The sequence below is a fragment of the Spirosoma utsteinense genome, assembly GCF_014282275.1.
Lineage (GTDB): Bacteria > Bacteroidota > Bacteroidia > Cytophagales > Spirosomataceae > Spirosoma > Spirosoma utsteinense.
On the sequence record NZ_VFIA01000003.1, the window covers coordinates 230,686 to 279,476 of the forward strand.

A 48,791-nucleotide genomic window follows, 5' to 3' on the forward strand; every position below is an offset into this window, starting at 1 on the left:
GTTTTTGAACTGACGGCGTGATGACACGCTGGCTGTCGGGATTGTATGCTTCTGTCCCGTTACCCCTTTGATAACGACCGACTGTTCGCCATCACTCACCAGAAAACCGTAGTAAGTCTGCCCGGTTTTGGTAGTAACCAGCCACGGCTCGTAACCAAACGCAATACCCGCACTGGGATTCAGAATAGCGTCGAGCAGGGCGTTTTTGTCGAGTTTTTGGTGGATCTGCGTTAGCTCCGGCCCAACGTCGTTGCCGAGTTGCTTGTGGCGATGGCAAGAGGCACACGTGGTTTTGAACACCGCCTGGCCCGTTCGTTCGTCACCCGTCAGCGAAGCGATCTGGTCGAGTACCAACCCGGCCCGGCCACTGGTGACCGAAGCGGCTGGCGCGGGTGTCGGCGATACAACCGGGCTTTCTTTGGTCTCTTTCATAATAGCCTCTTTTTTTACCGGTTCCGCTTTCGTTGTTTCGGCTTTGGCAATCACCTTCCTGGGCGATTCAGGTTTAGGCATCTCAACGGGAGCCGTTTCTGCTCTGGTGACCTCCACCCGGACGGGTTCGGTACGCACAGGTTCAGAACGTACTTGTTCGGCAACGACCGGCTCAACGGCTTTCTTCGGGCTAAAATATTCTCTTGACATCGTCCGTACGGTCTGGTCCGGATTTTTCAACATCGTTGACGACACCGCCTTCATGAGCACATCCGATAATTTACCTTCGGCCGCTAACCCTACCAGTATTTTTCCTCCTTCGGGGTCGCGGGCCATTTCGAGCGCGGTCCGGCGCTTTTCTGTATCTGACTTGTACTCATCTAGCAGCACCTGCCGCCTGGCCAGCATTTTCTGCTCACTGGCCGATACTTTCGTTGGCATCAGCTCATCCCAGTTCAGCAGTTTAGCCCAATCGTTACCGCGCCGAAAGCCCGTCCAGTAATTTGCCTGATCGGCAATGTCTTTATCGGGCGATTTGGTCAGGTCAACCATAGCCTGAGCGGCAGCGCGGCTCTTGATGAATCCCAGCGTTACAATCGCCTGTTTACGGGCGTCGGCCGAAAGTTGTTGGGCGTCGGCTCGTTTTTTCAGCAATTCAACGGCCGAGGGCGGGTGTAGCTCCCAGATCAGATTAGCCGTTTTCTGATCCCACACAACCGGATCGGCGGGGAGTGTCGGGCGGAGGTCATCGAACAGGGCTTCTTCTTTCCCATCGGCAGCCTGACCGAGGGCGGTCAGGTAGTAGCGATCCTGCCCGTCGTAGCGTTTGATCAGATTCAGCAGCATGAAACGGCACTCGGCATAGGGCACATCGCGCAGCGCAATAGCCACGTCCCGGCGGACGGCCGCACTGGGGTCGTTGGCAAGATTACCCAGCAACGGCATCAGCGCTTTCTGCGAAGCGGTCAACGATGGAATCGCTTTTGAATTTTCGGGGGTTATACTTCGCAGCGCCCGTAGCGCTACCAGCCGTGTCGACGCATCAGCTGCTTTCAGTAAACGCTCTACCTCAAACTGCCCTTCGGCCCCTAAATGGGCGAGCAGATAGATGGCCCGCGCCCTATGGTACGGATTTGTCGATGTCAGCAACGCCATAACGGGTTCGACGGCCTCTTCGCCCCGCTCCTTCAGCCCCTCGAAACCCAGCATCCGTACGTTAACAGCCGGGTTGAGCAGGGCCGCAATCTGACCATCGATGGTGCGTAAATCAATCCTGGGCGAACGCAGTTTCTTTCCTTTGGGCGTAATCCGGTAGATGCGTCCATAGCCTTCTTTATCCTGCATCTGATGGCCGCCCACCACGGGATCATACCAGTCGGCGATGTACAGCGCGCCATCGGTACCCACCGTAATATCGCTTGGCCGAAACCATTTGCGGGTGTCCGTTGCTACATCGTCCCATTTGTAATTTTCGCTGACTTGCGGGAAGGTACTGATCAGATCGGTGCGTGGCATCCGGTACCCCGCTCCCCATGACTCCGGTTTGTACGAAAAGATCACATTCCGGCCAGCCTCGGCGCTGAGCACTATGCCCCGGTACTGGGGGCCCAGCTGATCGCCTTCGTACACGACCATACCCGTAGGAGAACCGGCTCCCGAGATATCGCCTACGGGCATTACGCCGGGATCTTCCTGATGCCAGTGGGCCACGGGGATGGACTGTCCGGGGCGCTGGTCGCCCTGCCAGTAGCGGGTTCCATCGTTGCTGAAATACCCTGCGTTACCGCCTTCCATAAGCCAGCTCGTGCGGCAGGCTACTACCTGATCGTCGTTGTCGTTCTGCCACATGTTGCCATAGGAGTCCAGCGCCGTTTCGTAATTGTTGCGGAAGTTATGGCCCATGACTTTCAGGTTGGACCCGTCGGGGTTGATCCTCAGGGCCATACCGCCCACCCATACCCGCCCATCGTCGCTCACCTGATTGCCGTGGTTGATTTTGTTGTAGGGCGTTCCTCCCACATACAGACTTCCGGAGCGGAGTGTCCAGCCGTCGCGGTCGGTAACAACATGCGGTCCGGCATTACCCGTGTTGAAATAGTATTTGCCGTCGGGCCCGGCCACAACGGCATGTAGCGCATGATCGTGGTCCAGCCCGCCAAAGCCTGTTAGCATAACCTCTTTCTTATCGGGCTTGTCATCGCCGTTTTCGTCGGTATACACCACGATATTGGGCGAACAGGAGACAATGACCTTATTGCCAATGACAGCAATGCCCAGGGGCGATACCAGGTCAGGATCGGTAACGAACACTTTGCTCGCATCGGCTTTTCCGTCTCCATTGGTATCCTCGAGGATCATGACCCGCTCGCCTTCCGGATGGTTGAGCCGGTTGCGGGACCCATCCGATCCGGGACTATCCGGTCTCGAACCATCCGGTCCGGGCTTGTTATTGAATTTGCGATAGTTGACCGCTTCCGTAATCCAGACCCGCCCTTTGGCGTCAATGTCCATATTGGTCGGATTGTAGAACATAGGCGCTTCAGCCCAAAGCGTAGCTTCGAGGTCATCGGGCAGGTAGAGCGTCTGGCCCGAATCCCGGCCCATTGCGCCCAGATGCTGCGGATGAAGACCGTTTGTGCCGGCGGGTTCGTAGCTGGTTGACGGTTTCGTTGACACCGAAACGGTTTGTCCGGCCAGATACAGCAAACCGGCCGTTGTCAGAAACAGGGGCAGTCTATTGAAAGCAGTTAGTGTTGTCTTCATACATACACGTTCATCCAACCATTCACAAAACCGGATGAGCAATAAATAATTTACACAAACAGCGACCGTACGGTCCTGTTGTTAGCGATGTAACTTTCCAGCATGGGTTTCCCAGCAGGTACGGCCCCTTCTATATGAATCCAGCCGGTATACCCAATGTCATCAAGGGCTTCTTTTACCTGGTTCAGATCGACGTTTCCCTGGCCCAGCAGGTGACCGTTCTCTTTCAGATGAAACTCACAGATACGGTTTTTGCCCAGTAATCGAATCTCGCGGGCAATGTCGTATCCCATTACCGACGCATTACAGACATCGTAGTATACCTGTACGGCGGGTGAGCCGACGGCATCCAGGATGGCCAGGTGCGCCGGTGCCGACAACCAGGATTCGATGCCCAGCACCACGCCAGCCCGTTCGGCTTTAGGGGCCACAGCCTTTAACCGGTCGATAACGATTTGTGTGCCTATTTTGTCATCGCGAAGGTCGTTCTTTGAGAAAAAAGCCAGCAGAACTGTTCGTACGCCCAACGCGTTGGCTACATCGACACTGTCCTGCACCCATTGCTCCGTGCGTGGATCGGATTTGTACGGAATTTCGTTCAGTAGACCGATGGCCAGGCCACCAATGGCCACCCCCGATGCCCTGGCGGACTCTATGACTATTTTCTGCACGTCCTTCTGACGCAAATGTTCGTGGTTGGTTTTCGTGTTCAGGCTTACCTGCACACCATCCAGTCCGATTTGCTTTGCTACGGAAAACGCGTTAACATCACCGGCCGGACCAATGGACCAGTCGCAGGCACCGACCCGGAACCGGCTGCCGGCTATTTCCCGCGGCAGGGCAGGACAGGCAAGCGCCGTTAAACCGGCCCCTAGTGAATAGCGAAGTGCGTCACGACGGTTCATACGAAACATCTATCGAAGAGTTTACCAAATATACATGAATCGACAGTAAGGCGTTAAAATCTAACCAGTATGTACTGTCCATTAAACTGGTACTTATCTTTTTTCGCATTTTTCTACACAGGTACCAGGCTGATTATCTTTAAAAAGGGCGCATAATTTTTTTTTACCCCATTCCAACTATCCTTACCCAAACAGGGTCTTCAGTTTGTCAACGTTGGTATGCAGGATGAATACGCATTAGTCGAAGGGTGCCGTCGGCAAGACCGGATTGTGCAGCGACAGCTCTATGAGCGGTTTGCCGGGAAGCTCTTTGTCGTTTGTAAACGGTATGTCAAAGACCCCGACGAAGCCGAGGATGTGCTACAGGACGCGTTTGTGAAGGTCTTTCGGCATATCGATACATTTCGGTTCGAGTGTCCGCTGGAAGCCTGGCTCAAACGCATCGTGATCAATACGGCATTGAAGCACATTCGGAAAGAGAAACCCTGGGAACATGCGGTTGATGTGCAGGAGCTGGCTCCTGTTCTGCCGCAGGCCGATACGAGCCTGCCTGCACTGAATTATCAATACCTGCTCCAGCTGATCCAGGAACTGCCACCCGGGTGCCGGGCGGTGTTCAACCTCTATGCCATTGAGGGCTACAACCATCCGGAAATTGCCGAACTACTCGATATAGCAGAAGGAACCTCCAAATCGCAGTATGCCCGGGCGCGTGGTTTGCTGCAGCAGAAGTTACAACGTGAACAACGATATGGCTTACCGCCTGTGAGAAATGAGTGAATTTGAACAAAATATACCGGACGATTTTTGGCGGAAAGCTTTTGAAGAAGCCGCCGAAACGCCCCCGCTCCGCGTGTGGGATGCTGTTGAGCGCCGGTTAGACGAATCCGAAAGCACCAAAATCCTGCCGCTCTGGGGTGCAGGTATGGTAGCGTCGCGGTCGGTCGTCTGGGGTTCCGGCCTGGCAGCGGCCATCGCACTGCTGCTGGTTGGCTGGTGGGTACTACAACCCGCTTCGACCGAAAAAGCCATGCCCCTGGCTCAGCATACAGCGCCTGACCAGGCCAATCGTGTTGCTTCGGCCAGTCCAAAAGAAGCGCCCGTGACCAGCTTACGTAAACCGATGGACAGCCAGCCGCCGGTAGCGGGTCGGCCAGCGCCCGGCACCCTTGCATTTACCCCAAAAAATCGATCCGCTACAGCCAGTCATACAGTTCAACCCACCCGCCAGCGCCCTTATGACGCGCCAGTAGCCTCCGTACAGACAACGGCTCGACCAGACGATTTTGAAGACAGCCGGATTGGTGCCGCAACCAAACCGGTCGATGAACAGCCAACTGCCAACAGGCAATCAGGCCGGGTAGCACTGCAAAAGCCAGCCCCTTCAGCAGAGGTACCATCCAGCAACCGCGTGACTTTTGTTTCCGAAACCCAAACACCGGCAACCGTTCAGCAGGCGACTATGGTGAGCGAATCGGCTTTGTCTTTCGATCCGCTCCATAAACGGGAACTCCGGCTGCGAGCACCGGCTGTGATCCAGCGTATTGTGTGGTTCCGCCCCTGGGAACCAGCGACACAACCGGATGCCGTTCAACCAAAGCGGGAAACACGCGAGGTCTGGGCATCGGTCAGTATGATGCCGGGCGCTTTCGATCCGTCGGTAGGTATACAAACGGCGCAGACATCCTTTAGTAGGGTGAATACCTTGAGTAACAGCAGTGCCAGTCAGTCGACGGTCAATAGCCGGGCCAATTTCTCCGTAGCCTACCAGGCAGGGGCCGGTTTGCAGCTGACCGAACGCTGGTCGGTTGAGTCGGGTGTTGGGTATCTGGCTGGCCGATCGACGGTCGACAGCCCGGTACAGGCCCTGGCGTTTGGTATTCAGTCATCCGGTATACTTCCTGCGACTGCGGGGAAGGGGTCTAATCTGTACGTAGATGCACTGCGGATCAATGTCGTCAACAATGCATCAGCGGCCGGCAACAATTTGGTTGCCAACTTCGATAATTCGGGAGCCTCGAACCGGTACTCGCTTCAGAACAGTTATAACCCCCAGGAGCGGCAGTCGCTTTCCAACAATTACCAGTTTGTTCAGGTACCCGTTCAGGTAGGGTATCAGCTACGCCCGCGTAAACGGCTCGGTCTGGCCCTGATCGGCGGATTCCTGTCCAACATTTTCGTGCGCAATACCGTTGGCGACGAACTGGTCATTACGTCGAAAGACGGTGTTTATCGCCCGGTGTCGTGGGCGGCTACCATGGGTGCCCGGTTCAGATATCGGCCATCGCGCCAATGGTCGGCCTCACTGGCAGGCGTTTATCAGCCATCGCTGGGGTTGGGAACCCGGCCGGAATCGACCGTGCAGAGTCGCCCAACATCAACCGGTATGAGTTTTGGTATTGACTATCACTTTTAGATGTATCCAGCTATGAAACTCTTCATCCTTACCTGCCTGGTTACACTGATGCTGGGTCGATGTACAGAAACCAACATTGCCTCTTCGGCGGAGAATGCCACATCCGATCCGCTTACCATTCGTACCGGCACGTCGTTCGGCATGTGTGTGGGTTACTGCCAGCACGATTATGTAGTCAATGGAACGACGGTTACGCTGACCCAGAACGGCACCCGTACTCAGGCATCATCACCTACCAAAACCTGCCAGACAACGCTTACTTCGGCCGACTGGGATGCGCTGAAAGCACTGGTTAACATTGACTCGTTCAGCAGCCAGCCCGAAACAATTGGGTGTCCAGACTGCGCCGATGGCGGAGCCGAATACGTCGAACTGGCCATGGGCGACCGTAAACACCGGGTTACCTTCAGCTATAACAAAACGATTCCGGGGTCTGAAGCACTGGTTGATGCATTGCGGAAAAGACGGGAAGCGTTTCCTGCCTGTCCATAACAGGTCGCTATCCTGTTAGTAATGATTTTTTTGCCGACAATCCGGCTGTTCATGTCTACCGGTAGCAACCGGTTCTGTTTAAAATTGCCAATTAAGTCTATCCTCAAATCCGTAGTTGTATGATGAAAACGAGCTTATTTTCTGCGATGACGCTGGCGATGACCAGCTTTTTGGTAACGGCCGTCAGCTGCCAGACGTCCAGCGTAAATCCCGGCCCTGCCAATACAGTGCCGACAGGGGAACTACGCGTATCAGCGCCTTTTGTCGATCAAACCAGCCAGTTCGCGTTCGATCTCGCGAAACGGGTAGCGAAGGCAGGGGGGGAGAGCGAGAACCTGTTCATCTCGCCCTTAAGCCTGCATATGGCGCTGGGTATGATTTTAAACGGGGCCAGTGCCCAGACCGCACAGGAGATTCAAAAAACGCTGAACCTCGACGCGCAAACACTGGCCGAAGCCAACCAGACTTACCAGAATCTGATGGTGAACCTGCCCGCCGTTGATCCGAAGGTGACGCTCCAGCTGGCAAATTCGGTCTGGTACCGCAACACCTTCGAGGTGGCTACCACATTTCAGGATGTGCTGAAGCAAACGTTCAAAGCCAACGTGTCGGCGCAGGATTTTAATGACCCGGCTACTGTTGGAAAAATAAACAGCTGGGCCAGCGAGAAAACCAATGGTAAAATCCCTAAAGTACTCGACGCTATCCAGCCCGACAATGTACTGTTCTTACTGAATGCGCTGTATTTCAAAGGAGACTGGAAAACGCAGTTCAAGCCCGAGAGTACGATCGATTCGCCGTTCAGACTGGTAACGGGTGCGGAGAAGACGGTGCGGATGATGCGGCTCGAAACCGAGATGCGCCGGGCGTTTCGGCCCACGTTTACAGCCTTCGAACTGCCTTACGGCGCGGATAACAGCAAGTTTGCGATGACAGTGCTGCTACCTGCCGAGAACACCACAGCCACTGCCGTAATGAACAGCCTGACCGGTGCCGACTGGAGCCAGTTACAGAAAGATATGACCGTTAGTAAGGTCGATATTGGCCTGCCCAAGTTCACCCTGAACTACGCGGTCAAACTGAACAGCATACTGAGCGATATGGGCATGCCGACGGCCTTCACAGATCGGGCTGATTTCACAAAAATGAACCCGAAGGGGAATCTTCTGCTGAGTTTTGTGAAACAGAATACGTTTGTGGCTGTTGACGAGAAAGGCACCGAAGCGGCTGCGGTCACAACAGGGGGTTTTTCAACGACGTCGTATAAGGAGCCAACGCTCTGCAACCGCCCCTTTGTGTTTGTGATTCATGAGAAAACGTCAGGCACGGTGCTGTTCGTAGGCAAGATTGCCGATCCAACAAAAACCAATTCATGAAGCAAGCAATCCTAGCCGCTTTTGTCATCCTGTCATTGGCTCAGTGCAATCAGGAGAAACGGGAAGTGGCCCCAAGCGTAGCCAAACTGGCTGGTACCTGGCAACTGCTTGGCCCAGACTCTACCTACGCGACTACGTTGGTATTTGCGCTGGATACGGCCAATCCACCCAATGATATCATCCATTTCAGTGCAGCCGGGAAAGCCGCCGTAAACACATACAACGGCTTCCTGTCGGCAGCGGTTGACGGGCTGATGATTTTCACGAGTGTGGGCAGCACCAAGATAGCGGGGCCGCCCGCAGCCATGCAGTTCGAGCAACTGTATTTAGCCAGCCTGCGCGAAGTTGTCCGTTTTGAACTGCCAACCGACAGCCAGTTGAGGCTGCTCCACGGCGGAGAAAAACCGGGAATATTGGTGTACAAACGCGTGCAGTGAGCCAACCGATTTGATGTTTGCCGACCTCTGCCAACGCGCGATCAGCAGAAAAGCCAGCCTTTGTGCTGACGTAACGCAGGTACACCAACGACACTAATTTATAACTTTTGTGTAAGACCAACATTGCCCGGCCGTAGTCAAGACAGCCGGGCAATTTTATTTTCAACCGGTTACAACCCTTTTGGAACAGACAAGATCATTGCGGTATCTATCAACGCATACAGTCTATGAAACTATCTGTTTACCTGCTCTTTATGGTCTCCCTGTCAGGCATGACCGGTTGTACTGACACGTGTAAGGAAACCCGCACGTTTCGACGTTATTCGCCCGTATCGTTCACTACGGCTCAGGTTCGGCAGGCCCGCGTAGAGAGCGGACGCCCCCTGATCAAGCCCGGCAAAATTTATACGAAAGACGGGTACCTGTTTATCAACGAGCTGAAAGAAGGAATCCATATCATCGATAATCGGAACCCAACGGCTCCCAAAACAGTCGCTTTTCTGCGGATTCCCGGCAACGGGGATATAGCGATCCGGGACAATGTTCTGTATGCCGACAGCTATATGGACCTGCTGGCGTTCGACATCAGCAACCTGAGCAACATTCGGGTGGTGAAACGGGTGGAAGCTGTATTTCAGAACGGCATATTCGAAGGTGCCTACTGGGCCTATAATGCCCAAAGCGGAATCATTTCCGACCAGACAGTCGATTACGTGACTGAAACCGTAGAGACCGACTGTGAAGAAGATGTAACGCCAAGAAACGGCTGGTTCTGGAACCGGGGCTTCGTTACCAGTCAATTCGCCAGCGCCGATGTGAGTCAGACCAACACAACCAACGGCGTAGCGGGGTCAATGGCCCGGTTTGCCCTGTATGATAAGTATCTCTATACGATCAACAGTGCCGAGATGCAGTTATTCGATATTAAGAATCCCGCCAATCCGGAAGTAGGCAACAAGATCCAGATGGGGTGGGGTATTGAAACCATTTTCCCCTATAAAGACAAGCTGTTTATCGGGTCGCAGACGGGTATGTACATTTACGACAATGTCAATCCTGAGAAACCCGTACAATTATCCGTTTTCCAGCACGCCCGGGTTTGCGATCCGGTGGTGGTTCATGACAACACGGCTTATGTGACCCTGCGATCGGGTACCGTCTGTCAGGGATTTACCAACCAGTTGGACGTGATCGATATCACCAGCCTGACCAGCCCCCGTTTGCTAAGAAGTTTCCCTATGAAAAACCCCCACGGGTTAGGCGTTGATTTTCCCAATCTGTTCGTGTGTGAGGGCGCTTATGGCCTTAAATCGTTCGACGCCCGTGATCCCCAGAACATCGATCGGAACCTGCTCCAGCACCTTGAGGGGATGAATGCTTATGACGTGATACCATTAGGCACCGTAAACGCGACTAAGGTACTGCTGATGATTGGCAAGGATGGGTTTTACCAGTATGATTACCAGAACCCGCGTCAACTGCGTTTGCTGAGCAAAATACCGGTCAGCCGTCCGACTTACTACTAATCAGCAACGTGTATGAAGCCATTCATTACTGGTTTTCTTTTTCTGATGGGGTGGGGGATACCCGTCATATCCGCAGTGGCTCAGATCGATATACCCCGGCGGCCGTTTGTTAATTACACGGAGTTTGGCGGCTTATTCGGCCGGGTAAGTTACCAGGCCAACACAGGAGTCATCAGCGAGTCGGTAGACAATAAGCTGAGTCTGACGGCCCAAACGTTCAACGGTGTGCAGCTTACCAGACAGTTAGCAGTGGGCGGAGTCGTAGGTATCGACTGGTACAGGGCGGCTCTGTTAATGCCGGTTGGAGCGGGAATCCGTTTCGACTTTGTCAGACATCCCCGCAAAAACGTTCGTCTGTTCGGCATGGCCGATGCGGGTTATTCGCTGGCCTGGCTGCATCGGGGATCAACAGGCTACGAAACGAAGGGGGGGTGGATGATGAACCCGGGTTTGGGTCTGCGCGTTGGCCGACCCCTGAGTTCAGGCTCAGCGTTTATTATGACAGTTAGTTACAAGCGGCAGGAAGCTACCGTGAGCAAACCAATAGCGGGCAATGATATCAGCCGTCATGAATCCCGAGTGTATAACAGGCTGGCCCTGCGCTTCGGCCTGACATTTTGATTGAACGAAACACAACAATTTATGCAACTCATAGTTACATATCTAGCTTTAAAACCACCATGAGCATTAGTATAACCGCTCCTTACGCTGCCATACCTCAGAATTACCTCTATCGTGCGCCGTTTAGACACGAGAACAAGGTATCTAAACTGGCTGCTTCTGGCAAGATCGAAGCCGTATAATAAGGAATCGAAGGCATATGGCCTTGTAACCGTCTATTAAACGTTGGTTAATATGAGTGGAATGCTTTTTGATATACGAAAGCACTGCCAGCACTGAAGCCATCGAATGGGGTTCAGGAGTTGCCAAACGTATACGATAGACCTGTTTTTTTATCCAAAGCAATCTTTAAAATAGCAAAGTGTACAAATCAACGATATGAAAAAGGCAATTACAGCTGTTATTGGTATAATTCTCTTTGTGGCAGCCTATCAGGTTACGCGCCGTCAAGCAGAGTACATTACGGCTCAGTCAACCATCACCACCACCCCTGCCTATGTAGCCCAACCGGCTCCAAGCTTGTCGGCCAGTGCGAAAAACTCCCTCGCCTTCCGGTTCATAAAACCATCCTGACATAAAAATGCCCAACCAATTGACTGGTTGGGCATTTTCTATATTAACGAAAGACGCTACTGTCTGTCAGGCTACGCCAAAGCGAATTTGCTTTGATTGCGTTTGCGCTCGTTCTCGTCGAGATAGATCTTGCGAATCCGCATTGACTTCGGCGTTACTTCCAGGTATTCATCTTTCTGGATATATTCCATCGACTCTTCAAGCGAGAAGGCGATCTTCGGCGCAATTTTAACGTTGGTGTCCGAACCCGATGCCCGCATGTTCGTCAACTGCTTGGCCGTTTGTACGTTCACAACGATATCGTTCTGACGGTTGTGCTCACCAATTACCTGACCCGTGTAAATCTCTTCACCGGGCTCCACGAAGAATGAACCCCGATCCTGGAGTTTATCGATCGAATAGGCAGTAGCTGAACCACTGGTCATCGAGATAAGCGAACCGTTGATCCGCTCAGGAATCTGGCCTTTATATGGCTGGTATTCTTTGAACCGGTGCGACATAACGGCTTCACCGAACGTAGACGTCAGTACGTTTGAACGCAACCCGATCAACCCGCGCGATGGAATTTCAAACTCAAGGTGCTGAAGGTCTCCCTTTGGCTCCATGATCAGCAATTCACCTTTGCGCTGCGTAGCCAGCTCAATTACTTTACCAGCTGTTTCTTCCGGTACGTCGACCACGAGCGTTTCTATTGGCTCCAGTCTATGACCGTTTTCGTCTTCTTTAAACAACACCTGAGGCTGACCAACCTGTAGTTCGTAGCCTTCGCGACGCATGGTTTCGATCAAAACCGACAAGTGAAGGATACCCCGGCCGTAAACCAGGAAGCGGTCTTCGCTGTCGGTATTTTCAACGCGCAGGGCCAGGTTTTTCTCGATCTCCTTGTAAAGACGGTCACGCAGGTGACGCGACGTTACAAACTTGCCTTCCTTACCAAAGAATGGCGAGTTGTTGATCGTGAAGAGCATGTTCATCGTTGGCTCGTCGACTGAGATCCGCTCCAGTGCTTCGGGGAATTCAGCGTCGGTGAGTGTATCACCAATCTCAAACTCTTCAAGTCCTGTTACAGCACAGATATCACCGCAGGGAACTTCCGTGGCTTTCAGTTTGCCAAGACCTTCGAACGTTTGCAGTTCTTTGATCTTTACTTTTTTGATCGAACCATCCGATTTTACAAGGGCCATGTTGGCACCTTCTTTCAACGTACCCCGGTGTACCCGACCAATAGCGATCCGGCCGACGAAGGCCGAATAGTCGAGTGACGTGATCTGCATCTGAGGCAGCCCTTCATTCATAGCCGCTGGCTGAATATGCTCAACGATCGTATCGAGAAGGTAAGTAATGTTATCGGTCGGATTTTTCCAGTCCGGTCCCATCCAGCCCTGCTTCGAAGAACCGTAGACAGTTGGAAAATCGAGCTGATCTTCGGTAGCACCCAGGTTGAACATCAGGTCGAATACCTGCTCGTGTACCTCGTCGGGCCGGCAGTTTTCTTTGTCGACCTTGTTCACGATCACGATTGGCTTCAGACCAAGCTGAAGGGCTTTCCCCAACACGAAACGTGTTTGCGGCATAGCCCCTTCAAAGGCATCGACCAATAGACAAACGCCATCGGCCATTTTCAAAACACGCTCTACTTCACCGCCAAAGTCACTGTGACCCGGTGTATCGATGATGTTGATTTTAATGTCTTTGTACCGCACCGATACGTTCTTCGAAGTAATGGTAATACCCCGTTCCCGTTCCAGGTCGTTGTTGTCCAAAATCAGGTCGCCGAATTCCTGATTGTCCCGAAAGAGTTTGGACGCGTGAATAATCTTATCAACCAGGGTCGTTTTGCCGTGGTCAACGTGGGCAATAATGGCTATATTTCTGATGGATTGCATACGAATTGAATCGGTAATAACCTCTGGTTGTTAAGTGATTGATTCAGATTGTAACAGCCAGAGTCTGTTACGGCCGTGTTTCAGCCCGCAAAGGTACGAAATTTTACGTTGAAACACAGAATTTTACAAGTAATAATCACAAAAAAGGCCCCCGTAAGGACCTGATTCTGATATAAATACAATTTGTTAACAATAGCTTAATGGTTCGGGCAACCACAAGGGTTTTTCTTGCGAAAAAGACCGGTATTGAACAGACCGCCACGCCTGGCCTTATACCCTTTGCGCTTACGGCCAATAGCCGTCGTTTCGCTGGTTTCTATTTTGGCAGCAGCCATCGTCTCCAGCGGTAACTCAACAACGAAGAGCGATGCGGCAATCATCAAAATTACTTTTGTCTTTTTCATAACGTCAACCCGTTTTATCAGTAACGATAAATTGACGGAGTTAGTCACAGAAATGACAAGGATTTTTTCTACCGGGATGGACCAAGGCCCTGATTACCTGCTTGTATATGGCACCCTCCGCGCTTCTTTCACGAACGAGGCTGCCCGGTTCCTGCATCAGCGCAGTCGCTACATAGGCGAAGTAAGCTTCCCGGGTTCATTATTCAATCTGGGCACATACCCCGGCGCTATTTACCAGCCAGACAGCCCCAATCGTGTAGTAGGAACGGTTTACGCCATCGGCCATCATAAGTCGGTGGTCCTGGCCTTTCTGGACGAATATGAGGGCATAGGGCCTGGGTATGCGTTGCCTCATGAATACATTCGGGTGATTGTCCCGGTAGATTTCCAGTCTACACGAATCGATTGCTGGGTGTACCTCTACAATCATTCGACAGAAGACAAACGGGTGATTATCGGCGGGGACTACACGGCCTACACCACGATCCGTTGAGCCGGCGATCCCGAACTAACCCGTTCTAGCATTAGATGGGTCAACGCGGCTGGCGTTGACCCATCTAATGGTTTAATCTATCCGTTCGCTACGCGCTTACCTGGGTCCACGCGACCGGCCATTTCCAGGGCCATTGCTGCGGTAACCTCCGTTGTCATAACGACCGGAACGGGCATTAGGCGTGTAAGAAGGGTTACTTCTGTAACGGGCACGAGGAGCCACGTAGGTTCTGCGCTGCACGATAACGGGCGGACGGCGATAGGCCGGCCGGTAGCCGTAGTTATAATAAGGGCGAGCCCCGTAATAACCCGGTCCGTAACCGTATCCATAGCTGGGAGCCGTACCAACTCCAACGTAGGATGGACCACAACTTGTGAGCAACACGACCAGCAAACCAGCCGTCAGAAGGGGCATTAGTTTTATCGTTTTCATCGTCAAGTTCGTTTAATTATCAACCGTTTAGTAATTAGACTAACCGGCTGAATAAAGGTTTAAGCCTGTCCTAAATAACATCGCCCACGGCTGTTTAGTGCCGTGGGCGATGCCTGACCTTTGATCGAAGCTGCCCGTATCCCGATGGGTACCGACAGACAGGAAATTAAGCGTTCAGTTTATCTTTCAGGTAGCTGAGTGACCGTTTGTAGGCGTCGGCTGCGGCTTCCTTGTTATAAACCGGGTTGCTCGGGTTAGCAAAACCATGACCGGCATCATACATTTTCACCGTTACTTTCTCACCCGCTTTCTGCATGTTCTCTTCAAACGTTTTCACCGACTCAGGCGAGATGCCTTTGTCCTGCGATCCGAAGAAGCCCAGCACGTCGGTCTCCAGCGATTTCAGTTTCTCTACATCCTGCTCAGGACGGCCATAGTACATTACACAACCTTTGGCTTTTTTGCCTTCCAGCATGGCCGACTTCAGCGACAGCATGCCGCCAAAGCACCAGCCTACGCTGGCAAACTCGGCTTTAGGACCGGCATAAGCAATAGCCCCTTTCATGATCTCTTCAAGCCGCTTTTGATCGGCGCCCTGCATGAGTTTACCCGCTTCGGCAGGTTCGGTAGCCACTTTACCGTCATACATGTCCACAGCCAGCACGTTCACGTCTTTCAGGTCATTATAATAGGTTTCCGCTTCTTTCTTGATATTGTCGTTCAGGCCCCACCATTCCTGATAGACCAGTAGCCATTTATCCGATGGTTTTTTCGATTTTAGCAAAAACCCGCTTGCCGATTTCCCATCGGCCGTTGGAAACTTGACCATATCGCCAGCACCCTTGTAGGTAAACGGCAACGGAGCCAGGTGCAGTTGCTGAAAGGCTGGATCAGCGGCCATTGCCGACATGTCGTTGCCAACGGCATTGTGGCAGACAGGAATGCTGGTGTCTACCGGTTTTGGCGAAAGCCACGAGGACAGCGACATAAAGAAGGAAAGACCGGTAATAAAAATGATTTTCATGTGTGTTTGGTAGTTGTCTTGATTAGCATAAATGTAAGCGCAATAACATATACGATTTGTAAACGCCGTGTTTGTGAAACAGATCAGTAGTCCGTTCTGTCGTAACTTCTTGTTCGCCTTCGTGTTTTAAAAATACTACGCTTTCACTAGTTCGAAGAGCGTGATCTCCGGCAGTATGCCTACACGACCCGGATACCCAATGTATCCGTAGCCCCGGTTGACGTATAAACGCTGGCTTCCATTCTCATACAGGCCTGCCCATTGCTTGTAAAAATACTGCGCCGGACTCCACTGTAACCCGCCAATATCAACGCCAAATTGCGCCCCGTGGGTGTGGCCGCTGAATTGAACGTCGATGTCCGGGAATTTAGGCCGAACTTCGGCATCCCAGTGCGTGGGATCATGGGAAAGGAGCAATTTAACGGGGTATTCTTCGGTGCCTCGGTAGGCTTTGGCAAGGTTACCCGCCCGTAGCGCTGCCGGCCCGAAGCCAAGATTCTGGACGCCGATCAGCGCAATTTTGTCGCCGTTCTGTTCCAGTATCTTATTCTCATCCATCATGATGTTCCAGCCCATCTGTTTGTGAGCCGCAACCACATTGAGCACGTTCTGGCGTTCGGCCTGGGCGCTTGGCCACTGTACGTACTTCCCATAATCGTGGTTGCCGAGCGTCGAGTATACGCCCAGTGGCGCTTTCACCTTATCGAATATATCGATATAGGAATTGACTTCTTCGGCATGGCTATTAACCAGATCGCCAGTAAAAAACACGACATCCGGCTTTTGTTTCATCAGTAGTTCAACACCCCCACGAACGGCGGTTTTGTTGAAAAAGCTGCCGGAGTGAATGTCGGATATCTGCGCGATAGTCATTCCGTTGAAACCGGAGGGCAGATTTTTCAAAGGCAGCCGAATACGCCGAACGCGGTAATCATGTGCCCCTGAAATGATACCCCAGGAAAAACCAACCAAAGGAACGGCACTGGCAACCAGAGCCGCTTTCATCAAAAACTCAGATCGCGGAATGAGGTCCGAAGCAGGCATAACAGGCGTCGTATTGTCTACGACAGCCTCACGCAGCTCGGGTTTATAGAACAGCGATACGATCCATCGAAAAAACCGGCCAATGTCATCGATCAGAATAATGAGTACCGCAAAGAATTTGGAGAAATAGGGGATAACGATGCCCGCCAGCATGAACGTCCGCGTTTGGCGGCTTATGGAATCGGGGGGCAACAACTGCATCACAATGTAGAGTAGCAGCGCCAGCACCGTAAAGCTCCAGTAAACAATGGCAATAATACGCTGGGTACTTTCGCTGGCCGACCGGCTGAGGGTCTTTATAGCCTGAAAAACATACGCGTCGATCAATAGTAAAAGCGCCGGTATGATGAATAAAAACGCAGTGCGGTTCATAAAAAACAGATGCAGATTTAGATTTGTAACACGGGCAAAAATGGCAGGTCTAACAGGAGCTGTTGCTAAGGATACTAACACACGACGCACAAAGTTTAATTTACGCAACATGCCAGACCGGTATAGCGACCAGAATCACCAAAAAATGGCAGTTAGTATGCAACCGTATCACGCTCAAAAAATTACGAGTACCATCAGTGTCGACGGCGACCTGACCAAAGAGGTATGGCAACAGGCTACTTGGAGCCATCGGTTTGTGGACATGGTAACAGGCGCACCGGGCCTTTACGGCACCGAGGCCGCCATTTTATGGAGCGACACCCACCTTTACGTCGCCTTCCGGGCCGAAGAGCCTTACGTAGAAGCGGCCCTAACCGAACGAGATTCCATTATTTTTCTGGAAAATGACCTGGAGCTGTTCATCGATGGGGGCGACTGTTACTACGAACTGGAAGTGAATGCCCTGAACACAGTGTATGAAGTATTTTTCATCTGGAAAGATGCGTACCAGAAAGGCAGCCGGTTCGATGCACCACCGTTCGATGTATACCACCCGCAGGCGTTGACCTTCGGGGGAAATGACGACCGAAGCAGTTCCTCTTTCTGGTATGGTACGCACCCACGCGGCCTTCGCTGGGCATTTCTAAACTATGATATGCCGGGTTTGGAAACAGCCGTTCATATCGATGGTACACTGAATGACCACACGGATGTCGACCGGGGCTGGAACCTTGAAATTGCCATTCCCTGGACCAGCCTGAGCTGGTTAGCCAACGGCCGTCAACTTCCACCGCAACCCGGCGACCAGTGGCGGATGTTCCTGGGACGGTTTCAGAAGTTGACTATGTCCGGCATGGAGATTGAGCCGCACCCCGCCATGGTCATGACACCCCACGGCGTTTACGATACCCATCGACCAGATAAATGGAGCGAGGTGAAATTTATTGAGTGAATGAGCGAATGAGTGATTGAGTGAATAGCTGACGCAAAACCTATTCACTCATTCACTCATTCAAAACTCAATCATTGAAAACAGTGCCCCTTATACCAATTCCTCTTCTGGCTGTTTCTCCCGGCGCATCTCAAGCGCCGGATCTTTCTTGCCAAACCACTTCATCCGAACCCGCTCGTTGATCCAGTACAAACAAGGCACGATTACCAGTGTCAGTACGGTAGAGAAGGTCAGACCGTAGATGATGGTCCAGGCCAGAATATTCCAGAATACCGACGAATCGCCACCGACGACCACGTGTGGGTCAAAGTCGCGGAACAAACCAACGAAATCGACCGTCAGGCCAAACGCCAGCGGGATCAGACCAAGCACCGCAGCCGATGCGGTCAGTAATACCGGTGTCAGTCGGATACCGCCCCCTTCAATGATGGCTTCGCGAAGAGGAACACCCCGACCCCGCAACTCTTCAATAAATTCAATGAGCAGGATACCGTTCTTCACCACAATCCCCGCCAGAGCGATGATCCCCACGCCCGACATAATGACCGAGAATGATTTACCAGTAATGACGAAGCCCAGGAACACCCCGATCAGCGACAGCAGGATGGTAACGAAGATGATCAGCGGCTTCACAACCGAGTTGAACTGGGTAGCCAGAATCAGGTAGATCAGCAGAATAGCAATGCCAAAAGCGGAGATCAGGAATGTCATCGACTCCTGCTGGTCTTCCTGCTCACCACCCATTTTGATGGTATAGCCATTCGGTACCTCTATATCATTTACTACTTGCTGAATCTGGGCTACGATCTGGTTGGCATTGAAACCCGGAACTACGTCGGAATTCAAGGTAACAAGGCGTTCCTGATTTTTGCGGTTGATCTGACTGAATGTCGTCGAGTAGCTGATATTGGCCACCGACGTAATGGGCACCTGCCGAAGCTGGCCACCCGTTGACATATCACGATATACCACGTTGAGGCTCAACAGGCGGTCGATCTGGCTGCGATCGTCTGGTTTCAGACGGACCATGATCGGATATTCGTCCTTCGCATCCCGGAATCGTGACACCTCCGTACCAAACAAAGCGGTCCGGATAGCCAGCGCCACCTGTCCTGATGAGATGCCTTCACGCTCGGCCTTATCCCGGTCGATGTTGATAACAATCTCGGGTTTGTTCGTGATCAGGTCCGACTTCAACTGGTCGATTCCCTGAATACCGGCCTGGCTGATACGCTGCCGAAGTTGCTTCTCGATATTCTGGAGCTGACCAAAATCTTCACCGGCAATTTCGATGGCGATCGGCTTACCCGTTGGTGGGCCGTTGCTTTCACGTTCTACAGAGATCTCACTGCCCGGAAGACCGTTCATGGCCACGCGAACTTTAGACAACAGCGAATCGGTAGAAATTCCTTTGCGTTCCTCATTACCCTTGAATGCTACCGTAACCTTCGATTTTTGGGGCGTTGCCGACCGGTCCGGGTTAGTTGGATCGCCGGCGTTCTTACCAACGTTAGAGATTACCGAGTTGACAATGTCTGTCGCGTCATTCTCCTGTAGCACCTTGAATACGCGTTTCTCGATGACCTTCGTTACCGAGTCCGTTACGCGGGCGTCGGTGCCAACCGGCATTACGTTATAGACATAGATGTAATCCGGCTCTCCGCTGGGGAAGAATAACACCTTAGGTTTTGCAATACCAACGATCACGAACGTCACGATCAGCAGGGCAAACGCAGCCACTACGGCAAATACCGGCCGATACCCGGTCAGTATCCACGAAATCAGCCGACGGTAGCCACTTTTCAAGCCTGGCAACAACCGAACCTGAAAGGGAACGATCAGTTTTGGCGTCAGCACGTAGTGATTGAAGACATACAGGATCAGAAACAATACGAACAGGTTTCCAATACCCCGGTCGATCACATACCCGATACCCGACAGAACGGCCAGAATGATAACAGCCCGTTTGATTTCGTCGAATCCAGGCTTTGCATCCTTGCTGTGATCGTCTTCGTGCCGCTTCATAAACGTTACGGCAAAAACAGGGTTAATGACGTAGGCCACAAAGAGCGACGCAAACAGGGTCAGAATGAGCGTCAGGGGCAGAAACTTCATAAACTCGCCCACAATACCCGGCCAGAACAGCAGCGGAAAGAAAGGCGCAATAGTTGTTAATGTACCCGAAAATACCGGCGCAAATACTTCCCCGGCAGCCGCTTTCACCGACTGTTTGATATCCCAGTCTTTGTTTTCATTGAAGAGCCGGTGGGAGTTCTCGATCACCACAATGGCATCATCGACTACCAGCCCTAACCCCAGCAGGAAGGCAAACAGAACGATGGTGTTCAGCGTGAACGCTGTACCCACGGCTGGCCCCAGGATGGGCATCATCACAAAAGCGACCAGCGCCGACAGTGGTACCGATAGCCCCACAAAAATGGCATCACGAACACCCATGAAAAACATCAGCACCAGTACCACAAAGATGAAACCCAGCACAACTGTATTGATCAGGTCATTGACGTTCTCGCGGGTCCGCTCCGACTGGTCGGCGGTCACTTTAATATCCAGTCCCTGCGGGAATCGGCTTTCCTTGTACTCGTCAATCGTCTTTTCAATGTTGTCGGCCGCCGAGATCAGGTTCGAGCCAGCGCGTTTGATCACGTTGAGCGTTACAACCGACTTGTTGTCCAGCCGGGCAAAGTCCTGCTGCTCTTCAAAGCTGTCCTGCACCTCAGCCACATCACCGAGCCGAACCGTTGCGCCCGTTGCGGTACGGATCTGCAGGTTTTGAATCTGCACGACGTCCGTAAATTCTCCTTTTACGCGCACCGTCCGCCGAACACCGTCGACGTTCAGGTCACCACCCGACACGTTTACGTTTTCACCCTGAACAGCCTGCTGAATATCAGTGAAGGCCAGACCGGCCGACTGCATCTTCGCCAGGTCGACGTTGATCTGAATTTCGCGTTCCAGCGCCCCAACGATATCGACACGCCGGATTTCGGGCATGCTCTCGATAGCATCCTGCAAATCTTCGGCATACTCCTTCAGTTGTTTGAGCGAGAAGTTACCCGCCATGTTGATGTTCATGATCGGAAACTCCGAGAAGTTGACGTCCTGCGCCGTTGGGCCGGCATCGAGTTTCTGCGGCAGATCAGGCTTTGCTTTGTCGATAGCGTCCCGAACGCGCTGTAACGCTTCGGCCGTTTGCACGTCGGGGTTGAACTCGACGAGAATAACCGAAACATCCTGCAAGGCATTCGATTTGATGCGCTTGACGCCCGAAATAGACTTCAGCTGCTTCTCGATCTGCTTATTGATCGTATTTTCAATATCGGCCGGGGCCGTGCCCACATATACTGTGTTAATGTACACCTGCGGGATTTTGATATCCGGGAACTGCTCTTTGGGCAGATTATTATAGACGAATAAGCCGCCAAGTGTAATCAGGAAGGTGAAGATGTAAATCGCCGTCCGGTTTTCGACGCACCAGTTGGTAAAGCCGAGGGTTTTATATTGTTCAAATTTCATAGAAAAAGTAGTTAGTTGATGAGCCCGGGGAGCAGAAGCCGGTACGTTGGTACGTCACCCACTTAGCCATACACAGACTGACCAACAGATTGACTAGAAACTGATTGGTTGCCCGTCTACTAAATCCTGGTACCCGGCGGTGACGATCTGATCACCTGCCTGCAAGCCTTCTGTTATTGTAATCTTGCCACCGTACGACGGACCCGTTTTCACCGGCCGCGCCTTTGCTACTTTCCGATTGCCTTCTGTAACGGCTATATAGACCAGCTGGCCGTTCTCGGTGCTCTGGATCAGGTTCTGATTGATCGTGATGGCGTTGGCCTTCGTTTCATCGTTGATCTTGATGCGTGCCAGCATGTTTGGCTTCAGCGCATTATCCGATGGGAGAGGGGCCTCGATGGTGAACGTACGGCTTAGCGGGTCTACCGTAGTGGAGACGAACGAAATCCGGGAGTTCATTTCCCGGCTCAGGTCTGGAAACTCGATCATCACCGCGTCGCCCTTACGAACGCTACCCGCATACGAGTCGGCCACTTTAGCCACCACTTTCAGCTGCGACAGATTCACGATCCGAACCAGCCCGATACCCGGCGCGGCCGACTGCCCAACCTTTACGATCACCTGATCGACTACGCCCGAAATGGGAGCCGTTACCGTAGACTGGTTCAGCTGCACATTGAGCGTAGACAGTCGGCGTTCCAATGATTCCTTGTTATTCTTGGCCTGCAGGTACTGGATTTCCGTTCCAATCTGCTGATTCCAGAGCGCAGCCTGTTTTTCGTAAACAGTGTTGGCCAGCGATAACTGTGTTTTGATCTCGCCCAGCGACTCCCGCAGGATTTGATCATCAACCTTCGCAATCGGCTGTCCGGCCCGAACGTTGTCCCCTTCTTTCACGTACACCGCCGTAACGACACCGCCTGACTTGGGCGACACCTGTACGTTGTTCTTCGCATCGATGGTACCCTGTAACTCGACAAAGTGCCGGAACGTACTCGCCGATACGGGCGATACCGTCACGTCCTTCACCCGAGCTTCCTCGGTCTTTTTGGGGTCCAGTTTGGTGACGTCGGCTTCGATCGCCTTGATCTTCGTCGTCAGCTCAACCTGTTCTGCTTTCAGGGTGGCCAGTTCCTCGCGTTTACTTTGCAGGTCGTTCTTCTTCTCTGCTGAGCAAGCCATTAGCAGACTGGTCATCAGGGCAATAGCGTAGTAAGCTTTCATAGTTTTTGTGTGATGCGTAGTGAGAGACGGAACGTTGCGGCTGTTGATGGCTATCTTCTATGCCTGCTCGTTACTCCATCTGTCTTGTTCAGTAAAAATTTATTGTCCGATGTACAGTTTACCCGTTGCTTTATCAAGATCAACCTTGGCAATCATAAAGTCGAGTAATGATGAAAAATAGTTGGTCTGTGCTTCCCGGGATGATGATTCAGCATTTAGCACTTCAATGTTTGACCCAACACCCTCTTTGTATTTTATGCGTGTGACCCGCAAAATTTCCTGCGCCAGATCAAGATTACGCTTTTGGGTACGTAAGGTTTGTAGACTATTTTGAATCGTTATCTGCGACTGTCGAACCTGCAAATCGATCGAATTTTTTAGCAGATTACTTCCCAGACGTGCTTTTTCCAGCGCGATCTTTTTCTGCTGAGCAGCATACTTCTTTTGAAAACCATCAAAAACGGGTATCTGTACCTGTAAGTTGATAGCCATCGAGTTGAACCATTGAGTGGAGAACAGATCAATCAGGTTGTTACGTCCGTTGTTGTGACCGTAAGCTGCCGACGCTAATACCCGCGGAAAATACAGCTTGCCGATGCTCTGATAGTCCAGGTCAGCTAATCTTATCTGACTTTGAAGGGCGGAGAACTCGATACGCTGTGTGTAGTCAATCTCTGACGCAAACGCAACCGTTTTTTCCAGCTCATCTACGCTTAAATCCTGTATTTTATCGGTCAGAACCATGGGATCATTAATCCCCAAACCCATTTGAAATTTGAGCAGGTAGTAACTCAAGCCAATTAAGTTCTGCACATTCTGCCGTTCGGACTTCAGGTTGTTTGCTTGAACCTCCAGCCGATCCACATCAATTTTTTCCACAAAACCCTGCTTGTTGAGCGCCTGCGTTTCTTTGTACAGTGAGTCGATACGACTGATGTTGTAGTCGAGTAACTTTATTCGCTCTTCACTCACCAGCACATTGTAGTAAGCCTTTGTTACTTGCTCAGCTACATTTGTTTTCGAAACGACAACGTTCTTTTGACTCAACTCCCGCAATGTGGATGCGGCTTTCAAACCAATTTTATAAGAAGCGTCATAGAGCAACTGATTGACAGTCGCCTGGACGCTTCCTTGAAAATTTACGCCAAATGGGATAGCCGTCACACCTGCATTTTCTGGCTGAGTACCGCTACCGGCCGTTGTTGATGTAGGTCCTCCGAAACCACCAGCGGGTAGGATGAACCGCTGGATAATTGCGTTGTACGTTAACTGGCTAGCGATACTGACTTGTGGTAGTGCATTAGACTTCACTTCTCGTATTCGAGCCTCAGAACTCGTAGCATCCAGACGAGAGGTTTGTACATTGATATTCTCTCTCGTAGCAAACTGGACAGCTTCTTGTAAGGTAAAGCCTTGTGGATTCTGCGCCAGCAGCCCCGCATTACTCAGCAGTGCGAGTAGCCAGATCAGCGTCGTTCGCCTGGTAAATAGTATTCTCATGATTGTGTTGATTAACATACAGATTGTAAACGGTGAAGCCTTGTTCCGTGAGCATCCCGCGCACGAAATGATGAATTAGCTCGCGCTGGGTGTCGAGCATCGAATATTGGTCTGTTGGAAAGAAATCATTGTTGAAGGCAAGCTCAATTTGCTCGATTCGCATACGGGCCAATATGGCCGGATTTATGTCGGGACGGTATACGCCCTGCGAAACCCCTTTTTGTATATTTTCAAGAATAGATTTCATTAGATGCTGATCCATGTGGGTCCGAAACAGCGCATAGGCGTGTGGGTAGTGCCGCTTGATATCCATGATCAGATTTGGACTTACCGCGTGCTGGTTCTTGCGCATCATCTCCATCACCATCATTATTTCCTCGATTGGATTTGCCGTTTCAACAGCCATACAATCCATCTGAGAGACATCTGTTTCCACTTTGCCCTGAATGATCTGGTATAAGATTCCCTCTTTATCCGTAAAATGCTGATAAATTGTCTTCTTGGAAATGCCTAATTTCCGGGCAATGTCTTCCATCGTTACCGACCGAACACCATATTTCCAGAACAACTGTTCAGCCGCCGTCAGAATCCGCTCCTTCATTATAAGTTTTGTACTTTATGTAGGATAAACCACGGAAACTTTACAAAGGTTCTTAGTTTCCTGGACACGATTTCATTTAAAATGATGAACGGCTGTATAGCTAGAGTAAACCGACAGAAAACACCGACGAACTACTTTTTGGTGACCAGAAGGGCAGCTCAGGACCGCGTCCAGACTAGCATTGGCTGGGTTTCTTGCCTGCCTACCAGCTGCGGTTTCCAGTAGGTGTGACTGTAGTTTGTCACCCACTGAAACCGCAGCCTGCTTACCCAGACGTAGTTGATTAACGCGTGGCTAGTTGCCAATTTCGAAAAAGCGGACATCGGCCTGTACGTGCCTGAGTAGTTCCCGGGTGCGCTCCGGGCGGGCATCGGTGATGAATAGTTGACCGAAGGCGCCCTCATCCATTTGTTGGATAAGCTTACCGATTCGCTTATCGTCCAACTTGTCGAAAATATCGTCGAGCAGTAAAATGGGCTTCACCTCTTTCCGGGCTTCGAGCTGATCGAACTGGGCTAACTTCAACGCAATGACAAACGTCTTCTGCTGCCCCTGCGAACCAAATTTTTTCAGGGGCACCGGCTCAGCAGTCGACTGCCCGTCTGCAGCGGGTGCTCCACCAGTGGCGATCAGGAAATTATAATCGTCCTTATGAATACCCATTGTAGTCCGTTGCAGGACGGTATCGCGTCGACGGAAGTGTCTGAACTCGGCGGCAAAATCCGGGTTGCTCACCTCCGATTCATAAACGATAGTAACCTCTTCCCGCTCTCCGCTCAGGTAAGCGTAATGCGCCCGAAAATGAGGCAGGTACTCATCGATAAACTGTCGGCGACGGTCATGAATTTTCTGGCCCAGTTCCAATAACGGTTCGTCATAGGTGTCGAGCAGGTCATTATCGACCTGATTTCGATCGGCAAATAGCTTGAGCAAGCTATTCCGCTGTTTGAGGACCTGTTGGTAGGACAGATAATTTCGCAGGTATTCGGGATCGAGCTGAGAAAGAACCCCATCGAAGAAATGCCGCCGGTCTTCGCTGTGTTCCCGCACCAGGTCGGTATCGTTTGGGGCAATCAGCACGACCGGGAACCGGCCAATATGTTCGCTAACGCGTTCATAAGGCTTTTTGTCCGCCATTAGCACTTTCCGCTGACCGCGCTGTAAGCTAATGGTTATCTGCACATTGCGATCGTCATGTTCTTCAAAAACGCCGTCTATGATGAAGTAATCGGCATCGTGTAAAATACTGAGAGCATCCTGACTCTGGAAGGCACTTTTGCTGAGCGCTAAAAAATATACGGCGTCCAGCAGATTGGTTTTCCCGCTACCATTGGGCCCCACAATTACGTTTACCTGCCGCCCAAAGACATACCGTCCATCTTCATAATTCTTAAAATTGGTCAGGCTCAGCTTTTCGAGGTGCATAGATGTGGCGCTTAACGCGGGATTGCGTAATTTCGCGGCAGATATAACAGGTCACGGTATTTGGCCGACTGTCGTTAACCGAGTACCGTACACCGACTTATTGGCAACAAAGATACGGTCGGTTTGTTAGGTTGACGGTGTCAGCCCGACCCAAAGACCGTCCCACAGACTTTATTGATTACATCACATGGCGAGCGTCAAAGAGAAAGCTAAACAGAACGGTAATGCTCCGTCGCCGAAGTCGGCCGTTGCTGCCAAAGCGCAACACCCAAAGGAGCGCTATATGTACTGGTATGAGTCGATGCAGTTGCAGCGGAAATTCGAGGAGAAAGCCGGTCAACTCTACGGTCAGCAAAAGATCCGGGGTTTCTGTCACCTGTATATCGGGCAGGAAGCGGGCTCGTCAGGGTCCTACTCGGCTCTTACCAAAGATGATAAATGGATCACGGCCTATCGGGACCACGGTATCCCGCTTGCACTGGGCTCCGACCCAAAGGCGGTTATGGCCGAGTTGTTTGCCAAACAGACGGGATCCTCTAAAGGGAAGGGTGGTTCGATGCACATCTTCGATAAATCGGTAAATTTCGTCGGTGGCCATGGCATCGTGGGTGCCCAGATCCCGATGGGTGCCGGTATCGCCTTCGCTGAGAAATATAATAAGACGGGCAATCTATGCATCTGTTTCATGGGGGATGGAGCTGTTCGGCAGGGTGCCCTGCATGAGGCTTTCAACATGGCCATGCTGTGGAAACTGCCGGTCATCTTTGTTGTTGAGAACAACGGTTACGCTATGGGAACATCGGTAGCCCGGACTTCGAACGTGACGGAGTTGTACACCCTGGGCGAGTCTTACGACATGCCCGCCGAACCAGTCGACGCTATGGACGTTGAAGCCGTTCATGAAGCCGTTGGCCGTGCTGCCGATCGTGCCCGGGCCGGTGATGGTCCTACTTTCCTGGAGTTCCGTACGTATCGGTACCGGGGCCACTCGATGTCAGACCCCCAGAAGTATCGCTCTAAAGACGAAGTAGAGCAATACAAGCAGCGTGACCCAATTGAAATGATCAAGTCGCGGATTCTGGAGCAGAACATCGCCACTGAAGAAGATCTGACGGCCATCGACCAGAAAATTAAAGGTATTGTCGATGAAGCCGTCAAGTTTGCGGAAGAGTCGCCCTACCCACCGGCTGAAGAAGCTTTCAAAGATGTTTACATGCAGCAGGACTATCCGTTCCTGATGGAATAAACGTACCGCGAACTTCAGTTCGCAGTGAGTTACAACGGACTGAAGTCCGCGGTACCAAAGCCCGACCTTCACACGTCGGGCTTTTTTGTTGAACCATTTATACTAATTAAGTGTATGTACATTAAATACACCTACACGTATCGAACACTTTCACCCATTAACTGCTTAGTAAACTTATGGAAACGCTTATCAACGGGTTACACCACGTCACAACCTTGGCGGGAGATACCCAACGCAATGTTGATTATTACACCGGCCTGTTAGGACTTCGGCTCATTAAGAAAACGGTCAATTTCGATGCTCCGGACGTGTACCACTTATACTATGGAAACGAAGCAGGTTCGCCCGGTACGATACTGACGTTCTTCCCATACGGTAGCTTACCCCGCGGCCGCAAGGGTGTTGGCCAGTTGACCTATACGGCTTTTTCGGTACCAACGGCCGCGATGAGTTTCTGGATCGATCGGCTGCATCAGCAAAACATTGCCTATGCTGGTCCTTACAAACGCTTCTCCGAAACGTATCTGCGTTTTGAAGATTATGACGGCGCTGGTGTCGAACTGGTCTTCAACGACGAGGATCAACGGCCGGGTTGGGATAACGGTCGTATTCCGTTGGAGTATGCTGTTCGCGGATTTCACACGGTTACTCTGAATGAATCAAATCCTGACCGGACGGTCAAACTCCTTACCGAAACCATGCAGCATACGCTGGTAGGAGAGGAGGAAGGTCGGTTCCGTTTTAAAGCAGGTGTCGGCGGTTCTGGAAACTACGTAGATGTTTTACATTCGCCGAACGATGTGCGGTCCTTGCAGGGGGCCGGATCAGTACACCATGTCGCCTTTTCGACCGACTCGGATGCTACCCAGGTAACCATTCAGGCGCAGCTTACGGAAGCTGGTTTTCATCCGACACCGGTGCTCGACCGGCAGTATTTTCACAGCATCTATTTCAGAGAACCCGGCGGAATTCTATTCGAGATCGCAACGAACCCACCCGGTTTTACGGTCGATGAGGATCCGGCCGAACTGGGAACGGCGTTAAAATTACCTCCGCAATACGAGTCGCGCCGGGCTAAAATAGAAGCGGAGTTACCCGAGATCGTGCTAAAATAAAATCGATAAATAAGCACCAAAGCCAAGGCTCAGTCAGGTAATCGGAGCGCGCTCGTTTACCCGGTCGGGTCTTGGCTTCGCTATATATTAAACTCTTACCACTCATGATTCACAATCCCAACAACTTTCTCACTGCGGGGAAACCATTAACTGAAGCAACCCGCGTTATGGTGATGGTTCATGGCCGGGGCGGATCAGCGGCCGACATTCTATCCCTGTCGAAATACATCGAAGGCGATAACTTCGCATTCGTTGCACCTGAGGCAGCGGGCAATTCCTGGTATCCTTATTCCTTCCTGAAACCGATGGAGGATAACGAACCTCACCTATCATCGGCACTGAACGTGCTGGCCAGTTTGCGGGGACGACTACAGGCCGATTACAATTTCAAACCCACACAAATCTACTGGTTCGGGTTTTCGCAAGGGGCCTGCCTGGCCCTTGAGTTTGTGGCCCGAAACGCGCTGGAATATGGTGGTGTTTTTGGCCTGAGTGGTGGTTTGATCGGTCCACCCGAAACCGACCGTAACTACGATGGTTCGTTCAGCAGTACACCCATTTTTTTAGGATGCAGTGACCGGGATTCGCACGTTCCAAAAGAGCGAGTTCTGGAATCTGAGCAAGTTTTTAACCGGATGGGGGCCAGCGTAATGGCAAAGCTCTACCCGAATTTTCCGCACTCGATTAACGAAGATGAGCTAAAGATTGTTAATTTGCTGATAGCTGACGAACGCTTGTCCTGACTGGTTCGTAGGCACCCGGCGTTCACTTAACAACAAAACGTATGAGCCAGTACATGGTTGAATTTGACCTTCCAGACGTAATGGATGAGGGATTCGCAAACCGGATTCCAGCCCAGCGGCTTAAAGTGGAGGAACTGATGGAAAAAGGTTTTCTACTTTCGTACTCGCTTTCGGTCGACCGCCAGAAACTCTGGTGCATTTTTAAAGCTGATTCTGAGACCGACGTAATGAAGTCGGTTGCCGAGTTTCCGCTAATCAAGTACATGACGCCGATGATTACCGAGTTGATGTTTCACAATATGGTAGCGGCTCGAATTCCACTTTTCTCACTTAACTGAACAAACAAAAAACCCTCTGATATAGAGGGTTTTTTGTTCGCCCTTAAATTGTACTTTTGCGGGCCTGATTTTCTAAAAACGCATAAGTAACCAGGGTTTAACTGGTTACATACGATTATAATTGCCTGATTATCAGTTTCACGTGAAAACATTGGTTTAGTTGTATTTTGCTACAAAACTTTCAATAATCTCATGACACCAAACATTCTGATCTGTCAGTCAGAACGCGAACTTGAGGCCCGCTACGCTGACTATTTCATTGCCCATATCGACGGGCAGAAAGCAACAACACTCCGTCAGTTCTACGAAGTGATGGCCGACATCCTGGAGATTCCCGACTTTGGCTTTACCCTGGAAACCCTCAACGAAGCCTTAAACGATCTTCAATGGCTGGAAGATGAACGCATCGTTTTGTATTTCACGAACACACACGAGCTCATCAGCAAAGAGCGCGACCCGGCCAAAGTGGGCAACGTGCTGAACATCCTGGACGCGACAGCCGAGGACTGGAAATGGGTCGATGACGAAGGATTGGACAAGAAAGATATTGTCATTGTATTTGAAGACAGTCCCCGGATTCGTAAAATGCTCGAAAGCGAAAACATCGATTTCGAGATGCTGGGTGAGCTGGACTGAGCGCCTGGCAGGCAGTCGATAAATGGCCTGGAATAAATTTGGCCGCTTCGTCTAAAGCCAGCCTTTTCAAGCAACAAATTTTAAAAACTTACTGTTACGATAATGTGCCGCCGGAATGTCCTTCCAGCGGCTTTTCGTGTTTGCTCATACAACCTCGCCTGCGCTTGAAACCTGACGAATTACTCGGTCTTTATACCGACGATGCTTTCATAAAATTACTGGCCGAGCCCTTTAACCGGAAGCCCTCCAGCGAACCCCAACGGTTGCAAATCAAAGGTCTGGCCGGTAGCCTGGATGCCGTTCTTGCATCAGCTATTTTCAAGTCCGTTGGTGGAAATCACTTGTACATCCTAACCGATCGTGATGAAGCCGCTTACTTTTTCAACGACCTGCAACACCTGTTGAGTCGCGAAGTATTGCTGTTTCCTATGTCGTACAAGAAGCCTTATCAATACGAGGAGATTGAGAATGCCAATGTACTGATGCGGGCCGAAGTGCTGAACAAGCTGAACCCCGCGCCCAAAGACGGGCTGCTGATGGTGACCTATCCTGAAGCGCTTTTCGAGAAAGTAATCAACAAACGATCACTTCAGGCAAATACGCTTACCATCCGGGTAGGAGAGAAGCTGGATACCAGTTTTGTTGCGGAACTGCTTCAAAACTACGAATTTGAAAAGACTGACTTTGTTTATGAAGCCGGTCAGTTTTCTGTCCGGGGTGGCATCATCGACGTATTCTCTTTTGCCAGCGAATATCCTTTTCGAATCGATCTGTTTGGCGATGAAGTCGAGAGCATCCGCAAATTCAATCCGGAGTCGCAACTCTCTACTGACTCGGTCGATTTCATCAACATCATCCCGAATATTCAAACCAAACTGATTGAGGAGAGCCGTGAGCCGTTTCTCACTTTTCTGCCTGATGCCACCACGATCTGGGCAAAAGACGTTGAGTTCACGCTCGAAATTATTGAGAAATGTTACGAGAAGGCTGAACAGAGTTTTGAAACTGTTGTATCGGGCAGTGGCGGCATTCAAATTGTGCTCGACCCTAATGACCTGTTCGAAACGCGCCGAACCTTCCTGAACCAATTAAAAGGTTTCAGGACGGTGGAGTTCGGACGCAAGTTTTACTTCAAAACCGAAGGCAGGCAGCAATATCAATCCAAACCTCAGCCTTCGTTTAACAAAGATTTTAAACGGCTGGTCGACACGCTTGGGGAAAATCAGTCTAAAGGCTATACGAATATCATAGCTGCCGAATCATTCAAACAGCTGGACCGCCTTCGAACAATCTTTGAGGAACTTGATCCTTTCGTAACCTTCCAGCCCATGAACATCGGCCTGCGGGAAGGCTTTTTGGACGATGCCCTGAAGATTGCCTGCTTTACCGATCACCAGATCTTCGACCGGTATTACAAGTACCGGGTTCAGGACAAATTTTCTAAATCAAAAGCCCTGACACTTCGTGAACTGAAAACGCTGCAACCCGGTGATTACGTAACCCATGTTGACCATGGTATTGGCCGGTTTGCCGGGCTGGAGCGTGTCGATAATGCCGGGAACGAACAGGAGGCCATACGGTTGATCTACCGCGATAACGACATCCTGCTGGTAAGTATTCACAGTCTGCACAAGATCGCTAAGTACAGCGGCCGGGAGGGGGGTCCACCAACGATGAGTAAGCTTGGCTCGCAGGAGTGGGAGATGAAAAAATCCCGAATCCGGAAACAGGTCAAAGACATTGCCCGCGAGTTGATTGCATTGTATGCGAAGCGTCGAACGGCACCCGGCTTTGCGTATAGCCGCGATAGTTTCTTACAGGCCGAGCTCGAATCGTCTTTCCTCTACGAGGACACCCCCGATCAGGCCAAGGCGACGAACGACGTTAAGGATGACATGGAACAGCCTCACCCGATGGATCGTCTGGTATGTGGCGATGTTGGGTTCGGTAAAACAGAGATTGCCATCCGGGCGGCATTCAAGGCCGTTACCGATAATAAACAGGTAGCCGTGCTGGTGCCAACGACCATCCTGGCCATGCAGCACTTCAAAACCTTCTCTGAGCGCATGGCCGACTTCCCGGTTAAGATTGCCTATATCAACCGGTTTCGATCACCTGCCCAGACTAAGGAGATACTGAAGGGGGTAGCCTCGGGCGAAATCGGGATTTTGATTGGAACGCATCGGATCGTCAACAAAGACATTAAGTTTAAAGACCTGGGTCTACTGGTGATCGACGAAGAGCAAAAGTTTGGTGTGAAAACCAAAGACCGGCTCAAAGAAATGCGGGTTGAAGTAGATGTATTGACGTTAACGGCGACCCCTATTCCGCGTACCCTTCATTTCTCGCTTATGGGTGCCCGGGACTTATCGGTCATTGCTACGCCCCCTCCCAACCGCCAGCCCGTCACAACAGAGGTACACCCTTTCAACGAAGCAACCATCCGGGATGCGGTGAGCTATGAGATCCGGCGGGGTGGTCAGGTCTTTTTTGTTCACAACCGCGTGAACGACATTGAATCGATTGGCAATCTCATCATGCGGCTTGTACCCGAAGCCCGTATAGGCGTAGCCCACGGTCAGATGGAGGGCGACAAACTCGAACGCATGATGACGCGGTTTATCGAAGGGGAATACGATGTGCTGGTTTCAACAAACATCATCGAGTCGGGGCTGGACATTTCAAATGCGAATACCATTCTGATCAATAATGCCCACTACTTTGGATTATCCGATCTCCATCAGATGCGCGGTAGGGTGGGGCGGTCGAATCGGAAAGCGTTCTGTTATCTGCTGACACCACCGCCCTCGGTACTGACGGCCGATGCCCGAAAGCGACTTCAGACCCTGGAAGACTTCTCAGACCTGGGCGAAGGATTCAAGATTGCTATGCGCGACCTCGATATACGGGGTGCCGGCAATTTGCTGGGTACTGAGCAAAGCGGTTTTGTGAACGACCTGGGTTTCGAGATGTACCATAAAGTACTGGACGAAGCGGTGCAGGAGCTACGGGAAAGCGAGTTTAAAGACCTTTTCGAAACCAAGCCCGGCGATCTGAAATTGTCTCTACCTGATACCGTGATCGAGACAGACCTGCAGGTTGTCATTCCAGAACGCTACGTTTCAAACATCTCTGAGCGGTTAGCTTTATATACGCGCCTGGACAGCCTGGCTACTCCCGAAGAGCTGGCTGCGTTCCGGCAGGAAGTACAGGACCGATTCGGCCCATTGCCGGAAGAAGTTGAAAATTTGATCGAAATGGTAAACGTGCGGTGGAAAGCTGAACGGTTATACCTTGAAAAACTGACGCTTAAAAATAATATCCTGAAGGGCTACTTCGTTTCTAACGGGAACGATAACCGCGTAAACGCTTTCTTTACGTCTGACCAATTTGGCAAGGTAATTGACTACATCAAACGGAATCCGTCGATGTGCTCGTTACGGGAATCGAAAAACCGGCCTGTTTTCACCCATACTGATGTTTTTTCGGTCGAACGATTGGAGGAGATCATGGCTGAATTGACGAATTAATAACGATTTTTGCACCTACGTTTTACACCAAATACAGCAATGATTCAGAAGTATCACCTGCAACGAGCGGCTTATGTGCTCCTGGCAACGATTGCGCTGACCGCTTGCAGCAAATCCAAGCACCCGACCAGCGTAAAGCCGGGTAAGAAAAGTACGGCGACAGGTATCGCTTATAATGAGAAGGACGGCTTTCAGGTGAAAAAGTTTGCCGGTCAGAAAGCGGGTCCAAACCTTGTCTTTATTGAAGGTGGCCGCTTTACGATGGGCGCTCTGGAAGAAGACGTTATGAACACCCGCGACAACCGTGAGCGTACCGTTTCGATTCAATCGTTTTATATGGACGAAACCGAAATGGCTAACGTCCACTACCTCGAATACTTGAACGCTATCACGCGTGACTCATCTGAGGAAGTAGTAAAAGCAGCTTTACCCGATACGACGGTTTGGGCGAAGGACATGTCTTTCAACGATTCCTACGTAACCCAATACCTACGTTACCCTGCATTCCGCTATTACCCGGTAGTTGGCGTATCGTGGGTACAGGCCAGCGATTACGCTATTTGGCGTTCCAATGCCGTAAATGCTGAACTGGCAAAAGGGGGGACAAGCACCAAAAAGAAAGGAAGCGGGGGTGGATTCTCACTCAAACGGAAATCTAAAAAAGCAGCTGATCCAGCCCTGGCCGAAGCTGGCGCTGAAACAGAAACAGCCGGCGCTACTACTGCTTCAGCTGCACCTGCCAAGCCTAGCCTAGAGAGTGGGATGATCCTTCCCGACTATCGTCTGCCTACAGAAGCAGAATGGGAATATGCAGCCAAGGCCCTTATTGGCACTCAGTATATGGATGAGAACCAGATCAACCAGCGGATTTATCCCTGGGATGGCTCATCGGTACGTAACCCAAAGAAAGGCCGCAAACAAGGACAGATGCTCGCCAACTTTAAGCGGGGTCGGGGTGACTACGCGGGTATTGCCGGTCGGTCTAACGACGGAGCCATTATTACCAATGAAATTTACGCGTATCCTGCCAACGATTTCGGCTTGTACAATATGGCCGGCAACGTAAACGAATGGGTCTATGACGTTTATCGTCCCTTGTCTTATCAAGACGTTAACGACCTGAACCCGATTCGCCGGAATGGGTACGGTGACGAATCTAAAAACTACGATTCGAAAAACAAGAACTCGCTTATTGATGATAAGCTCCGGGTTTACAAAGGTGGCTCCTGGAATGACGTAGCTTACTGGTTATCGCCAGGAACGCGCCGTTATCTTGACCAGGATTCAGCAACAGCTATGGTTGGTTTCCGCTGTGCCATGATTGGTGTAGGCCGGAACAAATAAGCCAGCTGCAAATAGACATACTAGCGGCCACTCAGCGATGGGTGGCCGCTAATGTTAATACCCCTACCGAACGACACCCCGCTTTTAGCAGTTCGGCGGCACAGGCCTCCAGAGTCGCGCCTGTCGTTAATACATCATCGACTAAGATGATGCTTTTGCCGGCCACTTCACGATAGTCCGGCACATCGAATACCGTCATTACATTCTCCCAGCGTTCCATCCTGTTTTTATTCGTTTGCGATGAATGGAATCGCTTACGAATCAGAACATCCTTCCGTACGGGTATTGCGAGCGCTTCCGATAACCCTTCGGCAATCCAGTCGGCCTGGTTGAAACCGCGCTGGTTCAGGCGGCTTTTGTGGAGCGGTACACCAACCAGCATGTCTGCTTCGGCAATAAGGGTATGCTCCGTTTTCAATTGGTAACCATACCATCTGGCTACTTCTTTAGCTGCTTCCTTCTGGCCTTTGTATTTAATCTGGTGAATTAGCTTTTGGACAATCCCACCTTTCGTGAAATAAACGAATGAAGCTGAAAAAGCGATGGGCACTTTTCCGGCAAACTTATTGAGGTGGTACGAGTATAGGGGATCACAATGCTGTTTCGTTTCGGGCAAATTTATACGGCAGGTTGTACACAGGATTTTCTCATTGGCGCTCAATGACCGTGTACAGCCGAGGCAAAGTGTAGGAAAGAGTAGATCGGCGAAATCAGCCAGCAGTGAGTAAAAAAATCTAAAGCGGCTATCCATATGTTATTGACGGTAAATCGTTGTAATTTAGAGAGAACAATAAATTTGTGCTGACCATGAATGAAAATAATATAGATGCGTCGTGGGAAGACTTACTGGCTCAGTTACAGCTGCTAGTCGGTAAGCGCCCTGCCGACCTTAATGCGGTCCTTTTCTTAATTGGTGTTCAGGAGTTGGGTAAGGGTCCTATTCGTTTTTCGAAAGAAGCTAAACAGGACCTGATGCATATTGCCGTTTGTAAAATACTAAGTCAAAGTGGTTACTACATTTTTGATGGCCATGATAAAGATGGATGGCCTCTGTGGACGTTGGCGAAACCCCTTCCCCACGGCGACCTGATGGCTCAGGAAAGTTTTTTGAAGAAGCACGTGATCCTCTACTTTCAATCTGTACTAGTTTAAAACTTACAGCTGGTCAACTCCTATATTCATGCAGGCTTCAAACGCATATACGACATTACTCGAGCGGATCGACGAATACAAAAAGCGGTATTTTCAGAACCAACTGGTCAAAGGTACTTTGTTCTTTGTAGCGCTACTTGGCGTGGGTTATCTGTTTGTCAATACCGCTGAATTCATCGGCCGCTTCAACTCGACCGGGCGGGGTGCTTTGTTTTTTGGCTTTGTACTTACGGCGGCTTACGGATTATATCGTTTTATTATTCGGCCGCTTATGAGCTTATATGGCTTGAATAAGCCGCTCTCCAATGATGAAGCGGCTCGGCAAATAGGCACTTACTTTCCTGAGGTGGGGGATAAGTTATTAAACACGTTGCAACTCCAGCGGATAGCTACCGATCAGTCTGATCTGCTTCAGGCCAGTTTGAACCAACGGTCAAATCAACTGCTCATCAACCGGTTTTCATCTGCTATCCAGATCAGTCATAACCGCCAGTTTCTGAAGTATGCAATTCCACCTCTTGTTCTTATCCTGCTGATACTGGTTGTCAACCCAGCTTTTTTCACCAAGTCCTCAAGTCGGTTGGTGAACTACAATAAAGAGTTTGTTGAGGAGGCTCCCTTCCAGTTTGTCATCCAGAATAAATCGTTGAAGACCTTCCGGAACGAAGATTTTCCTTTGTCTGTCAAGCTAACCGGTGATGCACTTCCACAAGCCGTTTACGTTGTTAGCAATGGTACACGTTTCAAACTCGAGCGTTCGGGAGAGCAGTTTACTTATACGTTTAATAACCTACAGCGTGAACTAAACTTCCATCTGGAAGCGGTTGGGTTTAAATCGCCAACCTATAAAGTTGCACTAATCGATCGCCCAGCGGTTCTTTCTTTCAACGTTAAACTTGACTATCCGGCCTACCTGAACAAGCCCTCTGAGGAGCTTGCTAACGTTGGTAATCTTCTTGTTCCCCAGGGCACTTTTGTACACTGGGAGTTTGCCGCAGACCACACAGATTCGCTTCTGTTACGCTTCAATTCGGATGCTAAAGCAGTACCGGCCCAATTGATCGATGATAATACATTTGTATTAAAAAGGCGCGTAATGCAGAGTTCGCAGTATACTGTCTCACTAAAGAATAGCCAGATCCAATCCCCCTCCTCAATTCAATATAATGTGCAGGTGGTTCCTGACCGTTTTCCGCAAGTGTCGGTCGATCAGATTCAGGATACAGTTACCTATAATTATATTGCTCTTTCAGGTCTTGTATCGGATGATTATGGTTTCTCTAAACTACGGTTAAACTATACTATCAAACGAGGTGGTAAAAGCTCACCTGCCTACTCGAAGGACATTCCCGTTAACCGTTCAACCACGTCTCAAAACTTTGTTTATAACTGGTCGCTCGACAGCCTTAAGCTGGGCCAGGAAGATCGGCTAGAATACTTCGTTCAGGTATGGGACAATGATGGAGTAAATGGCCCCAAGTCCAGCCGGTCGAACCAGCTGAATTTTGCTGTTCCTTCTAATGCTGAAGTGCAGAAGCAGGTAGACAAATCAGCCGAAAAAACTGAGGAACAAATTGACAAAGCCCTATCCCAAACTCAGGAGATTAAGAAGGAATTGAAGACGATGGAAGACCGGATGCGTACGAAGAAATCATCCGACTTCCAGGACAAGAAGCAACTTCAGGAAGTACTTCAGAAGCGAGAAGAGTTGATGAAAGACGTTCAGAAACTTCAGGAGCAGTTCCAGAAAACGAACGAAACTCAACAGCGTTTTGCAGAGAAGAATAAGTCGACACAGGAAAAAATGGACCAGCTTCAGAAGCTGTTCAACGAATTATTGGATCCCGAGTCGAAGCAGCTTTATGAGCAACTCAAGCAACTTCTCGAAAAGAAACAGGATGATAAAGCTTCTGATTTGCTGGATCGGTTGAGTCGTAAGGAGCGCAATATGGAGCGTGATTTAGACCGGGCGCTCAAACTGTTTAAACAGATGCAGCTTGAGCAGAAGGTCAACAACGTGGCCGAAAATCTGGAAAAGCAGGCCGATCAGTTAGATAAACAGGCCGAAGAAAGCGCTAAGAAAAACGAGTCTACCGAAGAGCAACAGCAGCAGCAGGAGAAGTCTCAGGAAGACTTTAAGAATACACAGGAACAGCTTAAAGAGATTGACAAGCAGGCTGAGAAAGATGAGTTGAACAAGCCTGAACCCTCCGAAAAAGACCAGAATGAGATTGAGAAAGAGATGAAGGAAGCTATGGAACAGCTCAAAAAGAACCAGAGCAAAAAGGCTTCACCAGCGCAGAGCAAAGCGTCTAAATCAATGCGGTCTATGAGTAAGGCGATGCAGGAATCCATGGAATCATCGGAGATGGAGGAGTTGCAGGAAAACATGAATAACCTGCGAAACATACTTGACAACCTTGTCACGCTATCCTTTGGCCAGGAGCGGGTGATGAAAGATTTCAGGGGTATGAGTTTGCAGGATCCGAGGGTTACCAAGCTTTCTCAGGAGCAGCTTAAACTCCAGGACGACGCCAAGATCATTGAGGATAGTCTAAATGCGTTAGCCAGTCGGGTTGTACAGATTCAATCGTTTGTAACGCGTGAACTGACTAACATGAAGTTTTATATGGACGAGAGCACACAACAATTGCGCGATCGTCGGCTTAGCGTGGCCGCGTCTAAGCAGCAGTTTGCCATGACTTCGATCAATAATCTAGCCCTCATGCTTAGCGATGTATTGAAAAATATGCAACAGCAAATGAATGCTATGGCCATGCCGGGTAAAGGCCAGGGCGGCAAAAAAGGTAAGAAGCCCGGAGAAGGAGAGGGGATGGGTGAGATGCAAAAGAAGTTGAACGCTCAGATGAAGGAAATGCAAAAGGGTGGTAAGTCAGGCAGGGGATTATCTGAAGAGCTTTCCCAAATGGCAGCTCAACAGGCTATGATTCGCAGCCTGCTCAAGAAGATGGAGGAGAATGCAAAAGGAACTGAGGTAGGAAAGCAACAGGCAGAGCAGATTAAAGAACTGATGAAAAAGATGGATGAAACCGAAACTGACTTGGTCAACAAGCGGGTCAATCCATCTACGATTAACCGTCAGGATGAAATTTTAACCCGGTTGCTTGAATCTGAGAAGGCGTTTAAACAGCAGGAAGAAGATCCTCGCCGTGAAGCCGAAGCAGCTAAAGCAGCCAAGCGTAGTTCACCCACGTTTTTCGATTCTACAAACTTGACCAACAAAACGAAGCAAGTTGAAGTACTTCGGTCAGTAACGCCTAATTATAATCTATTTTATAAAAAGCAGGCAAATCAGTATTTGCAAAAGCTCGGCGGTAAGTAATAAATAGATTTCACTGTTCAACGGTCGGCTTTGGCACAAAGGCCGACCGTTTTTTGTTGTTCATTTGCCATCTTTATTTCTTGTTTCACGATTTCGTTAAGTTTTATCAATTTTGTGAAAAGTTTCCACGTGAAACATTTTTTAAAAATTCTGAAATGTATTCTTCCTACGATGTAATTGTGGTGGGCGCAGGTCACGCCGGTTGTGAAGCAGCACATGCCGCAGCAACAATGGGGTCAAGCGTTTTGCTGGTCACGATGAACATGCAAACCATTGCCCAAATGTCCTGCAACCCAGCCATGGGTGGAGTAGCCAAAGGGCAAATCGTTCGCGAGGTTGATGCTCTTGGCGGTATGTCAGGCATCATAAGCGACAAAAGTATGATTCAGTTTCGGATGCTCAATCGCTCCAAAGGGCCTGCTATGTGGAGTCCGCGTTGCCAGAGCGACCGAAATATGTTTGCCTGGGAATGGCGCAAGACGCTGGAGGAAAATAGAAATATTGATTTTTGGCAGGATAGCGTCGTTGGCGTATTGACGAAAGACGGACGAACCGTTGGTGTCAAAACAGCATTAGGTGTCGAGTTTAAAGCCAACGCTGTAGTTCTAACGAACGGTACGTTCCTGAATGGGCAGATGTTTATTGGCGAAAAAGTATTTGGCGGAGGCCGTACCGCTGAACGTGCAGCTACTGGTTTGACTGAGCAATTAGTGGAACTTGGCTTTGAATCGGGCCGGATGAAAACCGGAACGCCCCCACGAGTGGATGGAAGGAGCCTGAATTATGGCTTGATGGAAGAACAACTTGGAGACGAAAATCCCAGTAAGTTCTCATACACCAATACACCGGCGCTAACAAAGCAACGGAGTTGCTGGATCACTTATACGAACCAGACGGTACATGATGAATTGAAAAATGGATTTGAGAAATCACCCATGTTTACCGGCCGGATCAAAGGATTGGGTCCTCGGTATTGCCCATCAATTGAGGATAAGATCAACCGATTTGCCGATAAAGATCGCCACCAGATATTTGTAGAGCCAGAAGGATGGGATACCGTAGAGGTTTATGTGAATGGTTTTTCAACTTCACTTCCGGAAAACGTACAGTATGATGCCCTGCGTAAAATTCCTGGTTTCGAGAATGTTCGGATGTTTCGACCAGGCTACGCTGTCGAATACGATTATTTTCCTCCTACCCAGTTGAAGCCGACGCTAGAAACCCAGTTGGTGAAGAACTTGTTCTTTGCTGGACAAATAAACGGAACAACTGGTTATGAGGAAGCAGCTTGTCAAGGCTTGATGGCCGGTATCAATGCCCACAGAAACGTACGGGAAGAAGCTGAATTCACCGTTAAACGTTCTGAAGGATACATAGGGGTACTGATTGACGACTTGATCACAAAAGGTACAGAGGAACCTTACCGTATGTTTACCTCACGGGCTGAGTACAGGACACTGCTTCGACAGGATAACGCCGATCTGCGGCTTACCGAGAAAGGGTACGCTATAGGACTAGCTTCCCAAAGCCGCTATGATAATATGATAGCCAAACGAAACGGTGTAACTGAATTGACCAGCGCCATCCGAGCCGCTAAAGTGAAACCTGAAGATGTGAATGGCTGGCTTCAGGAGAAGGGAAGTTCACCTTTGCGGGAAAAAGGCAGTTTATACACACTGCTTAAACGTCCTGAGCTTGAGCAGAATGAAATAAACGAGTTATTAGCCCGTATTCCCAATATGCCCAGGGTAGGGGAGGAGATAGCCGAACAAACAGTAATTGAAATCAAGTACGAGGATTACCTCAACCGGGAGCGCCAGAATGTGGACAAGCTAGATAAGTGGGAAAGCCTGGCTATACAATCGAGCTTCGACTATGACCAATTAAAAGCGTTGTCGTTCGAAGGTAAAGAAAAACTTAAACGCCTGAGGCCCTCGACAATTGGTCAGGCATCGCGCATCAGCGGTGTTAGCCCATCCGACGTTTCTATACTGCTGGTGTATATGGGCCGATAGTTAACAGAGCCCGTGTTTTATCTGTCAAAATAGATAAAACACGGGCTCTTTTTTATTCACCAATTTGTCTACACGTTCATTTGGAAACCATTGATCAATGCCCTGTCTGCGGTAATACCCATTTTTCCCCCTTTTTAACCTGCAAAGATTATTTAATCAGTAAGCAGGATTTTACAATTCAGGAATGTACTGGCTGTGGTTTCAGGTTGACCAATCCACGGCCAACCACCGAGCAAATCGGGGCGTTCTATAAATCTGAGGACTATGTTTCCCACAACGATTCAGGGGGGGGCATCATCAACACGGCTTACCGGGCCGTTCGATCCTATACACTACAGTCGAAACTATCATTGATCAACAAACTGAATGAGGGATCAGGTACAATTCTGGATGTAGGATGTGGGACAGGTGCATTTTTGGAAACTTGTAAAAAAGGTGGCTGGGCTGTAATGGGTATGGAACCTGATCCGGATGCCCGGGCTATCTCGGCCCAGAAATTGAATGTGGTCATTAAGCCTGACCTGGATGCGCTAGGTGGGGCAGGACCATTCGATATTATATCGCTCTGGCACGTTCTCGAACACATACCTGATTTGAACCAGGCCATTCCGCAACTCTGGAATCTGCTGGCTGAGGACGGAACACTATTGATTGCCGTGCCCAATTCAGATTCATACGATGCTGCCTATTATAAAGAATACTGGGCAGCGTATGATGTACCCCGTCACCTGCATCACTTCACTCCCTCAACCATTAAGCCGCTTTTCAGCAAGCACGGTTTCCAACTGGCAGACCAACGACCAATGCCATTCGATGCCATGTATATAGGTATGTTAAGTACCCGCTACGAAACCGGCAAAACAGATTATCTGAAAAGCATACGAGTGGGGCTTAGCTCTAATGCTGAAGCCAAACGTACAGGAAACTCATCCAGCTTAACCTACCTTTTCAAGAAGGCACATTAATTGCAATGTGTCACCGTATAGGCGCTGTGTTAACCCCTGTAATAGTTGGCCGGTAAACAGGTCAATTCTAAATTAAAAAAGTGAAAGTTTACTGTGCATAACCATGTGCATAACTACTATGTATAGGTGGAAAACCTGTTTACAAGTTAGTGACCGGGTGTGGAGTAACTGGGAAGTAATCCACATCGTTTATCAACATGCCTGCCAATGTGGAGAAGGGTCAACATATCAACCAGTTGCTCAACAGATTTTCCCCACTCCGTTTGGTGCATAAAATTTATACACAAATCCACAATTGAATAGCGTACTAATTGTGGATAAACTGTTATTTTCTTTTTAATGAGTAACTTACGAGTGGATAACTTTCAGAAGACCAGTTGATAACATAGTATATTTATCCACACTTCGATCGTTACAAAGTGGACAACTTAGTTGTTCACATATCCACAGACACAATGGTTATAATAGTTCTTTCTTTAAATAACCTTTTATATAAAATGTTAATAAGGTTAAAAGTCATTTTCGTTCTTGGATGGGTTTTGTCGGCCGGACTTGTTCAGGGGCAAACCGGGACTAGTGGGGCTGCATCAACACTGGCCGAAGAATATTATAAAGCCGGCGAATTTGAGAAGGCGGCCAACGAATACGGCAAGCTGCTGAAAAGCGAAGTGACATGGGCACGCCTGTCGCGATACGTTGTGAGTCTACAGAAAATCAACAAAGCAGACGAGGCCGTAAAGTATTTGCGCCGACAACAACGCGGTGACGAGCCGAACCGACCTTTCTATGAATTGCTGACCGGCCAGCTGGCATCACAACAAGGGGATACCGTTCAGGCGAAGAACCAGTATACAGCAGCGATCCAATCCAGCAAATCATCCGTTGTCAGGCTTGAAAAAATTGCAGCAGCCTTCTCCGAAGCCGGAGAGAGCCGCTGGGCGATCCGCGCGCTCGAAACCGCCCGGGAGACTGCGAAAGACAGATCGTCTTACAGCGAGGAGCTAATGGCCCTTTATCGGGCTACTGGCCAAACAGAAAAAGCGATCGATGAGATTATCCTGACTAGTAAACAGACAGATAAAAAAGAAACTGTCCTGGCAGCTTTGCAGGGATACATAAATACCAAAAATGAACCGCTGGTAGAAAAAGCGCTATACGCCAAAATACAGCAGGAACCCAATGAACTTGCATACAACGAACTCCTGACATGGTATTTTGTACAGAAACAGAAATTTAGTCGGGCGCTCATGCAGGAGAAAGCGACCGACAAACGAATGAAATTAAGCGGCAGCCGAGTTTATGACCTAGGTATGCTGGCAATGAACAACAAGGAATACAAAACGGCAGCCGATGCCTTCGACTACATCACAACAACTTATCCACAAGGACAGCTATACCCATTTGCACGCCGACTGGTAATCAATGCCCGGGAGGAGCAGGTAAAGAATACTTACCCCGTTGATAAGATAGAAATTCGAAAACTGATTAGCGACTACCAGAAAATGTTGCAGGAAATTGGTACGAATTCAAAAACGCTCGAAGCGTTACGAAGCACGGCTAACTTGTACGGAAATTATTTAGACAGTAAAGACACGGCGCTCACAGTTCTGGACCTAGCCATCGATTTGGGGAAAAACGACCGAAATTTTGTGGATAAGTGCAAGCTAGATAAGGGTGATATGTACTTGCTGAAAGGAGAACCCTGGGAATCTACACTCCTTTATTCACAAGTAGAAAAATCGCAGAAGGAAGAGTTACTGGGGTACGAAGCAAAACTAAAAAACGCAAAGCTTCAATACTACAAAGGTAGTTTCACAGTAGCTAAGGAGATTCTGGACGTGTTGAAACTGGCGACTTCCCGTGAAATTGCCAATGATGCTGAACAGCTAAGTCTGTTGATTGTGGATAACACAGGGATGGATAGCACTGAAGCTGCCATGCGACATTACGCAGATGTTGAGCTTATGCTATTTCAGAATAAAACGGACGAAGCTGTGAATAACTTAAATGAAATGTGGACAAAGTATGCCGATCACAGTATGGCTGACGAAATCCTATGGCTTCGGGCAAACACGTTTCTAAAGCAGGGAAAAAATGCCGAGGCTCTGGAAGATCTGAAAACTATTGTGACTAAATATTCGAAAGACATCCTTGGTGACGATGCCCAATACACGTTGGGGAAAATCTACGAAGAGCGGCTGAAAGATAAGCAAGCTGCTATGGAAGCATACCAGAAGGTACTGACCAACTATCCGGGAAGTATATATACCGCTGATGCCCGGAAACGTTTCCGGGCTCTGAGAGGTGATGTGCTGAACTAGGTTTCGAGTTATCAACATAAGAAAAGGGCCATTCTGCATAGAATGGCCCTTTTCTTATGTTGATAACTCGAAACTGATGTTGATAACTTTACAAAACACTGGTCAGTAAAGACTCTTTGAATGCGTCATATTCGGCCGGGATACGGATACTCTGTTTAGAACGATTGCCCAGAATGGCTAAACGTTCAGGAACATCAATTTCAGTACCGAGCACTTCTTCCACGAGCGGTTTGAATTTTGAGGGATGTGCAGTAGCTAAGGCGACCCCCATAACATTTGAGTCTTTATCGCTTAAGTAAGCCTCTAAACCCATAATTCCGATGGCAGTGTGTGGACAAGTAACGTAATCATACTGATTATAAATTCGCTTCATACCGGCCCGGGTTTGTTCATCGTCATAAAAATAGCCAGACATATTTGCTTTAAAGCGTTCATGGTCATCACCGTATAAGTGAGCCAACCGAACGAAATTGCTTGGACTGCCTACATCCATCGCGTTAGAAATCGTCGCAACAGATGACATGGGTAAGTAAGTCCCGGACTGAATGTAGGAGGGAACCACCTTATTAAGGTTGGTGGCTGCTATAAAATGCGCTACAGGCAAGCCCATTTGCTGGACCATAACCCCGGCACTAAGGTTACCAAAGTTGCCACTGGGCGTAGAGAACACAACTGGTTTGCCGTATTGCCGGACCTGACCGTAGGCCCGAACGTAGTAGAACCCCTGCGGTATGAGCCGGAATATATTGATCGAATTAGCCGAAGACAGGGAAAGGGCATCGTTCAGGTCAGCATCAACGAAAGCCTGTTTTACAATAGCCTGACAATCGTCAAATGAACCATCAACTTCAAAAGCCTGAATATTTCCACCCAGGGTAGTCAATTGTTTCTCCTGTAGATCACTTACCCGCCCACTGGGATACAGGATGGATACCCTAACACCCGGTACGTTATGAAAACCCATGGCCACCGCTCCGCCTGTATCGCCAGAGGTGGCAACCAGGATGTTAACTTCTTTATCGGTACGGCGTGAATAATGCGACATCAAAGCGGCCATGTACCGTGCACCAACATCCTTAAATGCTAACGAAGGGCCATGAAAAAGCTCCAGAACACTCATTTTACCCGTTTCCAATTCAACAACAGGCGTATCGAAGGGGAAGGCATGATGCGTTAACTCTTCCAGTTCTGCGGTGCTGATTTCATCGCCAAACAGGGCCTTACTGATTGCAAAACCAATATCAGCTAATGATTGACCAGCAATATCTTCAAAAAACGAGGCCCCCAGTTCTGGCAAAGGGGTGGGCATATACAAACCCTTGTCGGCAGGTAGGCTATGGAAAAGAGCCTCCTGAGCAGACACGGTTGTTTGTGGACTATTAGTACTATAGAAACGCATATAGACGATACGAAATGAGAGAACAAAGTACGGTAAATCAGGCTTATCAACAGACTCGAAGGGAATCTAAAATGTGGAAAAGTGTTGATAAGTAGTGGATAAGTAAGGCAATCCATAAATTTGTAAAAACATACACCTCATCATGTCTTTCGGATTTTTCAATGCACTCCCACCGGTCAACGAGCCGGTAAAAGAATATCGTCCCGGCTCCAGCGAGCGGGAAGCGCTCAAAAAAGCCCTTGCTGAGTTTCGCTCACAGGAGACAGATATTCCAATGTATATCGGTGGACAGGAAGTCCGCACGGAAAATAAACTCCGTATTTCTCCCCCACACGATCACCAGCATACGCTAGGCTATTTCCACGAAGGGGATGCCAGTCACGTAAAACAAGCTATTGAAGCAGCCTTGTCGGCTAAAGAAGCGTGGGCCAACCTTGCCTGGGAACATCGGGCGAGTATTTTCCTGAAAGCAGCCGACCTGATAGCTGGTCCGTACCGAGCCCGTATTAACGCGGCTACGATGCTAGGGCAATCGAAAAACGCCTACCAGGCCGAAATCGATTCGGCCTGTGAGTTGATCGACTTCCTCCGGTTCAATGTCCAATTTGCTTCGGATATATACAAACAACAGCCTAACTCATCACCGGGTGTATGGAATCGACTTGAGTACCGTCCACTGGAAGGATTTGTTTTTGCGCTGACGCCGTTCAACTTCACGGCCATCGCCGGCAACTTGCCAACGTCAGCGGCTTTAATGGGCAATACGGTGGTATGGAAGCCAGCCTATACCCAGGTGCTGTCGGCCAATGTGATCATGGAAGCCCTGAACGAAGCAGGCTTACCCGATGGTGTGATCAACCTTATTTATGTCGATGGCCCCATTGCTGGCGACGTAATTTTCAAACACCCGGACTTCGCAGGTATTCACTTCACAGGAAGTACAAAGGTTTTCCAAACGATCTGGAGTGAAATTGGTGCCAATATCAACGCTTATAAAACGTATCCCCGGATTGTGGGCGAAACGGGGGGCAAAGATTTTGTCATGGTTCACGAATCAGCCGATGCAGATGAAGTGGCTACTGGGCTGGTGCGGGGAGCGTTCGAATACCAGGGACAGAAATGTTCGGCAGCGTCACGAGCTTACGTACCGTCGACACTCTGGCCAGCGGTAGAAGCTCGCATGAAGCTGTTCTTGAGCCAGATCAAGATGGGTGCGGTCGAAGACTTCACCAACTTTGTTAACGCTGTTATCGACGAGCGGTCATTTAAGAAGATTACGGCTTACATAGACAAGGCTCAAAAAAGTGAGAAGGTAACTGTAATAGCAGGGGGGAATTATGACGGTAGTAAAGGCTATTTTGTTGAGCCAACCGTACTTTTAGTGAACGATCCGGCCTACAGGACAATGTGCGAAGAGATCTTCGGACCAGTTTTGTCAATCTATGTATATGAGCCTTCGGCGTTCGAGGATATGCTACACGTGGTAGATACAACGTCTCCCTATGCCCTAACAGGGTCAATTTTCGCTAAAGACCGCCAGGTGATCGAGCATGTATCAAAAACCCTTCAAAACGCAGCCGGCAACTTTTATATCAACGATAAACCAACAGGAGCTGTCGTTGGCCAACAACCTTTTGGAGGGGCTCGCGCTTCGGGTACGAACGACAAAGCGGGATCAGCCCTGAACCTATATCGCTGGGTATCAGCCCGGACAATTAAAGAAACGTACGTATCGTCGAAGTCATTCGAATATCCCTTTCTACAGGCTGAATAATATTATGGAAAAAGTTTTGGAGAACACTTGCGTTTCGATTTTTAAACACATAATTTTGCACTCCCAAACGACGAAAGAGAGAAAGTAATTATTATATAAGTGCTTTCTTATCAAGAAGTTAGGGTAAAAGAGTATAAAAAGTTGAATGAAAAATTTTTCAACTTTTTCTTGACAAAGACAATAGAGTGCCTTACCTTTGCACTCCCAAATAATAAGAAAAGCCAACAGCGGTTGGCTTCCATCTCGAAAGAGAGACAGTTCTTTGACGTATTGACATCAAAAGGTTAGCATTAACAAGGCTATAAACATCGTGATTACTTCGGTAGTCACACAATTATTTACGATGGAGAGTTTGATCCTGGCTCAGGATGAACGCTAGCGGCAGGCCTAATACATGCAAGTCGAACGGTCCGCAAGGACAGTGGCAAACGGGTGCGT

At 49.7% G+C, this 48,791-nt stretch carries 37 protein-coding genes and 1 rRNA gene (1 of these 38 running past the window's edge); 24 read left to right on the top strand and 14 right to left on the bottom strand.

The window, feature by feature from the left end:
• Positions 1–3,195: the 5' portion of a PVC-type heme-binding CxxCH protein gene (locus FH603_RS03440; RefSeq protein WP_186736058.1), read on the bottom strand. It extends 81 nt beyond the left edge of the window; 3,195 of the gene's 3,276 nt are visible here — the first part of the coding sequence; its start codon is at positions 3,193–3,195; its stop codon lies beyond the left edge, outside the window.
• Between the two features lie 50 nt (positions 3,196–3,245).
• Entirely contained in the window at positions 3,246–4,100 is an 855-nt protein-coding gene (locus tag FH603_RS03445; protein ID WP_186736059.1) for a sugar phosphate isomerase/epimerase family protein, read from the bottom strand.
• Between the two features lie 219 nt (positions 4,101–4,319).
• On the opposite strand from FH603_RS03445, the gene FH603_RS03450 reads away from it, so the two are divergent.
• The 8 genes from FH603_RS03450 to FH603_RS03485 all read left to right on the top strand — a co-directional run bounded on the left by FH603_RS03450 (position 4,320) and on the right by FH603_RS03485 (position 11,541).
• Entirely contained in the window at positions 4,320–4,880 is a 561-nt protein-coding gene (locus tag FH603_RS03450) for an RNA polymerase sigma factor (protein ID WP_186736060.1), read from the top strand.
• A complete protein-coding gene (locus tag FH603_RS03455) occupies positions 4,873–6,516 on the top strand; it encodes a hypothetical protein (RefSeq protein ID WP_186736061.1) in 1,644 nt (547 codons plus the stop codon). The genes FH603_RS03450 and FH603_RS03455 overlap by 8 nt, the downstream gene beginning before the upstream one ends.
• Before the next feature lie 12 nt (positions 6,517–6,528).
• A complete protein-coding gene (locus FH603_RS03460; RefSeq protein ID WP_186736062.1) occupies positions 6,529–7,008 on the top strand; it encodes a hypothetical protein in 480 nt (159 codons plus the stop codon).
• Positions 7,009–7,127: 119 nt separating this feature from the next.
• Positions 7,128–8,384 (top strand): serpin family protein, encoded by a 1,257-nt coding sequence (locus FH603_RS03465; protein WP_425326519.1) that lies wholly within the window; start codon positions 7,128–7,130, stop codon positions 8,382–8,384.
• The gene (locus FH603_RS03470) at positions 8,381–8,821 is read left to right on the top strand and encodes an META domain-containing protein (protein WP_186736063.1); all 441 of its coding nucleotides are present in this window, start codon (positions 8,381–8,383) and stop codon (positions 8,819–8,821) included. Before FH603_RS03465 ends, FH603_RS03470 begins: the two co-directional genes overlap by 4 nt.
• 227 nt (positions 8,822–9,048) lie before the next feature.
• Complete coding sequence (locus tag FH603_RS03475; RefSeq protein ID WP_186736064.1) at positions 9,049–10,347, top strand: LVIVD repeat-containing protein; 1,299 nt, start codon at positions 9,049–9,051, stop codon at positions 10,345–10,347.
• 12 nt (positions 10,348–10,359) lie between these two features.
• Positions 10,360–10,968, top strand: coding sequence for a hypothetical protein (locus FH603_RS03480; protein WP_186736065.1), 609 nt, complete (start codon positions 10,360–10,362; stop codon positions 10,966–10,968).
• Positions 10,969–11,346: 378 nt separating this feature from the next.
• Entirely contained in the window at positions 11,347–11,541 is a 195-nt protein-coding gene (locus FH603_RS03485; RefSeq protein WP_186736066.1) for a hypothetical protein, read from the top strand.
• A 71-nt stretch (positions 11,542–11,612) separates the two neighbouring features.
• Here the strand turns inward: FH603_RS03485 and typA are convergent, their stop codons facing one another.
• Both typA and FH603_RS03495 read right to left on the bottom strand, forming a co-directional pair.
• A complete protein-coding gene (typA, locus tag FH603_RS03490; protein ID WP_186736067.1) occupies positions 11,613–13,427 on the bottom strand; it encodes a translational GTPase TypA in 1,815 nt (604 codons plus the stop codon).
• Between the two features lie 197 nt (positions 13,428–13,624).
• Positions 13,625–13,831, bottom strand: a complete 207-nt coding sequence (locus tag FH603_RS03495; RefSeq protein ID WP_186736068.1) for a hypothetical protein — start codon at positions 13,829–13,831, stop codon at positions 13,625–13,627.
• A 76-nt stretch (positions 13,832–13,907) separates the two neighbouring features.
• On the opposite strand from FH603_RS03495, the gene FH603_RS03500 reads away from it, so the two are divergent.
• Positions 13,908–14,324, top strand: a complete 417-nt coding sequence (locus tag FH603_RS03500; RefSeq protein WP_186736069.1) for a gamma-glutamylcyclotransferase family protein — start codon at positions 13,908–13,910, stop codon at positions 14,322–14,324.
• Between the two features lie 96 nt (positions 14,325–14,420).
• Here FH603_RS03500 and FH603_RS03505 read toward each other — a convergent pair whose 3' ends face one another.
• The 3 genes from FH603_RS03505 to FH603_RS03515 all read right to left on the bottom strand — a co-directional run bounded on the left by FH603_RS03505 (position 14,421) and on the right by FH603_RS03515 (position 17,196).
• Complete coding sequence (locus tag FH603_RS03505) at positions 14,421–14,756, bottom strand: hypothetical protein (protein ID WP_186736070.1); 336 nt, start codon at positions 14,754–14,756, stop codon at positions 14,421–14,423.
• A gap of 166 nt (positions 14,757–14,922) precedes the next feature.
• Positions 14,923–15,780, bottom strand: a complete 858-nt coding sequence (locus FH603_RS03510) for a dienelactone hydrolase family protein (protein ID WP_186736071.1) — start codon at positions 15,778–15,780, stop codon at positions 14,923–14,925.
• Positions 15,781–15,915: 135 nt separating this feature from the next.
• The gene (locus FH603_RS03515) at positions 15,916–17,196 is read right to left on the bottom strand and encodes a metallophosphoesterase (protein ID WP_186736072.1); all 1,281 of its coding nucleotides are present in this window, start codon (positions 17,194–17,196) and stop codon (positions 15,916–15,918) included.
• Between the two features lie 157 nt (positions 17,197–17,353).
• Here FH603_RS03515 and FH603_RS03520 point away from each other — a divergent pair, with 157 nt between their 5' ends.
• Positions 17,354–18,148, top strand: a complete 795-nt coding sequence (locus FH603_RS03520) for a carbohydrate-binding family 9-like protein (protein ID WP_186736073.1) — start codon at positions 17,354–17,356, stop codon at positions 18,146–18,148.
• Positions 18,149–18,238: 90 nt separating this feature from the next.
• Here FH603_RS03520 and FH603_RS03525 read toward each other — a convergent pair whose 3' ends face one another.
• The 5 genes from FH603_RS03525 to recF all read right to left on the bottom strand — a co-directional run bounded on the left by FH603_RS03525 (position 18,239) and on the right by recF (position 26,432).
• On the bottom strand, positions 18,239–21,682 hold the full coding sequence (locus FH603_RS03525; RefSeq protein WP_186736074.1) for an efflux RND transporter permease subunit: 3,444 nt from the start codon (positions 21,680–21,682) through the stop codon (positions 18,239–18,241).
• A gap of 93 nt (positions 21,683–21,775) precedes the next feature.
• The gene (locus FH603_RS03530) at positions 21,776–22,906 is read right to left on the bottom strand and encodes an efflux RND transporter periplasmic adaptor subunit (protein ID WP_186736075.1); all 1,131 of its coding nucleotides are present in this window, start codon (positions 22,904–22,906) and stop codon (positions 21,776–21,778) included.
• Positions 22,907–23,005: 99 nt separating this feature from the next.
• Positions 23,006–24,406, bottom strand: a complete 1,401-nt coding sequence (locus FH603_RS03535; protein WP_186736076.1) for a TolC family protein — start codon at positions 24,404–24,406, stop codon at positions 23,006–23,008.
• On the bottom strand, positions 24,348–25,007 hold the full coding sequence (locus FH603_RS03540) for a TetR/AcrR family transcriptional regulator (protein ID WP_186736077.1): 660 nt from the start codon (positions 25,005–25,007) through the stop codon (positions 24,348–24,350). The genes FH603_RS03535 and FH603_RS03540 overlap by 59 nt, the downstream gene beginning before the upstream one ends.
• A 294-nt stretch (positions 25,008–25,301) precedes the next feature.
• Positions 25,302–26,432, bottom strand: a complete 1,131-nt coding sequence (recF, locus tag FH603_RS03545; RefSeq protein ID WP_186736078.1) for a DNA replication/repair protein RecF — start codon at positions 26,430–26,432, stop codon at positions 25,302–25,304.
• A 187-nt stretch (positions 26,433–26,619) separates the two neighbouring features.
• On the opposite strand from recF, the gene pdhA reads away from it, so the two are divergent.
• The 7 genes from pdhA (at position 26,620) to FH603_RS03580 (ending at position 35,384) form a co-directional block, all read left to right on the top strand.
• A complete protein-coding gene (gene pdhA / locus FH603_RS03550) occupies positions 26,620–27,678 on the top strand; it encodes a pyruvate dehydrogenase (acetyl-transferring) E1 component subunit alpha (protein WP_186736079.1) in 1,059 nt (352 codons plus the stop codon).
• A 176-nt stretch (positions 27,679–27,854) separates the two neighbouring features.
• A complete protein-coding gene (locus FH603_RS03555) occupies positions 27,855–28,793 on the top strand; it encodes a ring-cleaving dioxygenase (RefSeq protein WP_186736080.1) in 939 nt (312 codons plus the stop codon).
• 104 nt (positions 28,794–28,897) lie between these two features.
• The gene (locus FH603_RS03560; RefSeq protein WP_186736081.1) at positions 28,898–29,536 is read left to right on the top strand and encodes an alpha/beta hydrolase; all 639 of its coding nucleotides are present in this window, start codon (positions 28,898–28,900) and stop codon (positions 29,534–29,536) included.
• Between the two features lie 41 nt (positions 29,537–29,577).
• Entirely contained in the window at positions 29,578–29,874 is a 297-nt protein-coding gene (locus FH603_RS03565; protein WP_186736082.1) for a muconolactone Delta-isomerase family protein, read from the top strand.
• Between the two features lie 192 nt (positions 29,875–30,066).
• Positions 30,067–30,510 (top strand): barstar family protein, encoded by a 444-nt coding sequence (locus FH603_RS03570; RefSeq protein ID WP_186736083.1) that lies wholly within the window; start codon positions 30,067–30,069, stop codon positions 30,508–30,510.
• Between the two features lie 164 nt (positions 30,511–30,674).
• A complete protein-coding gene (gene mfd, locus FH603_RS03575; RefSeq protein WP_186736084.1) occupies positions 30,675–34,040 on the top strand; it encodes a transcription-repair coupling factor in 3,366 nt (1,121 codons plus the stop codon).
• Between the two features lie 39 nt (positions 34,041–34,079).
• Complete coding sequence (locus FH603_RS03580; protein WP_186736085.1) at positions 34,080–35,384, top strand: SUMF1/EgtB/PvdO family nonheme iron enzyme; 1,305 nt, start codon at positions 34,080–34,082, stop codon at positions 35,382–35,384.
• Between the two features lie 31 nt (positions 35,385–35,415).
• On the opposite strand, the gene FH603_RS03585 is transcribed toward FH603_RS03580, so the two are convergent.
• Complete coding sequence (locus FH603_RS03585) at positions 35,416–36,000, bottom strand: ComF family protein (protein ID WP_235985222.1); 585 nt, start codon at positions 35,998–36,000, stop codon at positions 35,416–35,418.
• 191 nt (positions 36,001–36,191) lie between these two features.
• Here FH603_RS03585 and FH603_RS03590 point away from each other — a divergent pair, with 191 nt between their 5' ends.
• The 5 genes from FH603_RS03590 to FH603_RS03610 all read left to right on the top strand — a co-directional run bounded on the left by FH603_RS03590 (position 36,192) and on the right by FH603_RS03610 (position 45,180).
• Complete coding sequence (locus tag FH603_RS03590) at positions 36,192–36,536, top strand: hypothetical protein (RefSeq protein ID WP_186736087.1); 345 nt, start codon at positions 36,192–36,194, stop codon at positions 36,534–36,536.
• 28 nt (positions 36,537–36,564) lie between these two features.
• Entirely contained in the window at positions 36,565–39,879 is a 3,315-nt protein-coding gene (locus tag FH603_RS03595) for a DUF4175 family protein (RefSeq protein WP_186736088.1), read from the top strand.
• A gap of 155 nt (positions 39,880–40,034) precedes the next feature.
• Complete coding sequence (mnmG, locus tag FH603_RS03600) at positions 40,035–41,894, top strand: tRNA uridine-5-carboxymethylaminomethyl(34) synthesis enzyme MnmG (protein WP_186736107.1); 1,860 nt, start codon at positions 40,035–40,037, stop codon at positions 41,892–41,894.
• Positions 41,895–42,100: 206 nt separating this feature from the next.
• Positions 42,101–42,859, top strand: coding sequence for a class I SAM-dependent methyltransferase (locus tag FH603_RS03605; protein ID WP_280529199.1), 759 nt, complete (start codon positions 42,101–42,103; stop codon positions 42,857–42,859).
• A gap of 455 nt (positions 42,860–43,314) precedes the next feature.
• Positions 43,315–45,180, top strand: a complete 1,866-nt coding sequence (locus FH603_RS03610) for a tetratricopeptide repeat protein (RefSeq protein ID WP_244967986.1) — start codon at positions 43,315–43,317, stop codon at positions 45,178–45,180.
• 88 nt (positions 45,181–45,268) lie between these two features.
• On the opposite strand, the gene thrC is transcribed toward FH603_RS03610, so the two are convergent.
• On the bottom strand, positions 45,269–46,579 hold the full coding sequence (thrC, locus tag FH603_RS03615; protein ID WP_186736090.1) for a threonine synthase: 1,311 nt from the start codon (positions 46,577–46,579) through the stop codon (positions 45,269–45,271).
• A 142-nt stretch (positions 46,580–46,721) separates the two neighbouring features.
• Between thrC and pruA the strand changes: the two genes are divergently transcribed.
• Together pruA and FH603_RS03625 are read left to right on the top strand one after the other, a co-directional pair.
• Positions 46,722–48,353: an L-glutamate gamma-semialdehyde dehydrogenase gene (pruA, locus tag FH603_RS03620; RefSeq protein WP_186736091.1), complete on the top strand. Its 1,632-nt coding sequence runs from the start codon at positions 46,722–46,724 to the stop codon at positions 48,351–48,353.
• A 340-nt stretch (positions 48,354–48,693) separates the two neighbouring features.
• Positions 48,694–48,791 (top strand): 16S ribosomal RNA (locus FH603_RS03625); the annotation flags it as partial.

Bases quoted from the DNA above. Each gene is read 5' to 3' on its own strand.
- FH603_RS03480 (WP_186736065.1), top strand. From the start codon at position 10,360: ATGAAGCCATTCATTACTGGTTTTCTTTTTCTGATGGGGTGGGGGATA.
- FH603_RS03560 (WP_186736081.1), top strand. From the start codon at position 28,898: ATGATTCACAATCCCAACAACTTTCTCACTGCGGGGAAACCATTAACT.
- FH603_RS03520 (WP_186736073.1), top strand. From the start codon at position 17,354: ATGCAACCGTATCACGCTCAAAAAATTACGAGTACCATCAGTGTCGAC.
- pruA (WP_186736091.1), top strand. From the start codon at position 46,722: ATGTCTTTCGGATTTTTCAATGCACTCCCACCGGTCAACGAGCCGGTA.
- FH603_RS03525 (WP_186736074.1), bottom strand. From the start codon at position 21,682: ATGAAATTTGAACAATATAAAACCCTCGGCTTTACCAACTGGTGCGTC.
- FH603_RS03505 (WP_186736070.1), bottom strand. From the start codon at position 14,756: ATGAAAACGATAAAACTAATGCCCCTTCTGACGGCTGGTTTGCTGGTC.
- FH603_RS03515 (WP_186736072.1), bottom strand. From the start codon at position 17,196: ATGAACCGCACTGCGTTTTTATTCATCATACCGGCGCTTTTACTATTG.
- FH603_RS03460 (WP_186736062.1), top strand. From the start codon at position 6,529: ATGAAACTCTTCATCCTTACCTGCCTGGTTACACTGATGCTGGGTCGA.
- FH603_RS03465 (WP_425326519.1), top strand. From the start codon at position 7,128: ATGATGAAAACGAGCTTATTTTCTGCGATGACGCTGGCGATGACCAGC.
- FH603_RS03445 (WP_186736059.1), bottom strand. From the start codon at position 4,100: ATGAACCGTCGTGACGCACTTCGCTATTCACTAGGGGCCGGTTTAACG.
- FH603_RS03535 (WP_186736076.1), bottom strand. From the start codon at position 24,406: ATGAGAATACTATTTACCAGGCGAACGACGCTGATCTGGCTACTCGCA.
- mnmG (WP_186736107.1), top strand. From the start codon at position 40,035: ATGTATTCTTCCTACGATGTAATTGTGGTGGGCGCAGGTCACGCCGGT.
- FH603_RS03475 (WP_186736064.1), top strand. From the start codon at position 9,049: ATGAAACTATCTGTTTACCTGCTCTTTATGGTCTCCCTGTCAGGCATG.
- FH603_RS03540 (WP_186736077.1), bottom strand. From the start codon at position 25,007: ATGAAGGAGCGGATTCTGACGGCGGCTGAACAGTTGTTCTGGAAATAT.
- FH603_RS03455 (WP_186736061.1), top strand. From the start codon at position 4,873: ATGAGTGAATTTGAACAAAATATACCGGACGATTTTTGGCGGAAAGCT.
- FH603_RS03470 (WP_186736063.1), top strand. From the start codon at position 8,381: ATGAAGCAAGCAATCCTAGCCGCTTTTGTCATCCTGTCATTGGCTCAG.
- FH603_RS03580 (WP_186736085.1), top strand. From the start codon at position 34,080: ATGATTCAGAAGTATCACCTGCAACGAGCGGCTTATGTGCTCCTGGCA.
- FH603_RS03610 (WP_244967986.1), top strand. From the start codon at position 43,315: ATGGTTATAATAGTTCTTTCTTTAAATAACCTTTTATATAAAATGTTA.
- thrC (WP_186736090.1), bottom strand. From the start codon at position 46,579: ATGCGTTTCTATAGTACTAATAGTCCACAAACAACCGTGTCTGCTCAG.
- FH603_RS03565 (WP_186736082.1), top strand. From the start codon at position 29,578: ATGAGCCAGTACATGGTTGAATTTGACCTTCCAGACGTAATGGATGAG.
- FH603_RS03495 (WP_186736068.1), bottom strand. From the start codon at position 13,831: ATGAAAAAGACAAAAGTAATTTTGATGATTGCCGCATCGCTCTTCGTT.
- typA (WP_186736067.1), bottom strand. From the start codon at position 13,427: ATGCAATCCATCAGAAATATAGCCATTATTGCCCACGTTGACCACGGC.
- FH603_RS03450 (WP_186736060.1), top strand. From the start codon at position 4,320: ATGCAGGATGAATACGCATTAGTCGAAGGGTGCCGTCGGCAAGACCGG.
- FH603_RS03590 (WP_186736087.1), top strand. From the start codon at position 36,192: ATGAATGAAAATAATATAGATGCGTCGTGGGAAGACTTACTGGCTCAG.
- FH603_RS03485 (WP_186736066.1), top strand. From the start codon at position 11,347: ATGAAAAAGGCAATTACAGCTGTTATTGGTATAATTCTCTTTGTGGCA.
- pdhA (WP_186736079.1), top strand. From the start codon at position 26,620: ATGGCGAGCGTCAAAGAGAAAGCTAAACAGAACGGTAATGCTCCGTCG.
- FH603_RS03510 (WP_186736071.1), bottom strand. From the start codon at position 15,780: ATGAAAATCATTTTTATTACCGGTCTTTCCTTCTTTATGTCGCTGTCC.
- FH603_RS03595 (WP_186736088.1), top strand. From the start codon at position 36,565: ATGCAGGCTTCAAACGCATATACGACATTACTCGAGCGGATCGACGAA.
- FH603_RS03530 (WP_186736075.1), bottom strand. From the start codon at position 22,906: ATGAAAGCTTACTACGCTATTGCCCTGATGACCAGTCTGCTAATGGCT.
- FH603_RS03500 (WP_186736069.1), top strand. From the start codon at position 13,908: ATGGACCAAGGCCCTGATTACCTGCTTGTATATGGCACCCTCCGCGCT.
- FH603_RS03570 (WP_186736083.1), top strand. From the start codon at position 30,067: ATGACACCAAACATTCTGATCTGTCAGTCAGAACGCGAACTTGAGGCC.
- recF (WP_186736078.1), bottom strand. From the start codon at position 26,432: ATGCACCTCGAAAAGCTGAGCCTGACCAATTTTAAGAATTATGAAGAT.
- FH603_RS03555 (WP_186736080.1), top strand. From the start codon at position 27,855: ATGGAAACGCTTATCAACGGGTTACACCACGTCACAACCTTGGCGGGA.